The organism is Methylobacterium gregans (assembly GCF_022179245.1).
In the GTDB taxonomy this organism is placed as follows: domain Bacteria; phylum Pseudomonadota; class Alphaproteobacteria; order Rhizobiales; family Beijerinckiaceae; genus Methylobacterium; species Methylobacterium gregans.
In genome coordinates, this window is sequence record NZ_BPQM01000053.1 from 1 (window position 1) to 44,959 (window position 44,959).

The 44,959-nt window shown below is 71.2% G+C and carries 55 protein-coding genes; 23 read left to right on the plus strand and 32 right to left on the minus strand.

Translation table 11 applies throughout. The annotated features are described in order from the left end of the window. Positions 1-165: 165 nt before the first annotated feature. A complete protein-coding gene (locus MFF54_RS11755; RefSeq protein WP_238303020.1) occupies positions 166-351 on the plus strand; it encodes a hypothetical protein in 186 nt (61 codons plus the stop codon). 180 nt (positions 352-531) lie between these two features. On the opposite strand, the gene MFF54_RS11760 is transcribed toward MFF54_RS11755, so the two are convergent. The 6 genes from MFF54_RS11760 to MFF54_RS11785 form a co-directional block, all read right to left on the minus strand. Beyond that, positions 532-1,308, minus strand: coding sequence for an SURF1 family protein (locus tag MFF54_RS11760; RefSeq protein ID WP_370880198.1), 777 nt, complete (start codon positions 1,306-1,308; stop codon positions 532-534). A 16-nt stretch (positions 1,309-1,324) separates the two neighbouring features. Further along, positions 1,325-1,720, minus strand: a complete 396-nt coding sequence (gene cyoD, locus MFF54_RS11765) for a cytochrome o ubiquinol oxidase subunit IV (RefSeq protein ID WP_238303022.1) — start codon at positions 1,718-1,720, stop codon at positions 1,325-1,327. Further along, the gene (cyoC, locus tag MFF54_RS11770; RefSeq protein WP_238303096.1) at positions 1,717-2,337 is read right to left on the minus strand and encodes a cytochrome o ubiquinol oxidase subunit III; all 621 of its coding nucleotides are present in this window, start codon (positions 2,335-2,337) and stop codon (positions 1,717-1,719) included. The genes cyoD and cyoC overlap by 4 nt, the downstream gene beginning before the upstream one ends. Positions 2,338-2,344: 7 nt before the next feature. Further along, a complete protein-coding gene (cyoB, locus tag MFF54_RS11775) occupies positions 2,345-4,348 on the minus strand; it encodes a cytochrome o ubiquinol oxidase subunit I (RefSeq protein WP_238303023.1) in 2,004 nt (667 codons plus the stop codon). Positions 4,349-4,388: 40 nt separating this feature from the next. Beyond that, entirely contained in the window at positions 4,389-5,546 is a 1,158-nt protein-coding gene (cyoA, locus tag MFF54_RS11780) for a ubiquinol oxidase subunit II (RefSeq protein WP_283206277.1), read from the minus strand. 130 nt (positions 5,547-5,676) lie between these two features. Next, positions 5,677-7,011, minus strand: a complete 1,335-nt coding sequence (locus MFF54_RS11785; protein WP_238303025.1) for an MFS transporter — start codon at positions 7,009-7,011, stop codon at positions 5,677-5,679. A gap of 393 nt (positions 7,012-7,404) precedes the next feature. On the opposite strand from MFF54_RS11785, the gene MFF54_RS11790 reads away from it, so the two are divergent. From MFF54_RS11790 to MFF54_RS11835, 10 genes are all read left to right on the plus strand, one after another. Continuing rightward, the gene (locus MFF54_RS11790; protein WP_238303026.1) at positions 7,405-7,986 is read left to right on the plus strand and encodes a DUF1989 domain-containing protein; all 582 of its coding nucleotides are present in this window, start codon (positions 7,405-7,407) and stop codon (positions 7,984-7,986) included. Positions 7,987-8,320: 334 nt separating this feature from the next. Further along, complete coding sequence (locus MFF54_RS11795) at positions 8,321-8,482, plus strand: hypothetical protein (RefSeq protein ID WP_238303027.1); 162 nt, start codon at positions 8,321-8,323, stop codon at positions 8,480-8,482. 97 nt (positions 8,483-8,579) lie between these two features. After that, positions 8,580-9,476, plus strand: coding sequence for a glycosyltransferase family protein (locus MFF54_RS11800; protein WP_238303028.1), 897 nt, complete (start codon positions 8,580-8,582; stop codon positions 9,474-9,476). Positions 9,477-9,496: 20 nt separating this feature from the next. Then, positions 9,497-10,483 carry a glycosyltransferase family 2 protein gene (locus tag MFF54_RS11805; protein WP_238303029.1) on the plus strand — a complete coding sequence of 329 codons (987 nt, stop codon included), beginning with the start codon at positions 9,497-9,499 and terminating at the stop codon, positions 10,481-10,483. Between the two features lie 76 nt (positions 10,484-10,559). Continuing rightward, positions 10,560-12,245: a circadian clock protein KaiC gene (gene kaiC, locus MFF54_RS11810; protein ID WP_238303030.1), complete on the plus strand. Its 1,686-nt coding sequence runs from the start codon at positions 10,560-10,562 to the stop codon at positions 12,243-12,245. A gap of 33 nt (positions 12,246-12,278) precedes the next feature. After that, entirely contained in the window at positions 12,279-12,629 is a 351-nt protein-coding gene (locus tag MFF54_RS11815) for a circadian clock KaiB family protein (protein ID WP_238303031.1), read from the plus strand. Further along, a complete protein-coding gene (locus MFF54_RS11820) occupies positions 12,626-12,946 on the plus strand; it encodes a circadian clock KaiB family protein (RefSeq protein ID WP_238303032.1) in 321 nt (106 codons plus the stop codon). The genes MFF54_RS11815 and MFF54_RS11820 overlap by 4 nt, the downstream gene beginning before the upstream one ends. Next, positions 12,936-14,657, plus strand: a complete 1,722-nt coding sequence (locus tag MFF54_RS11825; protein ID WP_238303034.1) for an ATP-binding protein — start codon at positions 12,936-12,938, stop codon at positions 14,655-14,657. Before MFF54_RS11820 ends, MFF54_RS11825 begins: the two co-directional genes overlap by 11 nt. 166 nt (positions 14,658-14,823) lie before the next feature. Next, positions 14,824-15,237: a VOC family protein gene (locus MFF54_RS11830; protein WP_238303036.1), complete on the plus strand. Its 414-nt coding sequence runs from the start codon at positions 14,824-14,826 to the stop codon at positions 15,235-15,237. A 14-nt stretch (positions 15,238-15,251) separates the two neighbouring features. Then, on the plus strand, positions 15,252-15,554 hold the full coding sequence (locus MFF54_RS11835; RefSeq protein ID WP_238303038.1) for a hypothetical protein: 303 nt from the start codon (positions 15,252-15,254) through the stop codon (positions 15,552-15,554). Positions 15,555-15,558: 4 nt separating this feature from the next. On the opposite strand, the gene MFF54_RS11840 is transcribed toward MFF54_RS11835, so the two are convergent. The 3 genes from MFF54_RS11840 to MFF54_RS11850 form a co-directional block, all read right to left on the minus strand. Beyond that, positions 15,559-16,128 carry a peptidase S14 gene (locus MFF54_RS11840; protein ID WP_238303040.1) on the minus strand — a complete coding sequence of 190 codons (570 nt, stop codon included), beginning with the start codon at positions 16,126-16,128 and terminating at the stop codon, positions 15,559-15,561. A gap of 101 nt (positions 16,129-16,229) precedes the next feature. Then, the gene (locus MFF54_RS11845; RefSeq protein WP_238303041.1) at positions 16,230-16,436 is read right to left on the minus strand and encodes a hypothetical protein; all 207 of its coding nucleotides are present in this window, start codon (positions 16,434-16,436) and stop codon (positions 16,230-16,232) included. A gap of 77 nt (positions 16,437-16,513) precedes the next feature. Beyond that, complete coding sequence (locus tag MFF54_RS11850) at positions 16,514-16,852, minus strand: YnfA family protein (RefSeq protein ID WP_238303042.1); 339 nt, start codon at positions 16,850-16,852, stop codon at positions 16,514-16,516. Between the two features lie 190 nt (positions 16,853-17,042). On the opposite strand from MFF54_RS11850, the gene MFF54_RS11855 reads away from it, so the two are divergent. Continuing rightward, positions 17,043-17,312, plus strand: a complete 270-nt coding sequence (locus tag MFF54_RS11855) for a hypothetical protein (RefSeq protein WP_238303043.1) — start codon at positions 17,043-17,045, stop codon at positions 17,310-17,312. 37 nt (positions 17,313-17,349) lie between these two features. On the opposite strand, the gene MFF54_RS11860 is transcribed toward MFF54_RS11855, so the two are convergent. Beyond that, the gene (locus tag MFF54_RS11860; RefSeq protein ID WP_238303044.1) at positions 17,350-17,589 is read right to left on the minus strand and encodes a hypothetical protein; all 240 of its coding nucleotides are present in this window, start codon (positions 17,587-17,589) and stop codon (positions 17,350-17,352) included. A 76-nt stretch (positions 17,590-17,665) separates the two neighbouring features. Further along, complete coding sequence (locus tag MFF54_RS11865; RefSeq protein ID WP_238303045.1) at positions 17,666-17,866, minus strand: ribosome modulation factor; 201 nt, start codon at positions 17,864-17,866, stop codon at positions 17,666-17,668. Positions 17,867-17,995: 129 nt separating this feature from the next. On the opposite strand from MFF54_RS11865, the gene MFF54_RS11870 reads away from it, so the two are divergent. Next, a complete protein-coding gene (locus tag MFF54_RS11870; RefSeq protein WP_238303046.1) occupies positions 17,996-18,259 on the plus strand; it encodes a GNAT family N-acetyltransferase in 264 nt (87 codons plus the stop codon). A gap of 31 nt (positions 18,260-18,290) precedes the next feature. On the opposite strand, the gene MFF54_RS11875 is transcribed toward MFF54_RS11870, so the two are convergent. The 5 genes from MFF54_RS11875 to MFF54_RS11895 all read right to left on the minus strand — a co-directional run bounded on the left by MFF54_RS11875 (position 18,291) and on the right by MFF54_RS11895 (position 20,514). Continuing rightward, complete coding sequence (locus MFF54_RS11875) at positions 18,291-18,503, minus strand: hypothetical protein (protein ID WP_238303047.1); 213 nt, start codon at positions 18,501-18,503, stop codon at positions 18,291-18,293. Between the two features lie 67 nt (positions 18,504-18,570). Then, entirely contained in the window at positions 18,571-18,876 is a 306-nt protein-coding gene (locus MFF54_RS11880) for a hypothetical protein (protein ID WP_238303049.1), read from the minus strand. A 67-nt stretch (positions 18,877-18,943) separates the two neighbouring features. Beyond that, positions 18,944-19,300, minus strand: coding sequence for a hypothetical protein (locus tag MFF54_RS11885; protein WP_238303051.1), 357 nt, complete (start codon positions 19,298-19,300; stop codon positions 18,944-18,946). Between the two features lie 299 nt (positions 19,301-19,599). Continuing rightward, positions 19,600-19,869, minus strand: a complete 270-nt coding sequence (locus tag MFF54_RS11890; protein ID WP_238303052.1) for a hypothetical protein — start codon at positions 19,867-19,869, stop codon at positions 19,600-19,602. 156 nt (positions 19,870-20,025) lie between these two features. Further along, positions 20,026-20,514 (minus strand): NUDIX domain-containing protein, encoded by a 489-nt coding sequence (locus MFF54_RS11895; protein ID WP_238303053.1) that lies wholly within the window; start codon positions 20,512-20,514, stop codon positions 20,026-20,028. Positions 20,515-20,677: 163 nt separating this feature from the next. Here MFF54_RS11895 and MFF54_RS11900 point away from each other — a divergent pair, with 163 nt between their 5' ends. Both MFF54_RS11900 and MFF54_RS11905 read left to right on the plus strand, forming a co-directional pair. Further along, a complete protein-coding gene (locus MFF54_RS11900) occupies positions 20,678-20,923 on the plus strand; it encodes a hypothetical protein (RefSeq protein WP_238303054.1) in 246 nt (81 codons plus the stop codon). A gap of 122 nt (positions 20,924-21,045) precedes the next feature. After that, positions 21,046-21,315 carry a cysteine rich repeat-containing protein gene (locus MFF54_RS11905; protein ID WP_238303055.1) on the plus strand — a complete coding sequence of 90 codons (270 nt, stop codon included), beginning with the start codon at positions 21,046-21,048 and terminating at the stop codon, positions 21,313-21,315. Positions 21,316-21,330: 15 nt separating this feature from the next. Here MFF54_RS11905 and MFF54_RS11910 read toward each other — a convergent pair whose 3' ends face one another. After that, the gene (locus MFF54_RS11910) at positions 21,331-21,573 is read right to left on the minus strand and encodes a hypothetical protein (protein WP_238303056.1); all 243 of its coding nucleotides are present in this window, start codon (positions 21,571-21,573) and stop codon (positions 21,331-21,333) included. A gap of 225 nt (positions 21,574-21,798) precedes the next feature. On the opposite strand from MFF54_RS11910, the gene serA reads away from it, so the two are divergent. The 3 genes from serA (at position 21,799) to MFF54_RS11925 (ending at position 25,945) form a co-directional block, all read left to right on the plus strand. Continuing rightward, a complete protein-coding gene (gene serA, locus MFF54_RS11915) occupies positions 21,799-23,046 on the plus strand; it encodes a phosphoglycerate dehydrogenase (RefSeq protein WP_238303058.1) in 1,248 nt (415 codons plus the stop codon). Between the two features lie 374 nt (positions 23,047-23,420). Beyond that, positions 23,421-25,418, plus strand: coding sequence for an SDR family NAD(P)-dependent oxidoreductase (locus MFF54_RS11920; RefSeq protein WP_238303060.1), 1,998 nt, complete (start codon positions 23,421-23,423; stop codon positions 25,416-25,418). Positions 25,419-25,645: 227 nt separating this feature from the next. Continuing rightward, positions 25,646-25,945, plus strand: a complete 300-nt coding sequence (locus MFF54_RS11925) for a hypothetical protein (RefSeq protein ID WP_238303061.1) — start codon at positions 25,646-25,648, stop codon at positions 25,943-25,945. Between the two features lie 4 nt (positions 25,946-25,949). Here MFF54_RS11925 and MFF54_RS11930 read toward each other — a convergent pair whose 3' ends face one another. Both MFF54_RS11930 and MFF54_RS11935 read right to left on the minus strand, forming a co-directional pair. Then, the gene (locus MFF54_RS11930; protein ID WP_238303063.1) at positions 25,950-26,891 is read right to left on the minus strand and encodes an NAD-dependent epimerase/dehydratase family protein; all 942 of its coding nucleotides are present in this window, start codon (positions 26,889-26,891) and stop codon (positions 25,950-25,952) included. Positions 26,892-26,898: 7 nt separating this feature from the next. After that, positions 26,899-27,888, minus strand: a complete 990-nt coding sequence (locus MFF54_RS11935; RefSeq protein ID WP_238303065.1) for an MraY family glycosyltransferase — start codon at positions 27,886-27,888, stop codon at positions 26,899-26,901. 145 nt (positions 27,889-28,033) lie between these two features. Here MFF54_RS11935 and MFF54_RS11940 point away from each other — a divergent pair, with 145 nt between their 5' ends. Further along, a complete protein-coding gene (locus MFF54_RS11940) occupies positions 28,034-29,014 on the plus strand; it encodes a catalase family peroxidase (protein ID WP_238303067.1) in 981 nt (326 codons plus the stop codon). 182 nt (positions 29,015-29,196) lie between these two features. Here the strand turns inward: MFF54_RS11940 and MFF54_RS11945 are convergent, their stop codons facing one another. Further along, complete coding sequence (locus MFF54_RS11945; RefSeq protein ID WP_238303069.1) at positions 29,197-31,260, minus strand: ethylmalonyl-CoA mutase; 2,064 nt, start codon at positions 31,258-31,260, stop codon at positions 29,197-29,199. Between the two features lie 301 nt (positions 31,261-31,561). On the opposite strand from MFF54_RS11945, the gene MFF54_RS11950 reads away from it, so the two are divergent. Together MFF54_RS11950 and ccrA are read left to right on the plus strand one after the other, a co-directional pair. Continuing rightward, positions 31,562-33,034 carry a catalase gene (locus MFF54_RS11950; protein ID WP_238303071.1) on the plus strand — a complete coding sequence of 491 codons (1,473 nt, stop codon included), beginning with the start codon at positions 31,562-31,564 and terminating at the stop codon, positions 33,032-33,034. Between the two features lie 210 nt (positions 33,035-33,244). Then, positions 33,245-34,528: a crotonyl-CoA carboxylase/reductase gene (gene ccrA / locus MFF54_RS11955; RefSeq protein ID WP_238303073.1), complete on the plus strand. Its 1,284-nt coding sequence runs from the start codon at positions 33,245-33,247 to the stop codon at positions 34,526-34,528. A 75-nt stretch (positions 34,529-34,603) separates the two neighbouring features. Here ccrA and MFF54_RS11960 read toward each other — a convergent pair whose 3' ends face one another. Beyond that, a complete protein-coding gene (locus tag MFF54_RS11960) occupies positions 34,604-34,846 on the minus strand; it encodes a hypothetical protein (protein WP_238303075.1) in 243 nt (80 codons plus the stop codon). Between the two features lie 184 nt (positions 34,847-35,030). On the opposite strand from MFF54_RS11960, the gene MFF54_RS11965 reads away from it, so the two are divergent. Beyond that, a complete protein-coding gene (locus MFF54_RS11965) occupies positions 35,031-35,330 on the plus strand; it encodes an alkylphosphonate utilization protein (protein WP_238303077.1) in 300 nt (99 codons plus the stop codon). 24 nt (positions 35,331-35,354) lie between these two features. Here the strand turns inward: MFF54_RS11965 and MFF54_RS11970 are convergent, their stop codons facing one another. The 6 genes from MFF54_RS11970 to MFF54_RS11995 all read right to left on the minus strand — a co-directional run bounded on the left by MFF54_RS11970 (position 35,355) and on the right by MFF54_RS11995 (position 39,853). After that, positions 35,355-37,247 carry a gamma-glutamyltransferase family protein gene (locus MFF54_RS11970; RefSeq protein WP_238303079.1) on the minus strand — a complete coding sequence of 631 codons (1,893 nt, stop codon included), beginning with the start codon at positions 37,245-37,247 and terminating at the stop codon, positions 35,355-35,357. 99 nt (positions 37,248-37,346) lie between these two features. After that, positions 37,347-37,523, minus strand: a complete 177-nt coding sequence (locus tag MFF54_RS11975; RefSeq protein ID WP_238303080.1) for a hypothetical protein — start codon at positions 37,521-37,523, stop codon at positions 37,347-37,349. A 304-nt stretch (positions 37,524-37,827) separates the two neighbouring features. After that, a complete protein-coding gene (gene folK / locus MFF54_RS11980) occupies positions 37,828-38,310 on the minus strand; it encodes a 2-amino-4-hydroxy-6-hydroxymethyldihydropteridine diphosphokinase (RefSeq protein WP_238303081.1) in 483 nt (160 codons plus the stop codon). Further along, positions 38,307-38,681 (minus strand): dihydroneopterin aldolase, encoded by a 375-nt coding sequence (folB, locus tag MFF54_RS11985; RefSeq protein ID WP_238303082.1) that lies wholly within the window; start codon positions 38,679-38,681, stop codon positions 38,307-38,309. Before folB ends, folK begins: the two co-directional genes overlap by 4 nt. Further along, entirely contained in the window at positions 38,678-39,499 is an 822-nt protein-coding gene (gene folP / locus MFF54_RS11990) for a dihydropteroate synthase (protein WP_238303100.1), read from the minus strand. The genes folB and folP overlap by 4 nt, the downstream gene beginning before the upstream one ends. A gap of 144 nt (positions 39,500-39,643) precedes the next feature. Further along, positions 39,644-39,853, minus strand: a complete 210-nt coding sequence (locus MFF54_RS11995; protein ID WP_238303083.1) for a hypothetical protein — start codon at positions 39,851-39,853, stop codon at positions 39,644-39,646. 210 nt (positions 39,854-40,063) lie between these two features. Here MFF54_RS11995 and MFF54_RS12000 point away from each other — a divergent pair, with 210 nt between their 5' ends. Beyond that, positions 40,064-40,270, plus strand: coding sequence for a hypothetical protein (locus MFF54_RS12000; protein ID WP_238303084.1), 207 nt, complete (start codon positions 40,064-40,066; stop codon positions 40,268-40,270). Positions 40,271-40,385: 115 nt separating this feature from the next. Here the strand turns inward: MFF54_RS12000 and MFF54_RS12005 are convergent, their stop codons facing one another. From MFF54_RS12005 to pqqB, 5 genes are all read right to left on the minus strand, one after another. Next, entirely contained in the window at positions 40,386-40,745 is a 360-nt protein-coding gene (locus tag MFF54_RS12005) for a hypothetical protein (protein WP_238303086.1), read from the minus strand. Further along, positions 40,726-41,436: a hypothetical protein gene (locus tag MFF54_RS12010; RefSeq protein WP_370880197.1), complete on the minus strand. Its 711-nt coding sequence runs from the start codon at positions 41,434-41,436 to the stop codon at positions 40,726-40,728. The genes MFF54_RS12005 and MFF54_RS12010 overlap by 20 nt, the downstream gene beginning before the upstream one ends. Before the next feature lie 11 nt (positions 41,437-41,447). After that, positions 41,448-42,593, minus strand: coding sequence for a pyrroloquinoline quinone biosynthesis protein PqqE (pqqE, locus tag MFF54_RS12015; protein WP_238303089.1), 1,146 nt, complete (start codon positions 42,591-42,593; stop codon positions 41,448-41,450). Next, a complete protein-coding gene (pqqC, locus tag MFF54_RS12020; RefSeq protein WP_238303091.1) occupies positions 42,590-43,675 on the minus strand; it encodes a pyrroloquinoline-quinone synthase PqqC in 1,086 nt (361 codons plus the stop codon). The genes pqqE and pqqC overlap by 4 nt, the downstream gene beginning before the upstream one ends. Before the next feature lie 284 nt (positions 43,676-43,959). Next, complete coding sequence (gene pqqB / locus MFF54_RS12025) at positions 43,960-44,859, minus strand: pyrroloquinoline quinone biosynthesis protein PqqB (RefSeq protein WP_238303093.1); 900 nt, start codon at positions 44,857-44,859, stop codon at positions 43,960-43,962. Positions 44,860-44,959: the final 100 nt, after the last annotated feature.

Consider the following 44,959-nt stretch of genomic DNA (forward strand, 5'->3'; position numbering starts at 1 on the left):
CGGGTTTTCTTATGTCGGCTCAAGAATCATCGTTCTTGCGGGACAGTGTCCGGCCTCTGTCCAGTTCTGCCCAACCTTCAGGCTGGACCTCCCGGGCATGAGGACTTATCCGAGTCGCGAACGGTGCCGCGGCACGAATGCCCGGCCCGAACGGGAGGTGCCGTGATGGAGCGGCGGAACGATCGTGAGGTGCGCTGTGCCGCTGAGCGGCACGCGCGTGAGGCTGCGCGGCATCAGGCCGCCCTGCTCTGGTCCGCGATCCGGGCGGAGCGCCGGGCCGACGAGGCCCCCGGCGCCCGGCTCAGACCCATCCTGCTCGCCGCGATGACCGACGAGGCCGGGACCCGCTGATCCGGGTTCTCCAAGGGCCCGAGGCTCTTGGACGGGGTCGCGGGGCGCGCAGCCCCGGGGCTTCGGCTCTCTCGTCCGGGCTTTGCCAGGGCGAGGAAGCCGACAGCAGGGCCAAGATCCAGAAGCTTGCCAGAACCTTGTCTGCCCCCGCCAAAGGTCTCGACCTTTGGAATCCGGGATTTAGGCCGCACGGCCGCGGCGCCACGCGTCGCGGTCGAGGTAGAGCGCGCCGCCCGCGACCATCATGGCGAGCGCGTACCACGTGATCGCGTAGATCAGGTGGTTGTTGTGGAAGCGGATCACCGTGAGCCCGCCGACCGGCAGACCCGCGCCGAGATCCCTGTCCGGGTCGCTGCCCGGCCGCCGTTCCGCGTCGACGAAGTAGGGCGCGACCGGCTCAGGTAGGCCCCGCGCCCGCGCGATCGCCGCGACGTCGCGGGAATACCACGTGTCCGCGCCCGGATCGTTCGCCCGCAGGAAGGCGCCGCCCGGCTCGTCCAGGCGCAGCAGGCCCGCCACCGCCGCCCGCGCGCCGCCCGCCCGGGCCACGGGCGCCCGGCGGTCGCCCGGCACGAAGCCGCGGTTCACCAGCACGGTGAAGCCCGCGTCGGTCCGCAGCGGCGTGAGGACCCAGGACCCGCCGCCGAGATCGGTGACCGCCCGGACCAGGGTGTCGGGAGTGTCGAGCCAGGTGCCGTCGAGCCGCACGCGCCGGTAGGCGTCGCGCTCGGTGAGCGCCGGCCACGCGGCGGGCCCGGGCGCCGCGACCGGGGCGCCGTGGGCGTTGGCCTCGACCCGCGCGATCAGGTCGAGCTTCCAGGTGCGGCGGTGGACCTGCCAGGTGCCGAGCGCGAGGAGGGTGCCGCAGAGCAGGAGGGCCAGGAGGTTGATGAGGATCAGCCCGGCGAGGCGCGGAGGCGTGCGCGTCGCCGGGCCGGTGGTTGCGGTGCCTGTCAGGGCCGGGGCCTCCCGCTCAGGGCTGGTGGCGCAACTGCTCCACCGACATCGGCATCATGTTGGCGTTCATGTGGTGCATCACCCAGAGCGAGCCGGTGAGCGTGATCACCACCAGCGTCACCGTGAAGATCAGCGCCAGGACCGTCCAGCCGCCCTCGGACTTCGTGTTCATGTGCAGGAAGTAGATCATGTGGACCACGATCTGCACCGCCGCGAAGGCCATGATGATGATGCCGGTCCAGAGCGCGCTCTCGAGCGGGCGCGCCATCACCAGCCAGAACGGGATCGCGGTGAGGATCACCGAGAGCACGAAGCCGGTGACGTAGCTCCCGAACGAGCCGTGGCTCGCGCCGCCCTCGTGCCCGTGGTCGTGTCCGTGACCTTGCCCGTGGTGGGCCGCCTCGGCGCTCATTGCAGGACTCCCATCAGGTACACGAAGGTGAAGACGCCGATCCAGATCACGTCGAGGAAGTGCCAGAACATCGACAGGCACATCAGCCGGCGGGTGTTCTCGGGGATCAGGCCGCGCTGGGCGACCTGGACCATCAGCACGATCAGCCAGATCAACCCGAAGGTGACGTGCAGGCCGTGGGTGCCGACCAGCGTGAAGAAGGCCGACAGGAAGGCCGAGCGGCCGGGCCCGGCGCCCTCGTGGATCAGGTGCGCGAACTCGTAGAGCTCGATGCCGAGGAACGCTGCGCCGAACAGGCCCGTGACCGCGAGCCACATCTGCGTGGCCGCGGTGCGGCCCTTGTCCATCGCCAGCATGGCGAAGCCGTAGGTGATGGACGAGAACAGCAGCATCGAGGTGTTCAACGCCACCAGCGGCAGATCGAACAGATCCTTCGGCGAGGGGCCGGCCGCGTAGTTGCGGCCGAGAACCCCGTAGGTGGCAAACAGCACCGCGAAGATGAGGCAGTCGCTCATCAGGTAGATCCAGAACCCCAGGAGGGTGCTGGTCTCGGGGTGGTGCTCCTCCTCGTGGTGGAAGACCGGCGCGGTGCCGGGGGGGGCGGTGTCCGTGTGCATCATGGGCTCAGGCCTGCCCCGCCAGCGCGGCGGTCCGCTGCGACTCGGTCCGGGCGACCGTGTCGGCCGGGATGTAGAAGTCGCGGTTGTAGTTGAAGGTGTGGGCGACCGAGACGACGAAGATCGCCAGGCCCGACAGGGCCGCCAGCCACCAGATGTACCAGATCATGGCGAAGCCGAAGGCGACGCTGAGCCCGCCGATGATCGCGCCCGTGCCGGTGTTCTTCGGCATGTGGATCGGCTTGAAGCCCTGGAGCGGACGCGCGTAGCCGCGGTTCTTCATGTCGTACCAGGCGTCGAGGTCGTGCACGACCGGGGTGAAGGCGAAGTTGTAGTCCGGCGGCGGCGAGGAGGTGGCCCACTCCAGCGTCCGGCCGCCCCACGGGTCGCCGGTCGTATCGCGCAGAGCCTCGCGGTTGCGGATCGAGACGACGAACTGGATGATCGTCGAGAGGATGCCGCAGCCGATGAGCGCCGCGCCGCCCGCCGCGATGACGAACCAGATCTGCAGCGACGGGTCGTCGAAGTGCTGCATCCGGCGCGTCACGCCCATGAGCCCCAGCACGTAGAGCGGCATGAAGGCGACGTAGAAGCCGACCAGCCAGAACCAGAAGCTCATCTTGCCCCAGAAGGGATCGAGCTTGAAGCCGAAGGCCTTCGGGAACCAGTAGGTCACGCCGGCCATCATGCCGAACAACACGCCGCCGATGATCACGTTGTGGAAGTGCGCGATCAGGAAGAGCGAGTTGTGCAGCACGAAGTCGGCCGGGGGCACGGCGAGCAGCACGCCGGTCATGCCGCCGATGACGAAGGTCACCATGAAGCCGACCGTCCAGAGCATCGGTACCTCGAAGCGGATCCGCCCGCGGTACATGGTGAACAGCCAGTTGAAGATCTTCGCGCCCGTCGGGATCGAGATGATCATCGTCGTGATGCCGAAGAACGAGTTCACGTTGGCGCCCGACCCCATCGTGAAGAAGTGGTGCAGCCAGACGAGGTAGGAGAGGATCGTGATGACGACCGTGGCGTAGACCATCGAGGCGTAGCCGAAGAGGCGCTTGCCGCAGAAGGTCGATGTCACCTCCGAGAAGATGCCGAAGGCCGGCAGGATGAGGATGTAGACCTCCGGGTGGCCCCAGATCCAGATGAGGTTGAAGTACATCATCGGGCTGCCGCCCAGGTCGTTCGTGAAGAAGTGCGTGCCGACGTAGCGGTCGAGCGACAGCAGCGCGAGAACGGCCGTGAGGATCGGGAAGGCGGCCACGATCAGCACGTTGGTGCAGAGCGAGGTCCAGACGAAGACCGGCAGCTTCATCATGGTCATGCCGGGCGCGCGCATCTTGACGATGGTCGCCACCAAGTTGATGCCGGACAGGAGCGTGCCGATGCCCGCGATCTGCAGGCCCCAGATCCAGTAATCGACCCCGACGCCCGGGCTCATGTCGGCCCCCGACAGGGGCGGGTAGCCGAGCCAGGTGGCGCGCGAGAACTCGCCGACGAAGAGCGAGATCATGATGATGATCGCGCCGGCGGTCGTCATCCAGAACGAGAAGTTGTTCAGGAAGGGGAACGACACGTCGCGGGCGCCGATCTGCAGCGGCACGACGTAGTTCATCAGGCCCGTGACGAAGGGCATCGCCACGAAGAAGATCATGATCACGCCGTGGGCGGTGAAGATCTGGTCGTAGTGGTGCGGCGGCAGGAAGCCTTCCTGCGAGCCGAAGGCGACCGATTGCTGGGCGCGCATCAGGAGCGCGTCGGCAAAGCCCCGCAGCAGCATCACGAACGCCAGGATGACGTACATGATGCCGATCTTCTTGTGATCGACGGAGGTCACCCAGTCGCGCCAGAGGGCGCCCCAGAAGCGGTAATAGGTGATGGTTCCGAGCACGGCGATGCCGCCGAGCGCGACGCCCGCGAAGGTCACGAGCAGGATCGGCTCGTGGTACGGGATGTCCGCGAGCGTGAAGCGTCCGAAGACGAGCTTCTGGAGATCGACGTTGGAGAACATGTGATCGGCTCTCTGGCGATGCGTCGGCTGACCGCCGGCCTTACTGGTTGTTGAGCTGCGCGGGGGCCGGAGTCCCCTTGTCGTCGTGGCCCGAAGAGGGCTTCGTGCCGGGCTCCGGCTCCGAGCGCGGCGGGCGGCCCGAGGCCGGTCCGGTCGCGCCGGGGGCCTCGTCGCCCTGCTCCACGTGCCGGTTGTCGTAGCGGAGCTTCTCGCGGTTCTCCCGGCTGTGCACGCCCGCGCCGCCGCGGGCGTCGATCTTCATCATCTCGCTCATGCACATCTTGCCCGGCAGGGCGCACATGTTGAGGATCTGGCTGTAGAGGCCGTCCGCCACCGAGGCGAAGTACTGCACCGGCTCGCGCTCGCTCGGCTTCTCCAGCTGGAGGTAGGCGTCGCGGCTGAGATCCTTGCCCTCGGCCTTGGCCTTGGCGACCCAGGCCTCGAAGTCCTTCGGCTCCTGGCCGAGGAAGTTGAAGGTCATGCGCGAGAAGCCGGTGCCGCTGTAGTGGGCCGACTGGCCGTGATAGGTGCCCGGCTTGTTGATCACCGCGTGCAGCTTCATCTCCATCCCGGGCATCGCGTAGACCATGCCGGCGAGCGCGGGGACGTAGAAGGTGTTCATCACCGACGCGGAGGTGAGCTTGAAGTTGATCGGCCGGTCCACCGGCGCGGCCAGCTCGTTCACCGTGGCGATCCCGTATTCGGGGTAGAAGAACAGCCACTTCCAGTCGAGCGCGACCACCTCGACATCGAGCGGCTTGGTCTCGGCCGCGATCGGACGGCCGGGCTCCAGGCGCGAGAGCGGGCGGTAGGGATCGAGCGTGTGGGTGCTGATCCAGGTGAGCGCGCCCAGCGCGATGATGATCACGAGGGGCGCCGCCCAGATCACCACCTCGAGCTGCGTCGAGTGGTGCCAGTCGGGATCGTAGGTCGCCGCGGTGTTGGAGGCGCGGTAGCGCCAGGCGAAGAGCAGCGTCAGCAGGATCACCGGCACGATGATCAGCAGCATCAGGCCCGTGGAGGCGAGGACGAGGTTGCGCTGCTGCATCGCCACGTCGCCGGAGGGATGCATCACGACCATGTTGCAGCCGGCGGTCGCCGCCAGAAGGGGCAGCAGGGCGGCGGCGCGCGCCAGGCGCTCGAGGCGCCCGGTCCCGGCGCGCGTGGAGAGGGCGGATTTGGCCGCGGCGATCAACATCGTGTCCCCTTGCCGCGTGGCGGCGAGATGGCCCCGGGAGGCGTCAGGCGCGGCGCGCGTCGCGCCGCAAGGCGGTGTCGGCGGCGCGGGATCCCGCGCCGTTCCGTGAGAGTCCGGCCCGTCGGCCCGGCTACATCTGCCGGATCTCGGAGCGGTTGAGGCTGAGCGCGACGAGCGTCGCGATCGCGCCCGACAGCAGGTAGAGGCCGACGCAGGCGAGCCCGAACTTGGCCGACAGGCCGAGCGCGACGAGCGGCGCGAAGCCGGCGCCGAGCAGCCAGCCCAGATCCGCCATCAGGGCGGCGCCGGTGTAGCGGTAGCGGGCGCCGAGGCGCGAGCTCACCGCACCGGTGGCCTGGCCGTAGGCGAGGCCGAGGAGCGTGAAGCCGGCGAGCACGTAGACGGTCTGGCCGACCGCGTTCTCCTCGATCACGATGGGCGCGATGGTGCTGGCCACCGCGAAGGCGGCGATCAGCCCGGCCGAGATGATCAGGTGCATGCGCCGGCCGATCTGGTCGGCCATCAGCCCGGAGAACACGATGGCGCCCGCGAACAGGATCGCGCCGCCGAACTGGACCAGCAGGAACTCGCCGGCCGAGCGCTGGGTGAACAGGGTGATCCAGGAGATCGGGAAGATCGTGACGAGGTGGAAGAGCGCGAAGCTCGCCAGCGGCACCAGGGCGCCGATCAGCACGTCCTCGCCGTGGGCCTTGAGCAGGGGGAAGAAGGGCGCGGGCTCGAGCCGGCCCTTCTCGATCAGGCGGGTGAACTCGTCGGTGGCGACGAGGCGCAACCGGGCGAAGAGCGCCACCACGTTGATGGTGAAGGCGCAGAAGAACGGGTAGCGCCAGCCCCACTCGATGAAGTCGGCCTCGGAGAGGTTCATGGTGAAGAAGGCGAAGAGCAGGCTTGCCAGCATGAAGCCGATCGGCGCGCCGAGCTGGGGCATCATCGCGTACCAGCCGCGGCGCTCCACGGGGGCGTTGAGGGCGAGCAGCGAGGCGAGGCCGTCCCAGGCGCCGCCCAGCGCGAGGCCCTGCCCAATGCGCAGAGCCGCGAGCAGCCAGATCGCCGAGGCACCGATGTGATCGTAGCCCGGCAGAAAGCTGATCAGCATGGTCGAGCCGCCGAGCAGGAACAGCGCGATGGTCAGCTTGACCCCGCGGCCGTGCCGCCGGTCGATCATCATGAAGATCACCGAGCCGATCGGCCGGGCGATGAAGGCGAGGGCGAAGACGACGAAGCTGTACAGCGTGCCCTGGAGCGGCGACGCGAAGGGGAAGAACACCTTCGGGAAGACCAGGACCGAGGCGATGCCGTAGACGAAGAAGTCGAAATACTCGGCCGCGCGACCGATCACGACGCCGATGGCGATCTCGCCGGGGGCGACCTTGTGGTCGCTCATGGCGAGCCGCGCGTCCCGCTCCAGCGGCGTCGATGAGGCTAAGGCGTGGTCCGGTGTCATGTCAGGCGACGGCCTCGTACAGAAGGGCTTCGGCCACGAACGGGCCTCGGCCGCGCGGGCGCCCCCTCCCTAGCGCAACGCCCGGGGCACGCAAGATTCCGTGCCCCGCGCCGCGCGATACCCTGACATGCTCGACCGCGCCGATCACCCCTTCGGGGCCGCGCTGATTCGGCTGCCTTTTGTTCTCTGACTGCCAGATAGCTCCCCGGCCCGCCGGACGCAAAGCCCTCCTTTGTCGCGGCCGGGGATCGCGTGACGGGCTCCCTCGGCGCGGGGCCGCGCGACATCGATCTTCTCCGGTGACGCTTCTCCGGTGACGCTTGGCCGCCTGCCGCGTTGCCGTCCCGGGCCCCTGCCCCATCCGCCGACCCAGCCCCGAGACCACCCGCCCCCATGCGCCACCAGATTCAGCCGCGCTCCGGCACCGCCTTCACCCTCGACCGGGGCCAGCGCCTCACCGTGATCGACCCGGAGGGCGAGCAGGTGGCCGACCTTCTCGCCTTCCGGCGCGACGACATCGACGAGGTGATCTCGTCGGGCCGCACCCTCGACTACGCCAGCCGCATCTTCCTGACGACGGGCGACAAGATCTACTCGAACCGCTCGAACGTGCTCATGGAGATCGTCGCCGACACGGTCGGGCGGCACGATTTCCTGCTCACCCCCTGCTCGGCCGATACCTTCCGGATCATCTACGGCGACACCGAGCCGCACCGGGGTTGCTTCGGCAACCTCGCGCAGGCGCTGGCGCCCTACGGCATCGGGCCGGACCGGATCCCGGTGGCCTTTAACGTCTTCATGAACGTGGCGGTGGACGGGACGAGCGGCGCGCTGGAGGTCCGGCCCCCCTTGAGCCGGGCGGGCGACCACGTGACCTTCGAGGCGCGCGAGGACCTGATCATCGGGCTCACCGCCTGCTCGGCCCTGCAATCGAACAACTACGCCTTCAAGCCGATCCAGTACGAGATCGCCTGAGAGGCTGTTTGACGGGTCTTCGAATGCGTCTCCACCCGTTTCCTGGACGCGTGGAACGAGAGGGGAAGGTGATCCGGGACCCGATGAGCGAGGGCCGCGAAGCGGCGCGATATTTGGCACCGTCGCAAGGTTCGGACGCTGCGCGCCCTGCCTCGGCTGGATCCCGGATCACCCTCTGCCGATGCGCCGGGTGTGCAGGCCCGAAGGGTCCGGAAAGCGCGCGCGCCTGCCTTCGACGTGTCCACCGCGTGCGCCCGAGCACGCGCCCGGCGGGAGCCAATCGCGCCTCACGGCTTTGACGTTCGTCCCCTCTCGATCCGAACGGACGCCGCCCATGCCCGACACGCCCCAGGATCCCGCCACCTCCCGCACCGTCGCCTACTCGGAGCAGGCCAAGCGCCAGTCCTTCCAGACCATCGCGATCATCGCCGGGCTGATCCTGTTCATCATGGTGGTGTTCGGCTTCCTGTTTGGTGCAGGCCGCCTGATCGCCTGAGACCTCCCCGACCGTGCCCGGTTGACCGCGCCTGCCCGGGGCCCCACTGACGCGCGCCGGCGCGACCGACCGGCGCGGTAGAGTCAGGAGGGAGACGGTGTCCGGCAACGAGCCCGCCAGCGTCGCCGTCGGCCTCACGCTGTTCCGGCCGAGCTCCGCGCAGGTGGAGGCGGCCTGCCGCCTCGCGGCCTCAAGTGCGGGGCCGGTGCTGGCCTTCGACAACGGTGGCCTGCCCGCGGATGGCGCCGAGGCGCTGGGCCGGGCCGGCATCCGGCTGCTCTCGGCCGGCCGCAACGTCGGCATCGCGGCGGCCCTCAACGCCCTCGCGGAGGCTGCGGCCGGCCTCGGCGCGCGCCATCTCCTGCTGCTCGACCAGGATGCCGGGCCGCAGGGCGCGATGCTGCGGGCGCTGCTGACCGCCGCGGACCGGCTTGCCAGCACGGTGCCGCCGCCCGCCGTGATCGGGCCGCGGCCGCTCGCGGGGCCGGGCCACAAGGCGCCGGCCTATCCGGTGCGCGCCGGCACGGCCCCCCGGGACGGGCTGGTGCCGGTGGATTTCCTGGCGACCTCCGGCTCGCTCGTCGACCTCGCGGCCTTCGCCCGCGTCGGTCCGTTCCGCGCCGACTACTTCATCGACGCGGTCGATCTCGAATGGTGCTTCCGCGCCTGGGCGCGCGGGCACAGCTGCTGGATGGCGCCGGAGGCGGGCCTCGCCCACCATGTCGGCAGCGGCACGATCCGGGGCCCCTTTGGCCTCGCCATGCCGCGCCAGCCCCTGTTCCGCATGGCCACCTACCTGCGCAACAGCGTCTACGGCCTGCGCCTGCCCCATCTGCCGCCGGGCTGGAAGCTGCGCCAGGGCGCCTACCTGCCGGTGCAGATCCTCCTGTACTGGGCCGATTCGCGCTTCCGCCCCCGCGTGCTCCTGCGCCTCCTCGCCGCCTTGCGCGACGGCCTGCTCGGCCGCCTCGGACCGCCCCGGGATGTCCCGTGATCCCCGCAGCGACCTCTCCCGTGACCGCCCTCCCCGCCCTCGACGTTGTGATCGTCAACTGGAACGGCGGCGCGCTGGTCCAGGCCTGCGTCGCGAGCCTCGCGCGGGCCGCGGCGGGGCTCGACCTGCGGGTGGTGGTCGTCGACAACGCCTCGACGGACGGCTCGGCGGAGGCGCTGGAAGCCTTTGCCCACGCCGGTCTCCGCCCATCCCCTCCCCCCTCTGCGGGGGGCGGGAGGATGACGTTGCGTGTCGTCCGAAACGCGGAAAACCTCGGCTTCGCCCGCGCCTGCAACATCGGCGCGGCGGCGGGCGCGGCGGACACGGTCCTGTTCCTGAACCCCGACACGAGGGTCGACGGCCCGGCCCTGCTCACGGCGCGCGCCGCCCTCCTCGCCGATCCGCGCACCGGCATCGTCGGCGCCCGCCAGATCGCCGACGACGGCACGGTCGAGCGCAGCTGCGCCCGCGCGCCGACCTCCGCGAGTCTTCTCGGTCAGGCGCTCGCCCTCGACCGGCTCGGCCTCGTGCCGACCCACTTCATGACCGAATGGGACCACGCGGAGGACCGCGCCGTCGATCAGGTGATGGGCGCCTTCCTGATGATCCGCCGCCCGCTCCTCGCGATGCTCGGCGGCTTCGACGAGCGCTTCTTCGTCTATTACGAGGATGTCGACCTCTGCCGGCGGGCGCGGGAGGCCGGCTTCGCGGTGCGTCACGTGGCCGGGGCAGTGATCGGCCACGCGGGCCAGGGGACGACCCGGCAGGCGCGGGCGCACCGCCTGTCCTACATCCTGCACGCCCGGGTGCAGTACGCCGCCAAGCACCACGGCCGGGCCACGGCGCTGGCGCTGCTGGCGGCCTCCTTCCTGGCCGAGGTGCCGCTGCGCCTCGCCCAGGCCGGGGCGCGGCGCGCCCCCGGGGAGGCCGCCGAGATCCTGCGCGGGGCCGCCCTCCTGGCGCGGGCCACCCCCGCGCTCCTCGCCGGGATCCTGCGCGGGCACTGACGGCAGCTTGTATTGCTGCGGTCCCGCCTATGCAGTAGGGCCAGCCCGGGCGGGTGCAACCGGGGATAGGTGGACAGTGGCGAGCGATCGGAGGCCGGCACTGGCCAAGGTCCGGACCGGCATCACGGGGTTCGACGAGATTACCTTCGGCGGGCTGCCGCAGGGGCGGCCCACGCTCGTCTGCGGCGCGGCCGGCTGCGGCAAGACGCTGTTCGCCACCACCTTCCTGGTCAACGGCGCGACGCTCTATGGCGAGCCCGGCGTCTTCGTGAGCTTCGAGGAGCGCGCCGAGGACATCGCCGCCAACGTCGCCTCGCTGGGCTACGACATCGACGGCCTCGTGGCCGCGGGCAAGCTCGGGATCGACCACGTCCGGGTCGAGCGCAGCGAGATCGAGGAGACCGGCGAGTACGACCTAGAGGGGCTGTTCATCCGCCTCGGCTTCGCGGTCGATTCCATCGGCGCCAAGCGCGTGGTGCTCGACACGATCGAGACCCTGTTCGCCGCCTTCACGGACGAGACGGTGCTGCGCGCGGAGCTGCGCCGCCTGTTCGGCTGGATCAAGGACCGGGGGCTCACCGCGATCATCACAGCTGAGCGCGGCGGCGGCCAGCTCACCCGCCAGGGGCTGGAGGAGTACGTCTCGGACTGCGTGGTGCTGCTCGACAACCGGGTCGAGGACCAGATCACCACGCGCCGCCTGCGGGTGGTAAAGTATCGCGGCTCGCCCCACGGCACCAACGAGTACCCGTTCCTGATCGACGCCGAGGGCATCAGCGTCCTGCCCGTCACCTCGGCAGATCTCGATTACGGGGTGACCGAGGGCGTGATCTCCTCCGGCATCCCGGGCCTCGACGCCATGCTGGAGCCCGGCGGCTTCCATCGCGGCTCCGGCATCCTGATCTCGGGCGAGGCCGGCACCGGCAAGACCATGATCTCGTCGAGCATGGTGGCGGCAGCCTGCGCGCGGGGCGAGCGCTGCATGGCCTTCGTGTTCGAGGAGAGCGGGCAGCAGATCGCCCGCAACGCCCGCTCGATCGGCCTCGACCTCCAGGCCTACGTCGAGTCCGGCCTGCTGCGCTTCGAGGCGGCCCGGCCGAGCCTCTACGGACTGGAGACGCATCTCGCTCGCATGCACCGGGACATCGACCTCTTCGCCCCGAGCCTCGTGGTGATCGACCCGCTCTCGGCGCTGCGCGGTCCCGCGACCGAGTTGCAGGCCACCCTGCTGCGCATGGTCGACCTCCTGAAGAGCCGCGGCATCACCGCCGTGTTCACCAGCCTGCGCACGGAAGGCGGGTTCGACGCGCAGGACGAGTTCGGCGTCTCCTCGCTGATGGATGCCTGGGTGAAGCTTCTCAACATCGAGGCCAACGGCGAGCGCACCCGCACGCTCTACGTCATCAAGGCCCGCGGCATGAGCCACTCGCACCAGGTGCGCGAGTTCCGGATGTCGTCGGCGGGCATCGAGCTCGTGGAAGCCTATATCGGTCCGGCGGGCGTGCTCACCGGCACCGCTCGCCTCGTCCGGGAGGCCGAGGAGCGGGCCGAGGCGCTGCGGGCGCGGCAGCAGGCCGAGCGCCGCCGCCGCGAGATCGCCCGCCGCCGCGACGCCCTCGAGCGCCAGATTGCGGAACTCCGCGCCGGGCTCGAGGCGGCAGAGGAGGAGGAGAGCGTGCTCATCGGCGAGACCGAGGCGCGCGAGAGCCAGCTGGAGGCCGAGCGCCGCGAGCGCGCGGCCCGGCGCAGCGCGGCGCGCTGAGGACGAAGGCGAGGACCCCAGGTCGAGGACCCGATGAGCGACGACAAGGGCTTGGAGAGGGGGCAATGCCCCGACGAGGCCGCCGAGGCGGATCTCGATCCGAATCACTACCACCTGCGCCTCTACGTGGCCGGGCAGACCGCGAAGTCGCTCGCCGCGATGGCGAACCTGCGGCGCTTCTGCGAGGAGCATCTCGCGGGCCGCTACGACATCGAAGTCGTCGACCTGATGCAGAACCCGCAGCTCGCCGCCGGCGACCAGATCCTGGCGATCCCGACGCTGGTGCGCCGCCTGCCCTCCCCGCTCAAGCGCATCATCGGCGACCTCTCGAACACCGAGAAGGTGCTGGTCGGCCTCGACATCCGCCCGAAGGACGCGCCTTGAGCCCTGTATCCGTGGCCGGCCGGCCGCTGCTGCGCCTGTTCATCGCCGGCACCTCGCCGCGCTCCAGCCGGACCGTCGAAGCGGTGCGTCACCTGCGCGACGCGCACCTGCCCGCCTACGATCTGGAGATCGTCGACCTCTACCAGCAGCCTCAGCTCGCCGAGGCCGATCGGGTGGTCGCCGCACCGACCCTGGTGCGGGTGAGACCCGGCCCGATGCGCCGCGTCGCCGGCGACCTCACGGACGCGCGCCGCGTCCTGCAGGGGCTCGGGCTCGACGCACCGGAGGAAGCCCACGAGCGTGCCGATGAGCGCTGAGCTCGCTGCCGCCCGCGCCCGCATTGCGGAACTCGAAGCGCGGCTGGAGGAGAGCGAGGACACGCTGGCGGCGATCCGCCGGGGCGATTTCGACGCGGTCGTGGTCGAGGGCCCGAACGGCGAGCGCCTCGTCTACACCCTGGAGAATGCCGACCGGCCCTACCGGGTACTGATCGAGCAGATTCAGGAGGGCGCCTTCACGCTCTCGGCCGAGGGCACCGTGCTCTACGGCAACCGCCGGCTCGCCGCGATGCTGGGCCTGCGTCAGGAGCGGCTGATCGGCCAGCTGCTGCGCCGCTTCGTCCTGCCCCAGGACGCGGAGACCCTCGACGCGCTCGTCGCGGAGGCGGCAGGCACTCCTGCCCGTGCCGAGATCGGTTTTCGCGATGCCGAGGGCACCCTGCACCCGGTCCATCTCTCGCTCGCCCGGCTGGAGCGCGACGGCGAGGACCCCCTTCTCTGCGGCGTGCTCACCGATCTCACCGAACAGCGCGGGCGCCTCGACGAACTCGCCGCCGCCAATGCCCGGCTGACCGCCGAGATCACCGAGCGCGAGCGCATCGAGGATGCCCTGCGCCAATCGCAGAAGATGGAGGCGGTGGGCCAGCTCACCGGGGGCGTGGCCCACGACTTCAACAACCTGCTCACCGTCATCAAGTCCTCGACCGACTTGCTGAAGCGGCGCGAGCTGCCCGAGGAGCGCCGCGCCCGCTACGTGCTGGCGATCTCCGACACGGTGGACCGGGCCGCCAAGCTCACCGGCCAACTCCTCGCCTTCGCCCGGCGGCAGGCGCTGCAGCCCGAGACCTTCGACGCGGGCGCGAGCGTCGCCGCGATCGGCGACATGGTGGGCACGCTCACGGGCGCGCGCATCCGGGTGAGTGTGCGCCTGCCCGACCAGCCCTGCTACGTCCACGCCGACCCGAGCCAGTTCGACACGGCGCTCGTCAACATCGCGGTGAATGCCCGCGACGCCATGGAGGGCGAGGGCACGCTGACGATCGAGGTCGCGGCCACCGAGGCCGTGCCGGCCTCGCGCGGCCAGATGCCGGTGCGGGGCCGCTTCGTGGCGGTCTCGGTGAACGACACCGGCACCGGCATCGCCCCGGAGGTGCTGGCGCGGATCTTCGAGCCCTTCTTCACCACGAAGGGCGTCGGCCAGGGCACGGGGCTCGGCCTCTCCCAGGTCTTCGGCTTCGCCAAGCAGTCCGGCGGCGAGGTCACGGTCGACAGCGCGGTCGGGCACGGCACCACCTTCACGCTCTATCTGCCCCGGGCCGAGGCGCCCGCCGCCGCAGCCCTGCAGAGCGGGCCCGCACTGGCGCCAGGCAGCGGCCAAGGCACCTGCGTGCTGGTGGTGGAGGACAATGCCGAGGTCGGCAGCTTCGCCACCCAGACCCTCGCCGAACTCGGCTACGCCACCGTCTGGGTCCGCGACGCCGATGCGGCTGTGGCGGCGCTGGAGCGGGAGCCCGCCCGCTTCGACGTGGTCTTCTCCGACGTGGTGATGCCGGGCCGCGACGGAGTCGATCTCGCGGGCGAGATCCGGCGGCGCTGGCCGGACGTGCCGGTGCTGCTCACCTCCGGCTACAGCCACGTGCTCGCCCAGGAGGGCACGCACGGCTTCGAGCTGCTGCACAAGCCCTACTCGGTCGAGCAGCTCTCGCATGTGCTGAGCCGGGTGGTCGCGGCGCGCCGCCGCGCGGGCTGAGGTCCCGGGATCCCCAGGGAGCGAGCCCCTTTCGGCGCCTAGAGGCGCTGCAGGGGGGCGGCGTGCCGCAGCCTTGCACCCGCCAAAGGTCTCGACTTCTGGAAGCCGGGACCACCCGCGCGGGACGCATCGCACCCGGCCGCGTTGACCCGGCGGAGGTGCCCGCATGCCCGCGCTCGACGGTGTTCTGGAGACGGTCCTGTACGTGGAGGATCTTGTGCGCGCCGACGCGTTCTACCGCGGCGCGATGGGCCTGCGCTGCATCCACGAGGATTTCCGGATGCGGGCCTACGACGTGGCCGGGCGCGGCGTGCTGCTGCTGTTCCCGCGCGGGAGCTCGCTGGAACCTATCGAGACGCCGGGCGGCACCATCCCGCCCCACGACGGCTCGGGGCCGCAGCATGTCGCCTTCGCGATCGCTGCGGACGCGCTTCCGGACTGGGAGCGGCACCTCGCGCAGACCGGCATCGCCGTCGAGGGCCGCACCCGCTGGCCTCGCGGCGGGCAGAGCCTCTATTTCCGCGATCCCGACGGGCATCTCCTGGAGATCGCGACGCCGGGGCTCTGGCGAGGCTACTGAGTGGGAGAAACGACATGAACGCACGACGCCTGCTTCACACCGGCCCGGACGGCGGGCGCTGGTCGCTCGCCCGCGCGGGTGCCGAGGTCTTCGTCCTGCACGAGCCCACCGGGGGCGGGGCGCCGGAGCGGATCGGGCTCGCCCGCTTCCTCGACGGCGACCCGGGCGTGCCGCAGCGGCGCGCACTCCTCGACCTCGTGGCGACCCTGGCGGAGGCCGCGCTTGCGGACGGGCCGGCGAATGAGCCGATGACGGGCGCGCCGCCGGAGGCCGGCGCCGCCGCCGCCGAACCCTCGCCCGGCGAGGCGGCTGTTTAGCCGCCTACAGCACCGCCTCGATCAGCCCGAGATTTCGTGCCTCCTCCGCCTCAACGTACCAGTTCTCGGGTGCGCGCCGCAGCACCTCCTCCAAGTTGACCCGCGAGCCCGCCACGAGATTGGCGAAGCCCTCGTTCTGGATCGCAATCGAGGTCTCGATCTCGTGCAGCGCGGCCTTCGCGGCGGCGATGCAGGTGGTGAGCGGCCCGTTGAGCTTCACCGTCTTGTCGAGCTTGCGCTCGTGCACCATCAGCCGCGTGCCGCGGGTGAGGTAGCGGTTCTGCCGGGCGAAGAAGCTCATGAAGGTGGTGCCGGCCGAGTAGATCGCGGCCTTGCCCAGGAAGACGAAGCGGCGGCCCGGCGCGAGCGCGCTGTGGAAGCGGATGTCCTCGCCCATCATGCGGGCGACCTCGGGATCGCCGCCGAGCGTCGAGAGCTCGACCACGACGAGGTCGCGCTCCGCCGCGGCGGCGAGCTGCCGCCGGAAATCCCGGTACATGTCGTGGTTGACCGGTCCGGAGAGCAGCACGGCGGGTGCCGCGAAGGCGGTGGGTTCGAGCGGGGTGGCGTGCATCGGTGGGTCTCAGGCGGTGTCGCGGCGGCCGTTGCGGCGTCTCAGGCCGGAACGCACGAGCCGTGCCCGGGCTCCCCCGGCGCGGAGGGGCCGCACGAGACCTAGAGGTCCCGCGGCTGACTGCCGCGCGCGACGCAGCGCCAGCGCTCCACGTGCCACTCGGGGTGGCTCTCCTGCCACGCGGCGAGCGCGCTCTGGGCGTTGCGCAGGCAGACGAAGGGGCTGCGCGCCTCGTAGGACAGGTCGATCCTGTCCTCCTTGCAGGTGCTGGGCTGCGCCAGGAGGCAGATCGACAGCAGGATGAACATGACCGGCTCCGCGTGCGTGGCGGTCTGCAATATGATGCAGATCTGGCCCGCGCCCATCCCGCCGCTCGGTCCGGCGCTCAGCGCCCGCGCGGCCCGAGCAGGATCACCAGGGTGCCGGTGAGGCACAGGGCGGCGCCCGCGAGGTCGAAGCGATCCGGGCGGCGCCCCTCCGCGAGCCAGAGCCAGAGGACCGAGGCCGCGATGTAGACGCCGCCATAGGCCGCGTAGGCGCGCCCCGCCGCCTCCGCTTCGACCCGGGTCAGCAGCCACGCGAACAGCGCGAGGCTGAGCAGGCCGGGGCCGAGCCACAGGGCCGAGCGGCCGAGCCGGAGCCAAGCCCAGAAGGCGAAGCAGCCCGCGATCTCGGCGAGCGCGGCGGCGGCGTAGGCGGTGAAGGTCAGGGCGGAGGTCAGCATCCGGGGGGGCTGGCACGGTCCCGCGGCGCAGGCCAGCCGGGCCCGGATCCCCCAATCTGCGCCTGCTCCGGGGTTTTCGGCAGAATCTTCCCTCCTGGTGCTCGTGCGAAGCATGGCTTTCTCCGGAGGCCCGAATCTTCGAAAAACCCGTTCCTTGATCCGGACCTGTACGCGCGCGACATCTGCCGGCATGCGCGGAACCACCGACATGTCGCTCGCGGCGAGCCCGGACGAGGGCCTGAGTTTCGACCCGTTCGGGGAGAAGCTGGAGACGCCGCATACCGGCGGTTTACCCGCGGCTCCGCGTGACGGTGCCGGTCATCGGGCGGTCGCGGCGGTCTTCTGGACGCTGGCGCTGCTCCTCGTCGGTTGCCGCGTCTATCTTTCGGATTATCCGGTGGCCCAGACCGTCGCCTCCGTGGGCGAGGCCGTCCGTACGCATCTGGCCGCCGCCTTCTGAGGCGGAACCCGGTCGCGGCGCAGGCTCCCGACTCGCCTCAGGCGCGGTTGTGAGGCGCCCGGAACAGGTAGTAGCCGGTGCTCTCCGTCGCGGCCTGCGCGGCTTCCGGCCGGAAGCCCTCCGGCGGGCGCTCCTCCATCACCGTGCCGCCATACTCCCAGATCACCCCGTGGATGAAGCCCGGCACCGGCCGGTCCTGGCGCACGGCGCAGCGCAGGGCGGGGTACTGGCGGCGGCGGAACACGTTGTAGGCGGCGTAGGCGGCAGGCCAGTGCATCGGGCTTCTTCCTGTCCCCCGCGGCCGTTGCCCGCGCGGGAAGCGCTCAGAAGCACGGAGCGGGCCGCGCCGCCAATCACATGGGCGATTGCGCCCCCGGCCGAGTCCCGGGTACCGGCTCCGAATCGCCGCGCGCGGCCGCGTCGTAGCCCGCGTGCCAATCGGCCTCCGCCCGCGTTCCGGCGGCGTAGGGGCAATCGTGCCGGGCCACGCCCTTGCCCAGGGCGTAGAAGCCCAGCGCGTAGTGGTCGAGATTGTCGTCCGGCGGCTCGCTCATGAAGTCTCCCGTGCGGATCGTCCCGTCGCGTCCCTAGATAGCGGTCGGCCCTGTCCCGGCCAGCGGGACCGTCCGGGCGCCTGCGGCGTTGGCCGGGGACGGGCCGCGCGCCCGGCCCGGAGGGATCCGATGCACGACAACCGCGCCCTGAGCCGCTTCGAGCTGACCGAGCAGGGGCTGACCGCCTACGCCGATTACCGCCGCGGGCCCCAGGGCCTCGTCATCGCCCACGTCTACGCACCCCCGCCTCTGCGCGGCACGGGGGCCGCCGACCGGCTGATGCACGCGGTGGCCGAACAGGCACGGGCGGAAGGCGTGCGGATCGTGCCGCTCTGCGGCTATGCCGGGGCTTGGCTGCGCCGCAGCCCGGCCCATCGCGACCTGATCGCCTGAGCGGAGCGGGACGAGATCCGTGCCGCGTCCGCTAGGACGTACCGTCCGCCGCCGGGACGGTCCCATCCGGCATCGGGTTCCGGGCCGGGGCCGCGGCGGTCGGCGCCGTCGCGAACAGGGCGCACGGATAGGCCTGCGGATGAGCCTCGCACGGGTCCTGCGACTCCGGGGACTTGCGCCCGAAGGCGAGTGCGAGAGCGGCGAGGAGCGCGGCTGCGGCGAGCAGCCTCGGGCGTGCGGTCAAACAATCGTCTCCGAGCTGGGCCGGGCCTCGGGCATCGGCCGCATTCTCCGCCCCGGAGGTTAAGGCTTCACGAACCTTCGAAGCCCGTGAGGGCGTCCTTGCGGGCTCCCGGCGCGGCGGGCGGCCAGCCGGACTCGTCGGCGACGCGCCGCACATAGGTGAGGCAGCGTCGCCGTGCCTTCGGATCGTGCAGCCGCAGAAACTGCCGGATCAGTTCCCGGATCTCGGCCTGCTGTGCCGGATCGGCAGGCGCGCCGCCGTTCGATCCCGGCGCAACCTCGTAGAAGCCCGCGATCGGAACATCCAGGAAGTCGGCGATGCGCGTGAGAGCGGCCGCGGCCGCGGCCCTGTCCTTCGGCGTGTTGCTGGCCATGACGTCTCGCCGCTGAGATGGCTTCTGGACACACGGCCCATCAGACGATGATGCTCTAGCGCAGAGCCTACTGGAGGACCAGCCCGGCCGCTCGCGGGCCTGCCCGGCGTGCGAGCCGGTGCCCGACCCGCAGGAGTGCCGTCTCCAGCAGCGCCCGCACCTCCGCATCATCGTCCAGGTTGGCCGCGCCGTGCGCTTCGAGCAGGATGTCAACGAGACGCAGCGTCGAATCGTCCGGGGGGGCCTCGGCCGGCGGCTCGACCAGGACCGCCGTACCGAGCCCCTCGGAGCCGGGGAACCGCTTCAGGAGGTCCCGCGCGGCGAGCACGGAGAGGCGGGCATCCTCGATGACCTCGCGCATCTCGGCGATCAGGCGGCGGGTGCGGTCGATCGTCTGCTGCGTGTCCGTAACCGGCTTGCTCATGCGGGGCCACTTCCTTCGACCCGGGGGCAGTCGGGTGCGGACGGCGATTGTGCCATCGGATGGGCAATCTCGGCCAGCGACGCGGGCTGATCCTTCATGCCATCGGCCGCCGGATGTATACCACTTCAGCCCGGTTCGCGATGGGTGAATTCGGCAGATTTCGCGGGCGCACGATCGGGTGCGCCCGGCGGCAAGCCAATCTTCAGGTCCGCGGAACTCCGGTCCCGGGCGTGTCTCGAATCACCGCATGCGCCGGATCATCCCGTTCCGCTATCCCCGGCCAAGTATTGGAGCTGGGCTCAGGCTTCCGCGGTGGCCGGGCTCACGTCCGCCGGGGCCGGCCCGAGCGGGCCGGCGTGGAGCTGCATCACCAGCGCGGCGATCGCGTCCGGGGCAAGGTCCGCGTCCTCGGTGCCGAAGGCGCTTTCGAGGGCCGGCCGGATGCTGTGCAGGAAGAGCGGCGGGATCGGTCGTGGCGGGATCGGCACACCGTGGACCAAGAGGCCGGATCCCAAATGGCCCGGGAGCTGGATCGCGGCGTCGAGGCCGCTGAAGACGGGGGCGCACACGATGCGGACGGGCCTCTGCACGCCTTGGCCGGGCCCGAGCTCCGCGCCCGGCCGTTCCGAAAGGCCGTGCAAGCTAGGCGGTTCCGGTTGAACCGCACCTGAAGGGCGGCCCGGCCTTCGGTTCAGGATCGGCCGCGCCCGGCGGGCGCCGGTTGCTCAGAGCATCTGAAAGGTACCGGTCTCGCGCCAGCGCCGGTACGCGTCCAGGGTGCGGGCCATGGCCGGCATCAGGTCGGGCGGGCTCTCCGGTTCGAACCAGCCGAGCTCCAGATTCTCGCCGCCCGCCGGCCGGAGCGGGCCCGGTCCGGCACCGGCCGCGTAGAGCAACGTGAAATAGTGGCAGCGGTCCCCGCTCGGGTAGGTCCAGAGCTCGTGCTCCGGCGCGGAGGCGAAGCCGAACGGGACCGGATCGCAGATCCGCAGGCCGGTCTCTTCGAAGACCTCGCGCACCGCACAGGCGGTGATGTCCTCCCCCGCGTCCGGCACCCCGCCGGGCAGTCCCCAGAGGCGGAAGTCGGAGCGCTGCTCGAGGAGGATCCGGCCTGCCGCATCCGTCACCACGACACGGGTGCCGGGCACCAGCAGCAGCCGCGAGCCGACGAGCCGGCGCAGCTCTCCAAGATAGGAATCGGCGAAATCGCTCATCGCTGCCCTGCATCGCCCCACGGCGGCTGCCGCGGACCCGCCGGGCAACGGCCGGGCCACGGCCGAGGTTCAACCCGGCGCGGGCGGGTGGCGTCCGTCCGGTCGCGGAACCCGGGCGGCCCGGGCCGTCTTGCCCCGTCGAAACGATGGGAGCATCCGCCATATGTCCCAGCCCGACGATCCGGGGGCCGAACCCCGGCCCCCCTCCCCGGCGGCACCCCTTGCGCCCGGCCGGAACCAGACCCTCTCCCCCGCGGAGCGTCGCATCGTGGAGGCTGGCGAGGCCGGCCCGCACGCGCCCGGCCATCCGGACCCCCGCCCCGACCCAGGGCCCGAGACCGGCGGCTACGACGACCATTCCCCGAGCCGCGCGCCGGACAACGCGAAGGGCGGCTACGGGGCCGGGTGAGCGCCCGCACGGTGTCCGGCGACCGGGGCCGCTTCGTCACGCTGACGCCATCCTTCGGGGGCAAGCGCTCGGCTCTTCGCCGCCCGGCCCGGCCGGCGGCACCGGAAACGACAGGACTTCCCATGACCTCGAGCAAGGCGGCGTTCCTCGCCATCGGTCTCAGCCTCGTCCCGGCTGCGGCGCTCGCCCAGCAATCCCCGGCCCGCGATGCCCTGAAGAGGGCCTGCACCGGCGACTACATGGAATATTGCAGCGAGCACGCCCCCGGCGGCCCGGAGGTGGAGGCCTGCTTCAAGGCCAATATGAAGAAGCTCACCCCCGCCTGCTCCTCGGCCATCACGGCCTACAAGCAGGAGCAGCGCGCGACCCGGCGGGTCAGCGAGGCGCGCTGAGGCGCCGGCCGAGGCTCAGGGCATCGCCTGCCAGAGCATGGCGATGACCGTGAACCCGATCAGGTTGTAGAGCAGGGCCCAGACGAGCGTGCCGCGCAGCGCCCGATTCGGGTGTCGGCGCGATACCGCCCGTGGCTGCTCCGCCCGCGGCGGCGCGGCGGGTGCCGGTGCGCCGGGGGCCGGCATGTCGAGGAAGCGGGTCAGGCATTCCGGCAAGGGGCGCTGACCTGATTCCGGTTCGGGACCGTGCCGGCTCACCGGGCGTCTCCCGGCGTGGCAATCGCCTGTCGGACGCGTGCGCGGCGGGATGTGCGCATCGGATCTTCTCCGGCCCCGGACCTGCGTAGAGTGTTCAACCCCGGGCCGCCGCGCAAGCCCCGGATCGGCGCGGGACCGTCGGAAGCGCGGGCCGATGGCCGACGCTTGACCCACGCCGGTGAAATCGCATCTGTGCGCCGCAACATTCGAACCGGCGCACCGTACATGACCCTTTCCTCCCCCCGCTCCCGCGCGGACACCTGCGTCCTTCTGCTGGAAGGCATCAACGACAGCGCGGTCGCGCTGATGCAGGCGTCTGGCTACACGAACCTCGTGCGTCTGCCCAAGGCCCTGGACCGGGAGGCGCTGCACGAGGCGATCCGGGGCGTGCACATCCTGGGCATCCGCTCGCGCACCCAGCTGGACGAGGCGGCGTTCGCGCACGCCGACCGGTTGCTGGCCGTGGGCTGCTTCTCGGTGGGCACCAACCAGGTCGATCTGGAAGCCGCGCGTGCCCGCGGCATCCCGGTCTTCAACGCGCCCTTCTCCAACACGCGCTCGGTGGCCGAGCTCGTCATCGGCGAGATCGTGATGCTCCTGCGCCGCATCACGCCGCGCTCGGTGGGGGCGCATGCGGGCGAGTGGGACAAGTCGGCCACGGGCTCGGTGGAGGTGCGCGGCAAGACGCTCGGCATCGTGGGCTACGGCAACATCGGCACGCAGCTCTCGACCCTGGCCGAGGCCATGGGCATGCGGGTGATCTTCTACGACCACACCGACCGGCTGCGCCACGGCAACACCGAGCCGGTGGAGAGCCTCGCCGAGCTGCTGGCGCAGGCGGACGTGGTCTCGCTGCACGTGCCGGAGACCGACGCCACGGCCAACATGATCGGGGCTTCCGAGATCGCGCAGATGAAGCGGGGGGCGTATCTCATCAACAACGCGCGCGGCACGGTGGTGGATCTGGACGCGCTGGCGGCGGCGCTGGCGTCCGGGCATCTGGCGGGGGCGGCGGTGGACGTGTTCCCGAAGGAGCCGGGCTCGAACGCCGAGCGCTTCGTCTCCCCGCTGCAGGGGCTGCCGAACGTGATCCTGACCCCGCATATCGGCGGCTCGACGGTCGAGGCGCAGGAGCGCATCGGCTCCGAGGTCGCCCGCAAGCTCGTGGACTACGCCGATACCGGCGCGACGGTGGGCACCGTGAACTTCCCCCAGGCCTTCATCAGCACCCGCCCCGGCGGCGCCCGCTTCGCCCACCTGCACCGCAACCTGCCGGGCGTGCTCGGGCGCATCAACGACGTCTTCGCCCGCTCAGGGATCAACATCGCCGGCCAGATCCTGCAGACCGACGGCGACCTCGGCTACGTGGTGATCGACACCGACGCCGGCCTCGCCGACCCCGACGCGGTGCTGCGGGAGCTGGCCGCCATCGAGGGCACGGTGCGGGCGCGCCTCCTCTACGAGCGGACCTGAGACGGCGTCCGGGTGAGGCGTCGGTTCCGCCGAGCAGACGCCTTCCGCGCCGATCTCCGATCCGTCCTGGATTGAGCGCGGGTCCCCTCTCCCGTGCGGGAGAGGTCTGCTTTCGCAGAAAGCCGGGTGAGGGACCCGGAGCGTGCCGGGACAGGCGCGACAGGCCCGCTCGGCAGCGTCGCGCCGTCTCCGTAGACCTCTCATCCCTCACCCCGACCCTCTCCCGCACGGGAGAGGGGGCGCGGCGCTGTTCGCCCCAGAGCCGCCGTGGCGATTGAGTGGTGAAGCTTCATGAGACGGCCGGTGGCGATCCAGCCCGCCCCGCTCCGCCGCGTTGACAGCACAGGTCCCCGCGGCGGATACCGCCCCCGCCCATGCTGCCGCGCCCCGCCCAGAGTCACGTCAAGACCGCCGTGATGGTCGTCCACGACCTCGTGGCGACGGCGCTCGCCGTTCTCCTCACCTTCTGGTTCCGCTTCACCGGCTCGGCCCTGGACGAGCGCCTGCATGCGCTGCCGCTGCTGCTGCCGCCCTTCCTCGTGCTGGCGGGCCTCGTCTACGCGCGGCTGAGGCTCTACCGCACCAAGTGGCGCTTCGCCTCGCTGCCGGATCTGGCCGCGATCGTGCGGGCCGCCAGCGTCCTGGCGCTGGCGCTCCTCGTCACCGACTACGTGCTGGTCTCGGCCGACCTCTACGGGTTCTACTTCTTCGGCAAGATCGCCATCGTCCTGTACTGGGTGCTGCAGATCTTCCTGCTCGGCGGCGCGCGGCTCGCCTTCCGCTACCTGAAATACACCCGCTCGCGGCAATCGAGCGCGCGCGCCGCCACGGTGCCGACCCTGCTCCTCGGACGCGGCTCCGACATCGACGTGCTGCTGCGCGCGATCGAATCCGGTTCCGTGAAGAAGCTCGCCCCGAAAGGCATCCTGTCGCCGCGCGCCGACGAGGCCGGGCAGATGATGCGCGGCGTGCCGGTGCTCGGCGGATTCGACGACCTGGAGGGGGTGATCGCGCGGCTCGCCGAGAACGGGCAGCCGGTGCGGCGCCTCGTCGCCACGCCGAGCGCGCTGGAGGCCGAGCCCGACGCGCTGGTCGCCCAGGCCCGCCGCCTCGGGCTGCCGCTGGTGCGGGTCGCGAGCCTCGGCGAGGGCGCGCGCGAGGCGGAGCTCGCCCCGCTCGAGATCGAGGACCTGCTGCTGCGCCCGACGGTCGCGATCGACCGGCCGCGGCTGGAACGCTTCCTCGCGGGGCGGCGCGTCGTCGTCACGGGCGGCGGCGGCTCGATCGGCTCCGAGATCTGCCTGAGGGCGTTGGCCTTCGGGGCCGCCGAGGTGCTGGTCCTGGAGAATTCCGAGCCGGCGCTGCACGGCATCCTGAGCCACCCGCTGGTGCTGGCCGCCGGGGCCCGCGCGCGGGGCATCATCGCCGACATCCGCGACGCGGAGCGGGTCCGGGCCGTGTTCGAGAAATTCCGGCCGGACTACGTCTTCCACGCCGCCGCGCTCAAGCAGGTGCCCTACCTGGAGCAGGACTGGAGCGAGGGCATCAAGACCAACGTCTTCGGCTCGATCAACGTGGCGGACGCGACCGTGGCGGCGGGCGCCCGGGCGCTCGTGATGATCTCGACCGACAAGGCGATCGAGCCGGTCTCGCAGCTCGGCGTCACCAAGCGCTTCGCCGAGATGGTGGCCCAGGCCCGCGACGCCGAGCAGGCGCGGCTGCCCGGCCACCCGACCCGGCTGGTCGCCGTGCGCTTCGGCAACGTGCTGGGCTCGGTCGGCTCCGTGGTGCCGGTGTTCAAGGCGCAGATCGCCCGGGGCGGCCCGGTCACGGTCACGCATCCCGAGATGGTGCGCTACTTCATGACCGTGCGGGAGGCCGCCGACCTCGTCCTCACCGCGGCCTCGCACGCGGACGGCGAGGCGCGGGCCCTGACCGAGGGCGCCTCCGACCAGCACGCGGCGGTCTACGTGCTGAAGATGGGCCAGCCCGTGCGCATCCGGGAGCTGGCCGAGCGGATGATCCGGCTCGCGGGCTTCGAGCCGGGCGAGGAGATCGAGATCGCCTATTCGGGCGCGCGGCCGGGCGAGCGCCTCAACGAGATCCTGTTCGCCCGCGAGGAGCCCCGGGTCAGCCTCGACGGGATCGACGGGGTGATGGCGGCGCGCCCCGTCTTCGCCGACCGAGCCCGGCTCGAGGCCTGGGTGGCGCGGCTCGCGGCCGCCGTCGAGGCCGGCGACCGGGCGGCGGCCGACGCGGTGTTCGAGGCCGCGATCCCGCATTTCCGCGAGCGCGGCGCGGGCCGGGCGGCGTTCGCGGCCTCCGGCGAGGCCGCCGCGGGCGAGGCCGCGCCGCTGCCGGCCGCCCTGTAGCGGCGCGCCCGGTCACAGCGGGCCTCCCCGCGCTCTGCTCGCGATCCTCAACCCGTTCGGCGACGGCGGTTCCCGACGGAGCTGTCGGGAGCCGGCCGGGACGTTCGGCACGTCGCGATTCGTGTTGGGTAACCGCCGCCGTCCCGCGATGCCGCTTGCCGGGAACCGTCCCGATGCGTCACCGTCCGGGCGTGCCCTCCGCGCGGGCGGTGGGAGGGAGGTGACGCGTGACGACCATCGACCGGTCCGCTCGCCTGCGCCGGTTCCTGATCGGGACTGTCCCGCTCGCCCTGCTGGCCGCCGCCGCCGGCCGCGCGACCGCCGCGGCGGAGGAATCCTGCCGGGCGAGCCTGGGCCCGAGCCGCGCGGCGGCGCTGGTCGCGCGCTGCGTCGCGGTCTCGCCCGCCCCCCTGCCCCCCTGCCACGCGAGCAATCCCTGCCCGGTGATCGAGGCGGAGATCGCCCGCGGCTGCGACGATCTCGACGAGGACGCGCCGGATTTCTGCCTGGCCTACCGGCGCCGCTGAGGGCTCAGCCCGCCTCCCGCGCGAGCTGGGCCAGCCCTTCGGGCGTCGGCGCGGCGGGGCGCCAGCCGAGCGCGGCGAGCCCGTCGGCGCGGGCGACCAGACCCTCGCCGAGCCGCGCGAAGATCTCCTGCCGGCCGGCGAGCCGGCAGGCCAGGCCGAGAAACGGCGTCGGCACCGGCACGAGGCCGGGGGCGCGGCCGAGACCCTGGCGCAGGGCCGCCACCATCTCGGGCAGGGTCAGCGGGTCGGGATCGGCCGCGATCAGGGCCCGGTTCAGGGGCGCGGGCGCGGCGAGCACCGCGTCGACCGCCGCCGCGAGGCTCTCGGCGGAGATCAGCGAGCGGCGCGCCGAGAGGGCGCCCAGCGGCAGCCAGTAGGGCGTGCGGGCGAGCCGCAGCAGCGCCGCCATGTTGCCCTTCACACCCGCCCCGTAGACGAGGACCGGCCGCAAAGCCGCCCAGTCGAGCCCGGTCTCGGCGAGTGCCCGCTCCGCGTCGAGCTTCGAGCGGCCGTAGGCGTCCGTGGGCGCGGGCGCGTCGGACTCGGTGAGGACGCCCGGCGCGCTCGCGCCGCACTGCGCCCGGATCGAGGAGAGGAAGACGAAGCGGCGCACCTTCGCGCGGGCGGCGGCCTCGGCGAGGCGGCGCGTCGCCTCGGTGTTGAGGGTGCGGTAATCGTCCTCCGGCGCGCCCGACATGGCGTGGGCGAGCCCGGCCGAGTGCACCACGGCGTCGACGTCGGAGAGCGCGGCCGCCATGTTCATCGGCCGGGTCAGGTCGCCGACGACGGCGCTGGCGGCGCCGTCCGGCACCGCGACGGGCCGGCGCAGCAGCACCCGCACCCGGTAGCCCCGGGCGGTCAGGCTGCGCAGGAGGTGCTGGCCGATGAAGCCCGTCGCCCCGGTGAGCGCCACATGGCGGATCTCCTGACGGATGTCGCGGGTCACGGGTCGGCTAGCTCCTGGCGCGGGCGAAACGGGCGAGCAGCCCCGCGACGAGGATCGCGCCGAGGGCGAGCGCGGCCACGGTGACGGGCCAGTTCGGCCAAAGCAAGGTCGCGGCGGCGAGCCCCGCCAGCGCGAGGTTGAGCGCGAAGACGTGCCCCACCACGCCCGGCACGGTGAGACCGTTCACGGTCGCCCGCTGGTAGAAATGGCTGCGGTGCGCCTCCCAGACCCGCTCGCCGGCCCGCGCCCGGCGCAGCAGCGTGAGGGTGGCATCGGCCAGATAGTAGAGGGGCAGCAGGATCGCGGCGGCGAGCCCTCCTTCGAGGGCCAGCCGGTAGAGCAGCCACGCGACGAGGAGCCCGATCGGCAGCGCGCCGACATCGCCGAGGAAGAGCCGCGCCACCGGCCGGTTGAAGGGCGCGAAGCCGAGCATCGCCCCGAGCAGGCCCGCGGCCACGAGCGTCGGCAGCACCGGCAGGTGTCCGAGCGCCCCGAAGGCGAGGAGCGCGCCCGTCACCGGCACGATCTCGGCCACCGTCATCCAGTCGAGCCCGTCCATGAAGTTGACGAGGTTCACGAACCAGAGCCCCGCCAGCACCGCCAGCGCGCGCTCGACCGGCAGGGGTAGAACAGGCAGGAGCTGCCCGCGCAGGGTGGCCACGAGCAGGCCGACCACCAGGGCCTGCACCGCGAGGCGGAGCGAGGCCGGCAGCGGCCGGATGTCGTCGACCGCACCGAGCACGGCCAGGACCGTGGCGCCGCCCGCCAGCGCCAGCCACTCGCCGACATCGCCCACATCCGAGGTGCGCAGCACCCCGGCCGCGAACAGGGCCGCCGTCACCACGGCGATGCCCCCGCCCTGGGGCGTCGGCTCCGTGTGGCTGGAGCGGGCGTTCGGCCGGGCCAGCGCGTAGCGCACCAGCAGCGGGCGCAGGCGCACGATCAGGCCGGCGGAGAGCGCGGCGGCGAGCGCCACGGCGACGAGGGGGCTGAGCATGGGCGGCCGATAGCGCGGAAACGCCTGCGCGGCGAGATCCGACGCGACAAAGAGGCTTGCAACTCGATTGCGCGCAATTAAAAAGGTTCCAGGGACGTGCTCCCTGCCGCCGATTCGCGACACATCGACATCTGGGAGACGCCCCATGACCTGGCTCCGCACGCTCGCTGGCTGTGCCGCCGCGACCGCCTGCCTGCTGACCGCCGCCCGCGCCGAGGAGACCGATCCCGGCGCGATCGTCGCCGCCCAGTTCGCGGCCGGCGGCAACCACACCGGCGTGCGCGCCAGCGGCGCCAAGGGCGTCTGCCTGAAGGGCGAATTCGTCCCCGCGCCCGGCGCCGCCGCCCTCTCCAAGGCGCCGCACTTTGCCAAGGCCGTACCGGTCACCGCCCGGTTCTCGATGGGCGGCAGCAACCCGAAGGTCTCCGACAAGGCCAAGCCCGTCACCCGCGGCTTCGCCATGCGGATGGAGGATCCGGCCGGCGACATGGTGTTCGTGGTGATCTCGGCGCCGGTCTTCTCGACGAAGACCCCGGCCCAGCTCCTCGAATTCCTGCAGGTCCGCGCCCCCGGTCCGGACGGCAAGCCGGATGCGGAGAAGATCAAGGCCTTCTCGGCCCAGAACCCCGAGACCACCCGTCAGGCGGCGTGGCTCAACGCACGGCCGGTGCCGGCGAGCTACGCGGGCGTCGATTACTGGGCGGTGCACGCCTACACGCTGACCAACGCGAAGAACGAGGGGAAGGTCGCCAAGCTGAAATTCGTCTCCGCCGACAAGGCCGGCCTCTCGGACGACGAGCTGAAGGCCAAGCCCGACAGCTTCTACGGGGACGAGTTGAAGGAGCGCCTCGCCAAGGGCCCGGCCCGCTTCGACCTCGTGGCGATCCTGGCCGAGCCGGGCGACCCGACCGCCGACCCGACCGCCTCCTGGCCGGAGGAGAACCGCAAGGCGGAGACGCTCGGCACCTTGAGCATCGCGGCGATCGCGCCGGACGCCGCCTGCGACGCCCGGACCTTCGATCCGGTGGCGGAACTGCCCGAGGGCGTCGCCGGCCCGACCGACGACCCGATGTTCGCGATTCGCTCGCCGGCCTACGCGGTCTCGGTCTCGCGCCGGGCGAACTGAGCGGAAGGCTCCCTCGCCCCGCGCGAGACTATCGCGTTCACATATCTCGGGCGGCCGGCTCCGCGGTCTCCCTCCCCCGCAGAGGGGGGAGGGAGACCGCGGGGCTGCCTACGTTGTGTGAGACCGGTAGGCGCGCGGAGAGAGAACCCGCCAACCTCGAACCCATCGTCCGTCCAGCGCACTCAGTACACCTGCCCCGTCACAGCCTCCGCCCCCTCGCCCTTCGGCCGCCCGTCCAGGGACCGCTCCACGACCTTGGCCAAGCCCACCATGATCTGGTCGATGGCGTAGTCCTTCGGGGTGTAGACGGCGCGCACGCCCATGTTCTTCAGGACGAGCTCGTCGTCCGGCGAGATGATGCCGCCGACGACGACCGGCACGTGGTCGAGCCCCGCCTCGCGCATCTTGGCCCGCACCTCGCGCACCAGCGGCACGTGGCTCCCCGACAGGATCGACAGGCCGACCACGTGGGCGCCCGTCTCCTTCGCCTTGGCGACGATCTCGGCGGGCGTCTGGCGGATGCCGTCGTAGGTCACGTCGAAGCCGACGTCCCGGGCGCGCAGAGCCACCTGCTCGGCGCCGTTCGAGTGGCCGTCGAGGCCGGGTTTGCCGACGACGAGCCGCGGCGTCTCGCCGAGGCGCTCGCCGAGATCGGCGATCAGGAGCTTGGCCTCCTCGGCGGCGCCCGACGAGACCGTCTCCAGGGTCACGCCGGTGGGCGCCCGGTACTCGCCGAAGACCGCGCGCAGGCAGGCCCCCCACTCGCCCGTGGTCACGCCCGCCTTCGCGGCGGCGATCGACACCGGCATGATGTTGGTCCCTGAGCGCGCCGCCTGCTCCAGATCCGCCAGCGCGCGGCCGACCGCCCGCTCGTCGCGCGCGGCCCGCCAGGCGCGGATGCGGGTCTCGGCCTCCATCTCGACGGTCTCCGAGACCGTGAAGATCGCCCCTTCGCCTGCCGTCAGCGGCGAGGGCTCGCCCTGCTGCCACTTGTTGACGCCGACGACGATCTGCTCGCCCCGCTCGATCGCCGCGATGCGGCGGGCGTTCGACTCGACCAGCGCCCGCTTCAGCTCGCCCGCCTCGACCGCCGTGACCGCGCCGCCGATCGCCGCGATGCGCGCGAGCTCGGCCCGGGTCTGAGCTTTCAGTTCCTCGACGCGGGCCTCGATCACCGTCGAGCCGTCGAAGATGTCGTCGTACTCGAGCAGGTCCGTCTCGAAAGCGAGGATCTGCTGCATGCGCATGGACCATTGCTGATCCCAGGGCCGGGGCAGGCCCAGCGCCTCGTTCCAGGCGGGCAGCTGCACGGCCCGCGCCCGGGCGCGCTTCGAGAGCGTCACCGCCAGCATCTCGATCAGGATGCGGTGGACGTTGTTCTCGGGCTGCTGCTCGGTCAGCCCGAGGGAGTTCACCTGGACGCCGTACCGGAAGATCCGCTTCTTCGCGTCCGTGATGCCGTAGCGCTCCTGGGCGATCTCGTCCCAGAGCTCGGCGAACGCCCGCATCTTGCAGATCTCGGTGACGAACCGCATGCCGGCATTCACGAAGAACGAGATCCGGCTGAAGACGTCGGAGAAGCTCGCGGCGTCGAAATCGGGGTCGTCCCGCACCGTGTCGAGCACCGCGATCGCGATGGCGAGCGCGTAGGACAGCTCCTGGACCGGCGTCGCCCCCGCCTCCTGCAGGTGGTAGGAGCAGACGTTCATCGGGTTCCACTTCGGCACGTTCTGGGTCGTGAACAGGATCACGTCCTTGGTGAGCCGGAGCGAGGGCGCGGGCGGGAACACGTAGGTGCCGCGCGACAGGTACTCCTTGATGATGTCGTTCTGCGTCGTGCCCTGGAGGCTCGCGATCGGCGCGCCCTGCTCCTCGGCCACCGCGAGGTAGAGCGACAGGAGCCACGGCGCCGTGGCGTTGATCGTCATCGAGGTGTTCATCTGGGCGAGCGGGATCTGGTCGAACAGCGCCCGCATGTCGCCCAAATGTGCGATCGAGACGCCGACCTTGCCGACCTCGCCGCGCGAGAGTTCGTGGTCGGGGTCGTAGCCCGTCTGGGTCGGCAGGTCGAAGGCCACCGAGAGGCCGGTCTGGCCCTTGGCGAGATTGCCCCGATAGAGCTTGTTCGATTCCGCCGCCGTGGAATGGCCCGCGTAGGTGCGGATGATCCACGGCTTGTCGCGCTTCGTCTCGGCCGGCTTGATGTCGGTCGGCTTGGTCTCGGCGATCGCTGCCTGCCCGCTCATACTCGTCCGCTCCCGATCTTTGGTCGCGCGGCAAACCTTCGCTCGCGGGCGAGGGGCCGACACGTCTTTGGGGCGTAACCTAGAGCGGATTCCGCCGGGACGGAATCGACTTTCCTTGTCCGCGCCCGCGCGTTTTCTTCAACATTGGTCCTATGGCCGCGCCCGCCGGCGCCGCGTGCGGGCCCGTTCCCAGCCATGCATCCCGCGCCGCGCACGATGGTGCGAGGCGATGCAGCCAGGACTGGGCTCCTGCGTTTCGGAACATAGGTTGATTCCAGACTGAGGCAGGACCAGCGAGACGATGGCCGACCAATCCCCCCGCCTGACCACCGCGTTCGGCAACCCGGTATCCGACAACCAGAACTCGCTCACCGCCGGCCCGCGCGGGCCGGTGCTGATGCAGGACTACCACCTCATCGAGAAGATGGCCCATTTCAACCGGGAGCGGATCCCGGAGCGGGTGGTGCACGCCAAGGGCTACGGCGCCTACGGCACCTTCCGGCTGACGAAGTCGCTGGCCGCGTACACCCGCGCCAAGGTGCTCACCGAGGTCGGCGCCGAGGTGCCGATGGTGGCCCGCTTCTCGACCGTCGGCGGCGAGTCGGGCTCGGCCGACACGGCCCGCGACCCGCGCGGCTTCGCGCTCAAGTTCTACACCAGCGAGGGCAACTGGGATCTGGTGGGCAACAACACCCCGATCTTCTTCGTGCGCGACGCGATCAAGTTCTCGGACTTCATCCGCACCCAGAAGCGCGACCCGCGCACCCACCTGAAGCCGCACTGGCGGCGCTGGGACTTCTGGGGCCTGAGCCCCGAGGCCATCCACCAGGTGATGTTCCTCTACAGCGACCGCGGCACGCCGAAATCGGCCCGCTTCATGAACGGCTACGGCTCGCACACCTTCTCGCTCTGGAACGAGCGGGGCGAGCGCCACTGGGTGAAGTTCCACTTCCACACGAAGCAGGGCATCCAGAACTTCACCGCGGACGAGGCCGACGAGATCGCTGGCAAGGATCCGGACTACTCCTCGGCCGACCTCTCGAGCGCGATCGAGACGGGCGATTTCCCGAAATGGCGGGTCTCGGTGCAGCTCATGCCGGAACTCGACGCCGACACCTACCGGATCAACCCGTTCGACCTCACCAAGGTCTGGCCGCACGGCGACTACCCGCTGATCGAGATCGGCGAGATGGAGCTGAACCGCAATCCGGACAACTACTTCGCGGAGATCGAGCAGTCGGCCTTCGAGCCCTCGAACGTGGTGCCGGGCATCGGCTTCTCGCCCGACAAGATGCTGCAGAACCGCGTCCTCTCCTACGCGGACGCGCACCGCTACCGGCTCGGCGTGAACTACCACCAGATCCCGGTGAACCGGGCCAAGAACGCCGCGGTCCAGACCTATCACCGCGACGGCGCCATGCGCACCGACGGCAACCACGGCGCGCAGGTCGATTACGAGCCGAACTCCTTCGGCGGCCCGGTGCAGGACCCCGCCGTCCAGGAGCCCCCGCTGCGCCTGAAGGGCGACGCCGCCCGCTACGGCTGGCCGGGCGACGACGCGGATCTCTACGGGCAGCCGCGCCTGTTCTGGACCAAGGTTCTGGACGAGGGCGGGCGCAAGCGCCTCGTCGAGAACATCGTCACCTCGATGGGCGACAGCCCGCGCCCCATTCAGGAGCGGATGATCGCGCACTGGTATAAGGTCCACCAGGATTTCGGGCGCGCTGTCGCGGACGGATTGGGTATCGGCGCGGCGCAGGTCGCGGCCGAATAGCCCAACCCGGCGAAATATTCTTCACCGGTTGCCAAACTCGATTTGAATTTGCGGGGCTCGCGCTGCGGTGCGGGCCCCGAATCGTGATTTATCCTGCCCTCTTGGCCTTTAGGACCACTTGGAGGCCTTTCGCATCGCAGCTATAGCGCAGGGGAGCGAGAGCGCGGCCTTTCCGACAGGAACCGCGCCGGACCGACGAGGAGAACGACCATGGCAGCCAGCGCGGCGGTGCAGACGGGAACGGAGGTCAAGGACCTCTACGAGATGGGCGAGATCCCGCCGCTCGGGCACGTGCCGGCCAAGATGTATGCCTGGGCGATCCGGCGCGAGCGCCACGGGCCGCCGGAGCAGTCCCACCAGCTCGAAGTCCTTCCGGTCTGGGAGATCGGCGACGACGAGGTGCTGGTCTACGTCATGGCCGCGGGCATCAACTACAACGGCGTCTGGGCCGGCCTCGGCGAGCCGATCTCGCCCTTCGACGTGCACAAGGGCGAGTACCACATCGCGGGCTCGGACGCTTCCGGCATCGTCTGGAAGGTCGGCGCCAAGGTGAAGCGCTGGAAGGTCGGCGACGAGGTCATCATCCACTGCAACCAGGATGACGGCGACGACGAGGAGTGCAACGGCGGCGACCCGATGTTCTCGCCGACCCAGCGGATCTGGGGCTACGAGACGGGCGACGGCTCCTTCGCGCAGTTCTGCCGGGTGCAGTCGCGCCAGCTCATGGCCCGGCCGAAGCACCTCACCTGGGAGGAGGCGGCCTGCTACACGCTGACGCTGGCCACCGCCTACCGCATGCTGTTCGGCCACGCGCCCCACACGGTGCGCCCGGGCCAGAACGTGCTGATCTGGGGTGCGTCGGGCGGTCTCGGCGTGTTCGGCGTGCAGCTCTGCGCGGCGAGCGGCGCCAACGCCATCGCGGTGATCTCGGACGAGTCGAAGCGCGACTACGTGATGAGCCTCGGCGCCAAGGGCGTCATCAACCGCAAGGACTTCGATTGCTGGGGCCAGCTGCCGAAGGTCAACAGCCCCGAGCACCACGCCTGGACCAAGGAAGCCCGCAAGTTCGGCAAGGCGATCTGGGACATCACCGGCAAGCAGGACGTCGACATCGTGTTCGAGCACCCGGGCGAGGCGACCTTCCCGGTCTCGGCGCTGGTGGTGAAGCGCGGCGGCATGGTGGTGTTCTGCGCCGGCACCACCGGCTTCAACATCACCTTCGACGCCCGCTACGTCTGGATGCGGCAGAAGCGGATCCAGGGCTCGCACTTCGCCCACCTGAAGCAGGCGTCGGCCGCAAACCAGTTCGTGCTGGATCAGCGCATCGACCCCTGCATGAGCGAGGTCTTTCCCTGGGACAAGATCCCCCAGGCCCACACCAAGATGTGGAAGAACCAGCACCCGCCGGGCAACATGGCCTGCCTCGTCAATTCGCCGCGCGCCGGCTTGCGCACGGTCGAGGACGTGATCGAGGCGGGGCCGCTGCGCCGCTGAGATCAGGCCGCCGGCCCTGCCGCGGAAAGGCCCCCGTTCCTCCTGGGACGGGGGCCTTTCCGCGTCAGGGGCCTGTCACTGTCCTGTGCGGGCGTGGCCGTGGCGCGGCCGGATCGAGCCGGTCGTGGCCGGATCGGCCGGCGGGATCCGGACGCTGAGTTCCGGCAACGCGACCGCCATCGTGGCCGGGGCCGCGGTGTAGCCGAGCGAGGCGGCGGCCGGGCTGGCGGTGAACGGCGTCGGCCCCTGGGCGAGGGCGGCGCCGGCCGGTGCCGCGAGGGTGATGGCGAGAGCGGCGGTCAGGAATCGGTGCGACATGGCGTGAAGCCTCGGGTCGGGCGCCGGGATCCGGCGCCCCTGATGGCTTCGAGATGGGGGTGGCCGACACTCTCCGACGTGCGCGGCCTCACGCCCCCGCGCACCTGTCATGCCCGCCGGGACCTTGCCTCCGCGCCGCCAGGGCGCGACAAGACGGCGCACCCCCGCAGCGAGGATCCTGAGCTTGGCCGGCGACGACGACGCTTACGTGTACGATGAGGCGACCGGCGAGTGGCGCCCGCCCGGCGCGCTAGCCGAGGCCCCCGCGCGCCCGGAGGTCCGCGACGCCTCCGGCAACCTGCTGGCCGACGGTGATTCCGTCACGCTGATCAAGGACCTGAAGGTCAAGGGTGCCGGCCAGACCCTGAAGCAGGGCACGGTGATCCGCGCGATCCGCCTGACCGACGATCCCGCGGAGATCGACTGCCGGCACGACACCATCAAGGGCTTGGTCCTGCGCACCGAGTTCGTGCGCAAGCGCTAGGCGCCGCCCAATACGCGCCCGGCCCTACCAGCCGACGGCGTATTGCTGCCGGCGCGGGTCCGCGCCGGCCATGATGCTCCCGGACGCCGCGTTGAGCAGGGTGCCCTGGTTGCTGCCGATGGACCAACTCGGCACCGCCTTCATCCGGTAGCCCTTGGCGGCGAGCGCCTCGACCGTCGCGGCCGGCAACCGGTTCTCGTACTGCAGCGTGATCTCCGCACCCGTCCTGTAGAAGTTCGGCTTGGCCGCGAGCGAGAAGCGGGGTGCCTCGACTGCGTCCTGGATCGGCATGCCGAAATCGAGCACGTTGACCAGGGCCTGGAACTGCGTCTGCCCGATCGTCTCGCCGCCCGGCGAACCCATCGTCATGACGTACGCGCCGTCCTTCAGCACCAGGGTCGGCGAATTGTTCAGGAGGCCCGGCCGGCCCGGCTTGATGTAGGCGCGATCCTCCTTGTACGGCGACGTCGAGCCGAGCCGGAGGCCGTTGTTGAGCAGCAGGCCCGTCCGGCCGATCACGACGCCCGTCCCGAACCCGCCCCCGAGCGTCGGCGTCGCCACCAGCACGTTCCCCGCCTGATCGATGATCGACAGGCTCGTGGTGTGGCCGTCCGGATCGACCCCCTCGCCGGCGGGCGCCGTGCGCGCGGGGTTGCCGCTGAGGGCCGCGACGTCCCCGTAAGCCGGCACGACCGCGACGTCGCCGCTGCCGATCAGGGCGCGCCGCGCGGCGACGTAGCCCTCCGACAGGAGCGGCGTCGCGGTGTCGCCGAATTCCCGGGGGTCGCCGACGGAGTGGTAGATGTCGGACTTCGCGATCCGGATCGCCTGGGCCAGCGCGTGGATGGCCTCGGGGCTGTTGTGCCCAAGCTGCCGCATCGGCAGGCCCTCGATGAGCTTCAGTTGCATCAGGGTCTCGACGCCGCCCCGGGAGGTCGGGGGCGACGAGTAGACGTCGTAGCCCCGGTAGGTGACGTGCAGCGGCGCGTCCCAGCGCGGCCGGTAGGCGGCGAGGTCCTCCAGGCCGAGATAGCCGCCGTGGGCAGCGTGGAAGTCGGCGATCTCTCGGGCGATCGCGCCGCGGTAGAAGAGGTCGTCGGCCGCCTGGAGCGCCTCCTCCCGGCTCCGGCCCGCGGCGAGCGCCGCCTGCTCGGCATCGACCAGGCGCTGGTAGGTGTCGGCCAGCGGGAGATCGTGGAAGATGTCGCCACCGGCCGGCGGCTTGCCGCCCGGCCGGAAGATCTCCGCGGAGGTCGGGTGGTCCTCGACGGTCCGGTAGCGCGCGATGGTCCGGGCGATGCCGGCATCGAGCGGGTGACCGTTGCGCGCGTAGTCGATGGCGGGCGCGAGCACATCGCGCAGGCTGAGCGTGCCGGAGCGCTTCAGCACCGCGATCCAGCCGCCGAACGCGCCGGGCACGACGGAAGCCTTGATGCCGGTGTCGAGGTCCCGGGGCGTCATCGCCTCCGGCCGCAGGGCCAGGGGCGCCGCCCCCGTGAAGGAGAGGTTCTCGACCTTGCCCGTGGCCTTGTCGAAATAGGTCAGGAAACCGTTGCCGCCGGGCCCCGAGGCCCAGGGCTCGACCACGGCGAGTGTCGCCATGGTGGCCACCGCCGCGTCCGCGGCGAGCCCTCCCTGCATCAGCATCCGGAGGCCGGCCATCGCGGCGAGAGGGTGGCCCGCGACGACCAGTCCGTGGACGTAGGGCACCTCCGGCCGGTGCGCCGTCAGCTCCCGACCCTGCTGGGGCGCGTCCGGTGCCTGGGCGCCGCTCTGGGCGGTCGCGCCCGTGGTGAAGCCGAGGGCGAGGAGAAAAGCTGCGGCCGAGATCCGGGGCGACCGGCCCGGACCGATCCGGCGCCGCGCGCCGGGTTCGGACGAGACCGCACCGTTTCGACCACGCACCCCACCGGTCATGCGATGTCTCCCGCCGCTCTCACGCGTCGGTTGTAACGCGGTGCCGACGGCGAGCAAGGCGCAGGACGATGTGGCCAGCAGCTCCGTTCCCGGAGACCGTCAGCGGCGGCGCGGCTCCTCCTGCGGCAGGTGGCGCCCGTAGGCCTCCTGCTTGGTCTCGCGCTCCTTGATCAGATCGGCATAGGCCTGCCGCATCTCCGGCGACACCGACACCGACTTGCCCTTCAGCGGCTTGCGCTTGGGCGCCCGCTTGAAGGTGTTGTCGCTCCCGCTCATGCCTGCCCCCTCTGCTCGGAGGCGGCAGGATAGACCCATCCCGCGACGCGGGCGAGACAATGTCTTCACGCTGCGGCAGCGCACACGGTTCCCGGACGGGGTGCGGGCCCCTCTCGCACGAGGCAGCACCGGAGCATAGGCCGGGCAACCTCCTCGGATTGCGCCCGAACCACGCCGTACCCCCTCTCCCGCACGGGAGAGGAGACCGGCGCCCTTTCGTGTCGGGTATCGCTCGGCCGTTGCGATCGCCCTGCCCCTACGGAGAGGGGCGCGGCGGGGTTCGCGCTCTCAAGGATAAACCGTCTCAGGCGCGCGGCACCGGCTCGATGCCGCTGCGGTCGAGCTTGGCCAGAGCCGCCGTCACGCTCTCGCCGCCGATGACGAGGTCGGGGGCGATCTCGGCGAGCGGCACCAGCACGAAGGCGCGCTCCCGGACGAAGCGGTGCGGCAGGATCAGGCGCTCGTCCGAGACCGAGGCCCCTTCGTAGGAGAGCACGTCGATATCGATCGCCCGCGGGCCCCAGCGGCGCTCGCGCACCCGGCCGAGCGCCCGCTCGACGTCGAGGCAGGCGTCGAGCAGCGCGTGCGGGTCGAGATCGGTCTCGATCCCGAGCGCCCCGTTGAGGAACCAGTCCTGGTCGGTGTCGCCCCAGGGGGGCGTGCGGTAATTGGCCGAGCGCGCGGTGACGCGGATGCCGGGGCGCGCGTCGAGCCCGGCCACCGCGGCGTCGAGCATCGCGGCCTTGTCGCCGATATTGCTGCCGATCCCCAGATAGGCCTGCGTCACGGATGCGTCTCCCTGCGGCGGGTGATGCTGACGCCGACGCTGTCGAGGATCGCCGGCACCGGGGCGCTCGGCTTGTCGACCGCGACCGTGATCGCCCGGATCCGCGGGAAGCCCGCCAGGATCTCGGCGGCGACCGTCTCGGCCAGCGCCTCGATCAGCGCGAAGCGCCGCTCGGTGGCGACCGCGACCACGATCGCCGCGAGGTCGGCGTAGCTCACGGTCTCGGCGACGTCGTCGCTGCGGCCCGCCGGGGCGAGGTCGAGCTCCGCCTCCAGCGAGATGTAGAAGCGCTGGCCGAGCCGCGCCTCCTCGGGCAGCACGCCGTGGCGGCCGTAGACGGCGATCCGGCTCACCCGGATCCGGTCGCTCATGCGCAAGTCCTCATGCGCAAGTCCTCATGAGAAGGTCCCCACGCGCGGGTCTCCGGCCGCATCACCGCGTCGACCACCCGCATCGCGTCGACATGGGCGGCGACGTCGTGGACCCGCACGATGTCGGCCCCGAGCGTCGCCGCGAGGGCGTGGGCCGAGAGCGAGCCGTGCAGCCGGTCGGTGGGCCGGGTCTCGCGGTCGTGGAGCCGCCCGAGCAGGGATTTGCGCGAGACGCCGACCAGCAGCGGGAAGCCGAGCGCCCGGATCTCGGGCAGCCGGCGCAGGGATTCCAGATGCTGCTCCCAGCTCTTGCCGAAGCCGATGCCGGGATCGAGCACGATGTCCGCGTCCGGGATGCCCGCCGCGCGGGCGATGCCGAGCGAGCGCTCAAAGAAGCGCAGCATGTCGGCGACGATGTCGATGGCCGGGTCGATCGTCTCGCGGTTGTGCATCACGATCACGGGTGCGCCGTGCGCGGCCGCGACCCGGGCGATGTCGGGCTCGCGCTGCAGGCCCCAGACGTCGTTGACGATGGTGGCGCCCGCCGCGAGCGCGACCTCGGCGGTCGAGGCCTTGTAGGTGTCGATCGAGATCGGCACGGAGAGCCCCGGCGCGAGCGCCCGGATCACCGGGAGGACGCGGGCCTGCTCCTCCGCGGCCGGCACGGGCGTGTGGCCGGGCCGGGTCGACTCGCCGCCGATGTCGAGGATCGCGGCACCCTCCCCCACCAGCCGCTCGGCTTGGCTACGGGCCGCCGCCTCGCCCTGGAACAGCCCGCCGTCCGAGAAGGAATCCGGGGTGACGTTGAGGATACCCATCACCAGCGTGCGCCGCCCGAGACCGGGCAGCAGGCGGGCGAGGGCGGGGGGGGTCTGGCTCACGCGCGGCAGGTCCTGGATCGCGTCCCGGCTAACGAGAGCCCGGGTTTGTCAGAGGCTCCGCCCGCGCGCAACAGGATCGGTTCAGCGGTTCATGGTTCGGAAGCGGCAGACCCGGCCCGTATCCGCGAAGCCCGCCGGGCAGCGGGCGACGCAGGCGCCGGCCGCGTATTTCAGCGGCGGCCGGCAAAAGGTCGTCTTGAAGCGCTGATCGCCCCGATCGCGCGGGGCAGCCTCGGCCGGTGCGAGGGCGGCGATCGCCAGCCCGAGGACGAGCAGAAGGAGGCGGGGCATGGGGATCGCGGCTCTGACGGGACCTTGCGTCAACGCCCGCGTTCCGGCTTCGCTCCGCAGCGTCCAAGCCGGCCGTCCGGCGCCTCCGGGCTCCGCGATGGGCCGGCAGCCGCGCACGGGGCAGGAGCGGTGAGCGCAGGGTTGACCTTCCCACGATGGCAAGGTGCAGGGTGGCCCGACCGATCACCGTGCTACGAGGAAGGCGGACCTGTGAAGACGTTGTTTGCGACCGCTGCCGCCCTGCTGATGCTCGGCGCCGCCCCGGCCCTCGCCATGAGCTGCTGCGGCGGCGGCAAGAGCAAGGGAGCGATGATGTGCGGCAAGGGGGGCATGGCGATGAACCAGGCCCGGAAGGGCAAGACGGGCGGATGCTGCTGCGACGGGATGAGCGGCGGCAACATGACCAAGCGCTCCTGAGCAAGCGCTTCTGAGAGCGCGCCCGCCGGGGGCGACGCCGGTTCGGCGCATGAGCGTGCGTCGAACCGGCGACCCGGCGCGCTGCGACCCCCGGAGGGCCGCCGTTGCGGACGGCTCAGCCCCGGTAGCAGCGGATCTCCGCCTCGGCCTGGGCGCGGCGCAGGTCTGCGACCCTGTCGTCGAAGACCTTGGTCGAGCGGAACTCGTTCGAGCGCTGGCCGATGCCCTGGCGCATCGACAGGATCGTGCTCGCCTGCACGTACTTGTCATAGGGCAGGATCGCGGCGAGCTGGTCGAGCGAGCACGAGCATTTCTGCAGGTTCTCGCGGGTCTGGCCGTTGGCCGCCATGCAGGCGAAGACGTAGTCGACGCGCGCGTCGGTCGGGTAGTCGTTCTCTTCGGCGCGCGCCGCGAGGGTCAGCCCCGCCAGCGCCAGCACCGCGAGGGCCGCGCCCTCAACCCGCCTTCTGATCATAGCTCAGCTTCTCTTCCAGCAGCTCGCCGCCCTCGGCGTTCTTCGACTGCGCCTCGATCGAGACGATCTCGCCGGGAACGCTCGGCGCCGTGACGAAGGTGTAGGTCATGTTGGCCATGCCGCGCATGCGCTCGGTCATCGCATCGCCCTCGAAGGGCTTGGTCTCGACGCGCCAGGCATCGACCTCGCGCCCGCCGACCGTGACCTTGGTGGCCGTCACCGTGGCCTTGTCGCGCAGGCCCTTGCGGATGGCGTTCTTCAGGTAGCGCGGATTGGCCTCCAGCACCTTGGCGATGCCGCGCAGGTGGTTCTCGAGGAACAGCGAGATCACGGGATTGCCCGGCATGTCCTCGAACGGGCCGGCCGGTACGCGGTTCATGCCGGAGAACATCTCGACGCGGATGTTGCGGGCGGCGGCATCCTTGGAATCGTTGGCCGCCTCGACCCGGAAGGTGATCGTGTCGCTGAGCGGGGGCCCGAACGGTCCTTTGCTGATGCCGGAGCGGCGCAGGTAGTCGTAGGTGATGGTCGAGCCGGGGGCCGCGTTCTTCATCTGCGGCTGCTCGAACAGCAGGTCGGCGGCGCTGGGCGGTGCGGCGGCGTTCACCGTCTGGGGAGACGGGGCGTCCTCGGCGAGAGCCGGCCCGGTCAGAGCCGGTGTCGCGGCGAGCGCGAGCGCCAGGGCGGACATCGCGAAACGCTTCACAGCTTGGCTTCCTCCTTGAGCGGCGATCGGACGTTGCTGCCGATCGTCCGGTAGACGTAGTCGGGCGGGTTCTCTGCCGCCTCCTCGACGGCCAGCGCCCGCACCTTGGCGTGGAGCGGCGAGAGCGAGCAGGCCGGGTCGGTGGCCGCCGCGTCGCCCGCGAGCGCCAGTGCCTGACAGCGGCAGCCGCCCCAGTCCTTCTCGCGCCGGTCGCAGGAACGGCAGGGCTCCTGCATCCAGTCGGTGCCCCGATAGGCCGTGAAGGCCGGCGAGTCCGACCAGATCTCGGCGAGCGAATGGTCTGTGACGTACCAGAACTCGAGGTTCGGGATCGTCTCGGCGGCGTGGCAGGGCAGCACCTTGCCCTGGGGCGTCACGTTCATCAACTTGCGGCCCCAGCCGCCCGCGCAGGCCTTCGGGTACTTGGCGTAGTAGTCCGGCACCACGAGGTCGATGACGAGCTGGCCCTTCAGGCGCTCGCGCGCCGCCTCGACGATGCGGATCGACTGGTCCACCTGGGCCTTGTTCGGCATGAGCGCCGCGCGGTTGACGTAGGCCCAGCCGTAATACTGGGTGTGGGCCACCTCCAGCCGCTTGGCGCCCATCTTCACCGCGAGGTCGATGAAGCCCTCGACCTCGTGGATGTTGCCGCGGTGGATCACCGAGTTCAGCGTCAGCGGCAGGCCGAGCGCGACCACCTTCTCGGCGAAGGCCATCTTCTGCGGCTGGGCGTTCTTCAGGCCGCCGATCTTCTCGGCGTTCGCCGCGTCCACGCCCTGCACCGAGAGCTGCACGTGGTCGAGACCGACATCGTAGAGCGCCTGGAGCTTGTCGAGGGCGCCGCCGACGCCGGAGGTGATCAGGTTCGAGTAGAGCCCGAGCTTGGCGCAGGTCTGGGTAATCTCGACGATGTCCTGGCGCGCGGTCGGCTCGCCGCCCGAGAGATGGACGTGGAGCACGCCGAGATCCGAGGCCTCGGTCAGCACCCGTTGCCAGGTCGCGGTGTCGAGCTCGCGCGAGCGCCGGTCGAGTTCCAGCGGGTTCGAGCAGTAGGGGCAGCGCAGGGGGCAGCGGTGCGTCAGTTCCGCCAGCAGCCCGACGGGGGCCGGGGCGGCCGCCCGCTGCGGCGTGACGGCGTTCATCGCTCCAGAACCCTCTTCTCGGCCAAGTCGTTCAGCATGATCAGGATGTCGGCCTCGATGACCCGCGCGTCGGCCGCGTAGGTCTGGGCGAGCTGCTCGGCGATCTGCGTGACGGTGCGCTGGCCATCGACCAGCGAGAGCACCGCCACCGCGTTGTCGTCGAGGTCGAAGGTGCGCTCGGGCGCGAGCAGCACGTGCTTGTCGCGGGCCTGATCGAAGCGCATCCGCACGCCGCGGGGGAGGCGCGGCACGTCGCCCGCGACGAGCTTGGCGGCGCCGCCGGGCGCGCTCGCGGGGGCTGCTTCCTGCACAAGCCCCTCGCCCGGCTGCCACGCGTCCGGCGGGATCATACCGGGCGCGACGTACGAGAAGTACAGGGCGTCGAGCTGGGTCCAGAGCACGTTGCACTTGAAGGTCAGCGCGCCCATCGCGGCCCGCTGCAGCTCCGGCGTGGTGGCGTGGCGCTTGACGTAGTCGAGGGCGAAGTCGGCGTCGCGCGGGGCCTGGGTCAGGCGCTTGTCGAAATAGGCCAGCGTCTCCTTCGTGATGAAGTCGTAGTTCTTCAGCATCCCGGCGACGCGCTCCGAGATGATGGTCGGCGAGAACATCTCGGTGAGCGAGGAGGCGATGGCCTCGAGCAAGCTCCGCTCCGAGACGAAGTGCACGTAGGCGTCGACCGAGAAGCGGGTCGCCGAGAGGATGCCCTTCGTGGAGAGCACGTAGTCGCGCGCGAAGCCGACGCCCTCGGCGAGCTTCAGCCAGCGCTCGATGCCGCCGTCGCCCTCGTGGTCGCCGTCGTGGTCGACGATGCGCTGGCGCCAGATCCGGCGGAGGCTCGCGTCCGGCAGGCGGGCCAGCACGGCGGCGTCCTTCACCGGGATCATCGCCTGGTAATAGTAGCGGTTCAGCGCCCAGGCGCGGACCTGGTCCTTGCTCAGCTTGCCGTCGTGCAGCAGCCGGTGGAACGGGTGCAGGTTGTGGTAGCGCCGCGCGCCGATGTCGCGGAGCGCCGCCTCCAACTCCTCGGGGCTGAGGAGACGCTGGCTCTCGTCGGCGCCGGGGGTGGGGAAGGCAGCGTTCATGGCGTTTCCAGAGGTCCGTTCGATCGGTGCATTATTGTTCTGTCGCCGATGCCTGAACACCACCGGCGCGTTGGATCAGAGATAGGACCGCTCCGGGCCGAATACCACCCGGTAGCGGGGATCCCGAAGGGGCGAGCCCCTTCGGCGGGGTTCGGGGCGCGCAGCCCCGACATTGGCTCCTCCGGTCCGGCAAAGCCGGGCCGGAGGAGCCAAATGCAGGCTCTGCCCTGCACCCGCGAAAGGCCTCGGGCCTTTCGAAACCCTGACCTTCTGGGCCGCTTGCCTCAGAGGCTCAGTTCCAGCCCGTCATGCGCGACGGTCCAGCCCGCCGCCGCGATCTCGGCGCGCTCCGGCGAATCCTCGATCAGGACCGGGTTAGTGTTGTTGATGTGCACGAAGACGCGGCGGCCGAGCGCCACGTCGGCGAGCGCCTCGACCGCGCCGCCCTCGCCCCGCATCGGCACGTGGCCCATGCGCCAGCCGGTCTTGGTGCCGACGCCCGCGCGGATCATGTCGTCGTCGTAGTAGACGGTGCCGTCGAACAGGAGCGCGTCGGCGCCCGCGATCTGTCCCTTCAGCTTGTCGGTCACCCGGGCGCAGCCCGGGATGTAGGCGAGTCTGCGGCCGTTCGCCTCAATCATCGCGCCGACCGTTGTCTCGGTCTCGGCGCCGATCTCCATCGTCTCGTCCTCCAGCCAGAGCGGCACCTTGCCGGGGACCGGGAACAGGGTGACGGTGAGGCCGGGCAGCGGCGCGAAGCTCCGCTCCATCGCGACGGCCGAGCGCGCGACCACGGCCTCGGCCATCACGTCGAAGACGCGGTTGGCGTTGACGGAGTCGAGGATGCCGGCGGTGCCGTAGAGGGTGAAGGGCTGGCCTTCGCGCAGCGTCAGCAGGCCGGCGACGTGGTCGACATCGCCGTTGGTGAGCAGCACCGCCTTGATCGGCGAGTGGCGCAGACCCGCCTGCGGGTGCATCGCCGGGTTGTCGAAGAGTTGCTGCCGGATGTCCGGCGAGGCGTTCACCAGGAGCCAGTCCGTCCCGTTCGCGGAGACGGCGATGCTCGACTGGGTCCGCGGGCGCACGCGGTGCGGCTCGGTCCGCGCCAGGGTGCAGATGGGGCAGCGGCAGTTCCACTGGGGAAGGCCGCCGCCGGCAGCCGAACCGAGGATCACGACGCGCATGGGCTTACCCTCGCTGCCTGCAATCCCCGGCCCGGCGCTCACACCTTAGTTGAAGGTGTCGATCTCGGCGGACTCGTACGAGGTGACTTCCATGCCGACG

Excerpts from the sequence above, each read along its gene's own strand:
- MFF54_RS11755 (WP_238303020.1), top strand. The coding sequence starts at position 166 with ATGGAGCGGCGGAACGATCGTGAGGTGCGCTGTGCCGCTGAGCGGCAC.
- cyoD (WP_238303022.1), bottom strand. The coding sequence starts at position 1,720 with ATGAGCGCCGAGGCGGCCCACCACGGGCAAGGTCACGGACACGACCAC.
- cyoC (WP_238303096.1), bottom strand. The coding sequence starts at position 2,337 with ATGCACACGGACACCGCCCCCCCCGGCACCGCGCCGGTCTTCCACCAC.
- cyoB (WP_238303023.1), bottom strand. The coding sequence starts at position 4,348 with ATGTTCTCCAACGTCGATCTCCAGAAGCTCGTCTTCGGACGCTTCACG.
- cyoA (WP_283206277.1), bottom strand. The coding sequence starts at position 5,546 with ATGTTGATCGCCGCGGCCAAATCCGCCCTCTCCACGCGCGCCGGGACC.
- MFF54_RS11785 (WP_238303025.1), bottom strand. The coding sequence starts at position 7,011 with ATGACACCGGACCACGCCTTAGCCTCATCGACGCCGCTGGAGCGGGAC.
- MFF54_RS11790 (WP_238303026.1), top strand. The coding sequence starts at position 7,405 with ATGCGCCACCAGATTCAGCCGCGCTCCGGCACCGCCTTCACCCTCGAC.
- MFF54_RS11795 (WP_238303027.1), top strand. The coding sequence starts at position 8,321 with ATGCCCGACACGCCCCAGGATCCCGCCACCTCCCGCACCGTCGCCTAC.
- MFF54_RS11815 (WP_238303031.1), top strand. The coding sequence starts at position 12,279 with ATGAGCGACGACAAGGGCTTGGAGAGGGGGCAATGCCCCGACGAGGCC.
- MFF54_RS11825 (WP_238303034.1), top strand. The coding sequence starts at position 12,936 with ATGAGCGCTGAGCTCGCTGCCGCCCGCGCCCGCATTGCGGAACTCGAA.
- MFF54_RS11830 (WP_238303036.1), top strand. The coding sequence starts at position 14,824 with ATGCCCGCGCTCGACGGTGTTCTGGAGACGGTCCTGTACGTGGAGGAT.
- MFF54_RS11835 (WP_238303038.1), top strand. The coding sequence starts at position 15,252 with ATGAACGCACGACGCCTGCTTCACACCGGCCCGGACGGCGGGCGCTGG.
- MFF54_RS11840 (WP_238303040.1), bottom strand. The coding sequence starts at position 16,128 with ATGCACGCCACCCCGCTCGAACCCACCGCCTTCGCGGCACCCGCCGTG.
- MFF54_RS11845 (WP_238303041.1), bottom strand. The coding sequence starts at position 16,436 with ATGTTCATCCTGCTGTCGATCTGCCTCCTGGCGCAGCCCAGCACCTGC.
- MFF54_RS11850 (WP_238303042.1), bottom strand. The coding sequence starts at position 16,852 with ATGCTGACCTCCGCCCTGACCTTCACCGCCTACGCCGCCGCCGCGCTC.
- MFF54_RS11855 (WP_238303043.1), top strand. The coding sequence starts at position 17,043 with ATGCGCGGAACCACCGACATGTCGCTCGCGGCGAGCCCGGACGAGGGC.
- MFF54_RS11860 (WP_238303044.1), bottom strand. The coding sequence starts at position 17,589 with ATGCACTGGCCTGCCGCCTACGCCGCCTACAACGTGTTCCGCCGCCGC.
- MFF54_RS11865 (WP_238303045.1), bottom strand. The coding sequence starts at position 17,866 with ATGAGCGAGCCGCCGGACGACAATCTCGACCACTACGCGCTGGGCTTC.
- MFF54_RS11870 (WP_238303046.1), top strand. The coding sequence starts at position 17,996 with ATGCACGACAACCGCGCCCTGAGCCGCTTCGAGCTGACCGAGCAGGGG.
- MFF54_RS11880 (WP_238303049.1), bottom strand. The coding sequence starts at position 18,876 with ATGGCCAGCAACACGCCGAAGGACAGGGCCGCGGCCGCGGCCGCTCTC.
- MFF54_RS11885 (WP_238303051.1), bottom strand. The coding sequence starts at position 19,300 with ATGAGCAAGCCGGTTACGGACACGCAGCAGACGATCGACCGCACCCGC.
- MFF54_RS11895 (WP_238303053.1), bottom strand. The coding sequence starts at position 20,514 with ATGAGCGATTTCGCCGATTCCTATCTTGGAGAGCTGCGCCGGCTCGTC.
- MFF54_RS11900 (WP_238303054.1), top strand. The coding sequence starts at position 20,678 with ATGTCCCAGCCCGACGATCCGGGGGCCGAACCCCGGCCCCCCTCCCCG.
- MFF54_RS11905 (WP_238303055.1), top strand. The coding sequence starts at position 21,046 with ATGACCTCGAGCAAGGCGGCGTTCCTCGCCATCGGTCTCAGCCTCGTC.
- serA (WP_238303058.1), top strand. The coding sequence starts at position 21,799 with ATGACCCTTTCCTCCCCCCGCTCCCGCGCGGACACCTGCGTCCTTCTG.
- MFF54_RS11920 (WP_238303060.1), top strand. The coding sequence starts at position 23,421 with ATGCTGCCGCGCCCCGCCCAGAGTCACGTCAAGACCGCCGTGATGGTC.
- MFF54_RS11935 (WP_238303065.1), bottom strand. The coding sequence starts at position 27,888 with ATGCTCAGCCCCCTCGTCGCCGTGGCGCTCGCCGCCGCGCTCTCCGCC.
- MFF54_RS11940 (WP_238303067.1), top strand. The coding sequence starts at position 28,034 with ATGACCTGGCTCCGCACGCTCGCTGGCTGTGCCGCCGCGACCGCCTGC.
- MFF54_RS11945 (WP_238303069.1), bottom strand. The coding sequence starts at position 31,260 with ATGAGCGGGCAGGCAGCGATCGCCGAGACCAAGCCGACCGACATCAAG.
- MFF54_RS11950 (WP_238303071.1), top strand. The coding sequence starts at position 31,562 with ATGGCCGACCAATCCCCCCGCCTGACCACCGCGTTCGGCAACCCGGTA.
- ccrA (WP_238303073.1), top strand. The coding sequence starts at position 33,245 with ATGGCAGCCAGCGCGGCGGTGCAGACGGGAACGGAGGTCAAGGACCTC.
- MFF54_RS11960 (WP_238303075.1), bottom strand. The coding sequence starts at position 34,846 with ATGTCGCACCGATTCCTGACCGCCGCTCTCGCCATCACCCTCGCGGCA.
- MFF54_RS11970 (WP_238303079.1), bottom strand. The coding sequence starts at position 37,247 with ATGACCGGTGGGGTGCGTGGTCGAAACGGTGCGGTCTCGTCCGAACCC.
- MFF54_RS11975 (WP_238303080.1), bottom strand. The coding sequence starts at position 37,523 with ATGAGCGGGAGCGACAACACCTTCAAGCGGGCGCCCAAGCGCAAGCCG.
- folB (WP_238303082.1), bottom strand. The coding sequence starts at position 38,681 with ATGAGCGACCGGATCCGGGTGAGCCGGATCGCCGTCTACGGCCGCCAC.
- folP (WP_238303100.1), bottom strand. The coding sequence starts at position 39,499 with ATGGGTATCCTCAACGTCACCCCGGATTCCTTCTCGGACGGCGGGCTG.
- MFF54_RS11995 (WP_238303083.1), bottom strand. The coding sequence starts at position 39,853 with ATGCCCCGCCTCCTTCTGCTCGTCCTCGGGCTGGCGATCGCCGCCCTC.
- MFF54_RS12005 (WP_238303086.1), bottom strand. The coding sequence starts at position 40,745 with ATGATCAGAAGGCGGGTTGAGGGCGCGGCCCTCGCGGTGCTGGCGCTG.
- MFF54_RS12010 (WP_370880197.1), bottom strand. The coding sequence starts at position 41,436 with ATGTCCGCCCTGGCGCTCGCGCTCGCCGCGACACCGGCTCTGACCGGG.
- pqqE (WP_238303089.1), bottom strand. The coding sequence starts at position 42,593 with ATGAACGCCGTCACGCCGCAGCGGGCGGCCGCCCCGGCCCCCGTCGGG.
- pqqC (WP_238303091.1), bottom strand. The coding sequence starts at position 43,675 with ATGAACGCTGCCTTCCCCACCCCCGGCGCCGACGAGAGCCAGCGTCTC.
- pqqB (WP_238303093.1), bottom strand. The coding sequence starts at position 44,859 with ATGCGCGTCGTGATCCTCGGTTCGGCTGCCGGCGGCGGCCTTCCCCAG.